Source organism: Rhodococcus cercidiphylli (genome assembly GCF_033042225.1).
Classification (GTDB): Bacteria; Actinomycetota; Actinomycetes; order Mycobacteriales; family Mycobacteriaceae; genus Rhodococcoides.
On the sequence record NZ_JAWLKE010000002.1, the window covers coordinates 230,686 to 288,356 of the forward strand.

Genomic DNA, 57,671 nt, shown 5'->3' on the forward strand with positions numbered 1-57,671 from the left:
GCATAGTCGACGAGCTCCCAGAAGTCCGACCGCACCGTCGGCTCACCGCCACCGATGTTGACGTAGAACACCTGCATCTTCTGCAGCTCGTCGATGATCGACTTGCACTGCTCGGTACTGAGTTCGCGCGGGTCACGGCGACCCGACGAGGACAGGCAGTGCACGCAGGAAAGGTTGCAGGCGTAGGTCAACTCCCACGTCAGACAGATGGGGGCGTCGAGTCCGAGTTCGAATTGATCGACCAGTTTTCCTACCGGAGCTGGTCTTTCGAGGGTGGAGGTCATGGGCGGAAGTCCTCTTCTGCGATAGGTCAGGGCTTTACGGGCGAGTGATCATGTTCGAGCGGGCCAGCGTCGCGAGTGCCGTCACATACGGAGCCGACTGCGACTCGGTGATGCCCGCAGCCGCAATCGCCGACCGCATATCCGGGTGGTCGGGCAGCGATTCGATGATCGCCACGATCGTGCGGTTCTTCAGGAACGAGAGCTTGCGAGTTCCGAAGTGGTAGAGCAGCGCCCCGAACGACTCCGGCCGCAACGCCACCTGCGGATGCAGAATCCACCGCACATCCAGGTCCAACTCGTCGAGGTCCTCGCGCACCGCAGTGGTCATGATCAGTACACGCCGCACATGCCGTCGATGGATACTTCCTCGACCAACGACTCTTCGACCAGATCGGATTCGACGACTGCCGTATCGACTACAGCGTTCTCGTTGTTCTTCGACATCGGAAACCTCCTGAGGTTGTTCGGACCACAATCGGAGTCGACAGTGGCTTGGGTCACCAACATAATGACACTGAGTGCAGAAAACCAGAGAATGGAAAGAAGAAAATGGTCAGGAGCGCAAAACCGTCCAGTCAGCCAGGTAGGCGCCCGTCCACAACGCGGGGCGAGCTGAGCGATCTCGGAATCGAACTGTTCGCCGCCAAGGGATTCGAGGAGACCAGCGTCGACGACATAGCCGATGCCGCGGGCATCGCTCGACGCACGTTCTTTCGCTACTTCCCGTCCAAGAACGCAGTTCCCTGGGGCGATTTCGACACTCAGCTCACGGCATTGAGGACGCATCTGAACGACCTGCCCGGCAACGTCGGACTCGCGGACGGATTGCACTCGGCCCTGTTGCAGTTCAACACATTCCCCGAGGAAGAAGTAGCCGTTCACCGTCAGCGCATGGCACTGATCCTGGGAAATCCAGCACTGCAGAGCTACTCGATGGTGATGTACGAGGGCTGGCGTCAGGTCATTGCCGAATACGTGGCAGCACGGACGAACTCCGACCCCGGCGACCATCTTCCGCGCACCGTCGGATGGATGCTCTTGGGGGTGGCGATCTCGGCGTACGAGCATTGGCTGATCGACGAGAACAACAGCCTTCCCGAGCTTCTGACGGCAGGAGCGTCGGTTCTCTTCACCGGTGTCGGTCCGCTCCGAGCGTCCAGTGACACTGCCGAGAGCCGACTGGACGGAGAGCACATCGAGTGAGCACTGGAAACCGAGCACTGCGCCGACTCACACCGTCAGCTCGATGGAGTCAGCGACGAGATCCGCTCCGACACCACCTCGAGATCTACATCTGCCACCGCACCGGACGGGAAATTATGGCCCGCAGACGGCGGCGGTAGTACTTCGCCGATTCGGTGACGAACGCGCTCATCGTGGCCGCAGCAGCGTCGGGATCGCGCAGGCTCAGCGCATCGAGGACATCCTGCTGCATCTCGATAGCCGCCAGCCGCGTCGCGAGAGGATGCTCGTTCGGTTCGGCGTCGCGTACCAACAACCAAAGAGTTTCCATCAGGATGTTCAGGACCGGATTTCCGGCCGCGTCGTACACCCCCCGCTGGAACTCTGCATTGTTCTCCTGGAAATTTCCGTAATCACCGGGGTCCTCACGCATTCGGTCGAGAGCACTCTGCATGAGCTGTATCTGCTCGTCGCTCACATTCGTCGCGGCCTCGCGAGCGATGATGGGCTCGAGCATCAGACGGGCATCGATGACGTCGCTGATGTTGGCCCCGTCCAACTGCAGGAACAGCTTCATGGTGTTGCCGAGCGATTCGAGCCTCGGTCGCTTGACCACGGGGCCGCCGCCGATCCCCGATTTGATGGTGACCAGATCACGGCTTTCGAGCAACCGCAGCGCTTCACGGACCGTGGTCCGAGCAACACCGTGCTCGGCCATCATGTCTTTTTCCGTGGGCAACCGCTCCCCCTCCACGACGCCCCCGTCGAGGATGCGGTCCGCGATGATGTTGGCGATCCTCGCGGAGACCTTTGGCGACCGCACCCGCGGAGCGGCGCTCTCCTCAGCTGTCATGTCTGTGACCTCACCTCGTTGTTCTCGGTGTGATGCGGGTTAACTCTATACATAGTTTGATAGCTTAGTTACTGTAGTGATTGTCAGAAAACTGAGGGGCTAGGGCAGGAGCCGACCATGTTGCCGACTCGGCCGCCGGACATCGACCTCGCCCGGACGTATCGCGAACGCGGGCTGTGGAGAGATCTTCCGATCGGGCATTACCTCTCGCGTGCCGCTCGCCTCTACCCCGACGCCACTGCAGTGGTGGACGGCGACCGGCGCGCGACATTCGCCGACATCGACCGTGACGCGACTCGTCTGGCGGCTGCCTTGCACGCCAGAGGAATCACCTCCGACGATGTGATCGCATTCCAACTCCCCAATTGCACCGAGGCAATCGTCGTATTCCATGCCGCGATGAAGCTCGGAGCCATCGCCAATCCGATCGTGCCGATCTACCGGTTTCGCGAGCTGCGATTCATCTTCGGTCAGTCGCGGGCGCGGATCGCCTTCGTACCCGCGGAGTTGCACGGGGTCGACGTAACCGACATGTACAGCGATCTCTCCGCCGAACTACCGGACCTCGAATCGATTGTCACCGTAGGCGATTACGGGGACGACCGACCTGGCACGAGGTGGACCGACCTGATCGGCGAGGCCACGGACTCGATGGTCGCCGATCTCGATGCTGCGACTTCTCCGTCGCCCGACGACGTCTGCTTGTTGCTCTACACGTCGGGGACGACCGCAGATCCCAAAGGCGTACTGCACAGCCACAACACGCTGGTCTACGAAAACCTCTCGATGGCGCGGTGGTTCGGACTGAACGAAACCGACGTCGTCTTCAATCCGTCTCCGGTCACGCACATCACCGGGGTCAACTGCGCTCTGGTTCTCCCGTTCGTAGTGGGCGCAACCGTGGTGTTGCAGGCCGACTGGGATCCGGTGACGGCGTTGCAGCGAGTGATCGACGAACGGTGCAGCTTCATGATCTTCTCGACGCCGTTCCTTCGAGGCTTGCTCGATGCCGCCGAGGCGACCGACTCGTCGACCCCGTCGATCCGGTACATAGTCTGCGGTGGAGCCGACATCCCCGATGCTCTGACCGCGGCGGCCACCACCCGCCTCGGCACCGTCGTTCGGATGTACGGGGCCACCGAGGGGCCGTCGGTCACCACAGCGGACCGGTGGGACCCGCCTGCCCTGCGGATGAAATCCGACGGTCGCCCCATCGAGTCGACCGAGGTGATGGTGACCGATGCCGACGGTGGACTCGCGCAGACCGGCGATGTCGGCGAGATTCTATGGCGTGGACCGGACACCTTTCTCGGCTACCTCGATGCCTCTCTCAATACGGCGGCGTTCACCGAGGACGGATTTTTCCGTACCGGTGATCTCGGCCGCTTCGACGCCAGCGGTGCCCTCCACGTGGTGGGGCGAATCAAGGACATCATCAACCGGTCGGGTGAGAAAGTCAGCGCCTACGACGTGGAGAACGAGCTCGGCGCACACCCCGACGTGCTCGAGATTGCCGTGGTGGCAGGTCCCGATCCTGTGACGGGAGAACGTGGTTGCGCATTCGTCGTCACCCGCGAGCACCGAGACCTGAGTCTCGAGGAGGTGCGTGAGTTCCTCGTGCACCGCCGAATCGCCATGCAGAAAATTCCGGAAAGCCTGTTCATCGTAGATTCGCTGCCCAAGACGGCAAGCGGAAAAATTCAGAAGTTCGCGCTGCGCAACTGGACGCAGGACCGCGTCACGGTGCCGCCGCAGATGGCTGCGATGACCTTTGCCGCAGCACACGAAAGATAGGACATCCCAATGCCTCTCCAGCCTGATGGAATCGAACATCTCACGGTGACCGAGCCGGAACCCGGCATCGCAGTGGTCGAATTGGCCCGCGGCAAGGTCAACGCCATCGATACGCAGATGTACGGGGAGATCGCTACGGTCTTCGAAGCACTGTCGGACAACCAGGATATTCGCGCTGTTGTACTGACCGGTCGTGGCCGAATATTCTGCGCCGGAAACGATCTCGGGAGCTTTCGGGTCATGGATTCGATCGGCGGAGAGATCGAGATGCGGGCAGCGCGCCGGGCGATTTTCGGAGTTCTGGACTGCGCACTCCCGGTGATCGCGGCCGTCAACGGCCCCTGCCTCGGAAGCGGATTCGGATTGACCTCGGTCTGCGATCTGGTGGTCGCGTCGGAGCGAGCCACCTTCGGCCTGCCGGAGATGGGAGTCGGTGTGCTCGGCGGCGGCCGGTTCACGGCCCGAATGCTGCCGCAGCAAGCCATGCGGCGGCTGTTCTTCACCGCCGAAGCTGTCGAGGCCGAAACCCTGCGCAGGTGGGGCGCACCGATCGAGGTCGTCCCACATGAAGAGTGTCTGACCACGGCCATGACACGTGCGCGATCCATTGCGTCGAAGAGCCGCTACGCACTCACCCTGGCGAAGAAGTCGCTCAACGGCTGCGAGGACCTCGATCTCAAGCGCGGATACGAGCTGGAACAGACGTTCACACTGCGCCTGTCCGAACACCCGGACTCGAAGTCGGCAGTCGAGGCACGCATAGCCGAGATGGCAGGAGGCAAGAAGGCATGACGCCGAACGATCGCGGTATCGACGTTCGGGTCTTCACCGAGAAGGCCGAGGCATGGCTCGAAGAAAACCTGGCGCGGCGAACCAACGAATCGACCGATTCGAATTACGCGATCTTTCACGACCGCAGCCACGACGAGGAGCGGCAACTCATCGACGCCGCCAAACTTTGGCAGGGGGTGCGCGTCGACGCCGGCTTCGGAGCCATCACGTGGGCTCCGGAATGGGGCGGTCCGGGGTTGACCGCAAGCCACGAGCGCGCGTACGTCGGGCTCGAGCGAGACTTCGCAGCGCCGGAGCGGCACGAAAGCGTCCTTGTCACGGTCGAGCTGGTGGCCCCGACAATTCATGCCCTTGGCACGGACGAGCAGAAGCAGCAGTTCGTCACGTCCTTTCTGCGGGCCGAACAATTGTGTTGTCAGCTGTTCTCGGAGCCCGGAGCCGGGTCCGACCTCGCCGGATTGTCCACCAAGGCAGCGAAAACCGACGGTGGCTGGCGGGTGAACGGCCAGAAAGTGTGGAGCTCGGGAGCTCAGTTCTCGGAATGGGGTCTACTCATCGCCCGCACCGATACGACAGTCCCGAAACACCGGGGTATGACGGCATTCATGGTGCCGATGCACACCCCGGGTGTCGATATCAGGCCGATCCGCCAGATGTCCGGTGGCTCGACCTTCAACGAGGTGTTCTTCTCCGACGTCGAACTGCCGGATTCGCTGCGCCTCGGAGCCGAGGGGGACGGCTGGACTGTCGCACTCACGACGCTCGGCTTCGAGCGAAGTTCGAGCGCGGGAATTGTCAGCGCCGGAGGAAACAGTGCCGACTTGGTCCGGCTGGCAAAGACTTTGGGCATAACCGACGACCCACTGGTTCGCCAGCAGCTCGCCGACGCGGCGATCTACGAGCGGGCCGCGGCGTTACTGGTAGCCCGGTACGCCGAGCGAGAGTTGGCCGGGGCGGTCCCGGGCGTGGAAGGTTCCATCGGCAAGCTGGTCTGGACTCAGAACCTCAAGCGAATCGGCGACGCCGCGGCGTCGTTCCTCGGGCCGAGCATCCTGGCCGACACCGGGGTGCCCGACACCTTCGCCTGGACCGAGCATCTTCTCGGCGCCCCCGGCTACCGAATTGCCGGGGGCTCGGACGAGATTCAGCGCAACATCATCGGCGAACGCGGACTCGGCTTGCCGCGTGAACCACGGGAAGGCCTCGCATGAGACTCGAACTGTCCGAAGAACAGCAGGACCTGAGCAATAGCCTGCGCGCGTCCTTGTCCAGAACTGCTGCAGGACAGGATGTATGGCCTGCGCTTCTGGAGATGGGCTTGACCGAGATTCCGTTCCCCGAACACGTCGGCGGTGCGGGCTTCACGCTGAAGGACACTGCTGTCGTGATGTCCGAACTCGGTCGATCGCTCGGAAGTGCTCCGTACTTCTCGTCGGTGATCTTGGCAGGGCTCACTCTGCTGCATGCCGGTTCCGATGCTGCCTGCAGGCAGTACCTCCCGTCGATCGCCGATGGCTCCGCCGCTGCAGCGCTCGTGACGGGATTTCCCTTCGGCACGTCGCTCGTCGCCGCGCGCGTACAGGACTCCGACACCGTCGTTCTCGACGGTGCCCAGGAGTCCGTAGTCGACGGCTCCGATGCCGATGTGTTGCTCGTGGTCGCGAACGGATCGGACGGACCTCACCTCGCTGCGATCGACGCACACGCAGAGGGAGTTATCCGAACTCGCCGAGAAACATTGGATTTCACCCGAGAGCTTGCTCGCGTCGAGTTCTCCGGTGCCCTCGCGCACCGAATCACCGGCGCAGACCTGTCGGCCGGTCTCGACACAGCGCAAGCAGTGGCGATCACGGCACTTGCCGCCGAGCAAGTGGGCGCAGCGCGGGCCTGCCTGGAGATGTCGGTGGAATATGCGAAGACCCGGCGACAATTCGGCCGGGCCATCGGGTCGTTCCAAGCGATCAAGCATCGTCTGACCGACATGTCGATCGCGATCGAACTGGCCGAGGCCGCTGTGCTCGACGCCGCGGGAGCCGACACGCGACTCGGCCCGGAGTTCGCCGTCGCTGCGGCCACCGCGCGGGTGCTCGCTTCGCGGGCCGCTACGTTCGCCGCCGAGGAGTCCATCCAGATCCACGGGGGCATCGGCTTCACGTGGGAACACCCATTACACAGGTACTTTCGTCGGGCCAAGACCAGCGAGCTCCTGTTCGGAAGCACCACCCTGCACGTGGCGGCCGTTGCGGCCGCCCTCGTGCAGGGTCCCTGAGGGCCCTAGGCCCCTACCACCAACAACAGGTCACCGCCCTCGACCGGTGCCCCGCCGCCGATCAGCACTCGGGTGACGACGCCTGCGGTGGTCGCGGTGATCGTCGCTTCCATCTTCATTGCTTCGATGGATCCCACCGACTCCCCCTTGTCCACCGTGTCACCCTCTTTCACCGACAGCGTCACCACGCCGCTGAAAGGTGCGGCCAGATGAGCAGGATCGGTGCGGTCCGCCTTCTCGGCGGACCGCAAGGCGGTCTCGATGCTCCGATCACGCACCCGCACCGGCCGCAGTTGACCGTTGAGGACGCACAACACATTTCGACTTCCCGCGGGGTCGGGTTCGGAGATCGCCTCCAATCCGATGAGCAATTCCACCCCCGGTTCGAGCACGACTCGGTGTTCGTCGCCCTGTCGCAACCCGTAGAAATACTGATTGGTCGACAGCTGCGACGTATCGCCGTACCTGTCGCGGTGTCGCTCGAACTCAGCAGCTGGCCCCGGGAACAACAACCTGTTCAACGTCTCTTGCCGCTCGCGTCCCGACGTTGCCAGAGCCGCTCGATCCGCGGCACCGACCGAAACCTGAGGGCAGGCCTCTCCCCTCCCCTTCAGCGTCCGACTCCGCAGCGGTTCGGGCCAACCTCCGGCCGGCGTGCCGAGATCACCACGGAGGAAGTCGACGACCGATCCTGGAATGTCGTAGCTCGACGGGTCGGCAGCGAATTCCGCTGCGGTGGCATCTGCACCGACAAGAGCCATCGCCAGGTCCCCTACGACCTTCGAGGACGGTGTGACCTTGGTGATCCGCCCCAGAATGCGGTCTGCACCTGCGTACGCCTCCTCGATGTCCTCGAAGCGCTCCGCGAGTCCCAATGCAGCCGCCTGCTGCCTGAGATTGGAGAGTTGGCCACCCGGGATCTCGTGCACGTACACCCGTCCCGTCGGTGCCCGCAGTCCGGACTCGAAGGGTGCATACGCCGATCGCACTGCAGCCCAGTACGGTTCGAGGTCGCATACCGAACCGAGATCGAGGCCAGTGGCGCGATCGGTGTGTTCGGTTGCGGCCACGATGGCCGACAGTGCCGGCTGGCTCGTCGTACCGGCGAGCGCCGCGCTTGCGCCGTCCACAGCGTCTACTCCCGCTTGCCACGCAGCGTAATAGGTAGCCAACTGGCCTCCCGGTGTGTCGTGGGTGTGCAGATGCACGGGGAGGTCGAACCGTGACCGCAAGGCGGTGACCAAGGTGGCTGCCGAAGCCGGACGCAGCAGGCCGGCCATGTCCTTGACGGCCAGAACATGAGCTCCCGCCTCGACGATCTCCTCGGCCAACCGGAGATAGTAGTCGAGGGTGTAGAGGCTCTCACCCGGATCGGCCAGGTCACCGGTGTAGGACATTGCCACCTCCGCCACCGCGACACCGGTATCACGCACCGCATCGATCGCGGGCCTCATCTGACCGACATTGTTCAGAGCATCGAAGATTCGGAAGATGTCGATACCGGTCTCGGCCGCCTCCGCCACGAAAGCATGCGTGACGCTGTCCGGATAGGCCGTGTATCCCACGGTGTTCCGGCCGCGCAGTAGCATCTGGAGACAGATGTTGGGCATCGCGGATCGCAACAGCGCGAGCCGTTCCCACGGATTCTCGTGCAGGAAGCGCAGCGCGACATCGTACGTTGCACCACCCCACGCCTCCACCGACAACAGCTGCGGTGTCAGTCGCGCGACGTGGGGTGCCACGGCCACCAGATCACGGGTGCGTACCCGCGTGGCCAGCAGCGATTGATGAGCGTCCCGAAACGTCGTATCGGTCACTGCAAGAGCGGAGGCCGAGCGAAGATCGGCTGCGAAGCCGGCCGGGCCGAGTGCACGGAGCCGATCGCGGGAGCCTGCAGGCGGGGCCGTGTGAGCGTCGATGGGAGGAAGCTTGTCGACGGGGTACACAGGCGACGGACGTTCCCCGTGCGGGCGGTTGACGGTCACGTCTGCGAGATACCGAAGAATACGAGAGCCGCGGTCTGCAGAGACGTTCTGCGTCAACAGAAGTGGATGGTCCTCGATGAAGTTCGTGTCGACGTTCCATGCGAGAAAGTCCGGATCTTCCAGGACCGCTTGCAGAAACGAAATGTTGGTCGCGACTCCTCGCACCCTGAACTCGGTGACCGCGCGCCGGGAGCGAGCACAGGCCGTCGCGAAATCTGCTCCTCTGCAGATGATCTTGACGAGCATCGAGTCGAAGTGAGGGCTGATCTCCGATCCGACTCCGACGCTTCCGTCCAATCGCACACCCGATCCTCCCGGTGTGCGGTAGGCGGTGATCTCACCGGTGTCGGGACGGAATCCGTCGGTTGGATCCTCCGTGGTGATCCGGCATTGAATCGCCGACCCCCGGATTTCTATGTCGTCCTGGCTCAGACCCAGATCGGCCAGGGTGTCACCGAATGCGATCCGCAGTTGCGACGTCACCAGGTCCACGTCGGTGATCTCCTCGGTGACGGTGTGCTCCACCTGGATTCTGGGATTCATCTCGATGAAGACGTAGTTTCCGTGCGGATCGAGCAGAAACTCGACAGTGCCGGCGCAGGTGTAGCCGATGTGTCGAGCGAAGGCCACCGCATCGGCACACATCTGTTGCCGGAGTTCGGGATCGAGACCGGGTGCGGGCGCCACTTCGACGACCTTCTGGTGACGTCGCTGCAGTGAGCAGTCCCGCTCGAACAGATGGATGATTTCCCCACTCGAATCGCCGAGGATTTGCACCTCGATATGCCGGGGATCGATGACCGCCTGTTCGAGGAACACGGTCCCGTCACCGAATGCGGCTTTCGCTTCACGCGAGGCTGCCTCGATCGCGTCTCGGAGTTGCTCCGGCGCAGGCACTCTGCGCATTCCACGTCCACCGCCACCGCCGACCGCTTTGACGAACAGCGGGAAAGTCATGGCCCGGGCCGCGTCGATCAGCACGTCCGGCTCGTCGGACGGAGGCGACGAAGCCAAGACCGGCAACCCGGCCGCTTTCGCTGCGGCGATCGCCCGGGACTTGTCACCGGTGAGCTCGAGGACCTCGACCGATGGACCGACGAAGGTGATGCCGGCATCCTTGCATGCCGTTGCCAATGCCGGGTTCTCCGAGAGGAATCCGTATCCGGGATACACCGCGTCGGCTCCCGACTCACGTACCGCAGCCATGACAGCGTCGACCGAAAGGTAAGCGCCGACCGGGTTTCCCGGGTCACCGATCTGGTACGCCTCGAAGGCCTTGGCGCGATGAGCGGAGTTTCGATCCTCGAAAGGATAGACCGCAACCGTCGAGGCGCCGAGTTCGACGGCGGCACGGAAAGCACGGACAGCAATCTCTCCGCGATTGGCGACGAGGACTTTCTCGAACATGGAGTTCCTCTCCAAGACCAGGGATGTGATCCGAGTCTCGCACAAGACGGTGACCATTACTACACTGCATATAAAGTTACTGCCGAGATGCTCGTCGCCGGCGCATGCGTGCGACTTGCCGGAAAATATCTCTGTACATGTTTCTTTTGCTCCACAGTTTCTATAGTGTGACTTGAAATACAGTCCGGCATCAACGGCAGAGGAGCACTCAGTGAGCGTCGAGAACGATCGCGACAGCTGGATCACCGACTGGGAGTTCAGCGAGCGGTACCCGGTGTACACCCGAGCCAACGCCGGGGAAGTACTTCCCGACCCGTCGAGTCCCCTGAATGTGACCCTTGTCTGGAACAAGGGCCTCAACATCGGCTGGCGCGAAGGATATGTGGAACACCTCGGCACTCACCTGGCCTCCGAGATCGACGAGACCATGCCACAGATCATCGGCAACTTCGGCGGCTACCACTACACCAACTTCTCGATGACCGAGCTGAACGGAGCCCGCCTGCCGGGCTTGACCGTTCCGGTATGGAACAGCCTGTGGGTCGGCGATCACCCCGACATCCCGGAGTACGTCGAACAGCCCTGGCACCAGAACGATCGACTCACTGCAGGATTGGCCGACAAGACCGCGTGGGCACTGACCACCGACACCTTTCCCGAGGCAGAGGAGGCGAAGCGTCGCGCGGACGCCGCCCGCGCCGCGCGCCCCGACATTGCTGCACTGACTGATCGCGAACTGGTCGACCACGCGCGATCCTTCGTTCCGGACCTCGTTTTCTGCTACGCCTACCACCCGGTGACCACCACACTCTCGACCATGGGGCCGGCCGTAGCCGGAGCCCTTCTCGATGCGATCGGTGAGGCCGACAAGCTCGGCGACCTCCTCAGCGGGCTGGGCGGAGTCGACTCGGCAGAACCGTCGTACGCCCTGTGGAACATGGGTCGGTCGGTGGCGAAGTCCGCGGAACTGACCTCCCTGTTCGACTCCGGTCTTGCCACTCTCCTCGAGGCCGTCGACGCCAGTGACTCCCCCGATGCGAAGCAGTTCCGCCAGGACTTCGACGACTTTCTGTACAAGTTCGGATCGCGCGCCCCGAACGAGTGGGACATCCGTTCCGACAGTTGGGAATCGAAGCCGGTGCTCGCTTTGCTGGCCATCAACGGCATGCGCCTGAGTCCCGACGAATCAGACCCCGAGGTCATCAGAGGGCGCAACGAGAACAAGCGCATCGCACTCACCGCGGAGCTCGCCGCCAAGATGCCCGACGACGCAACTCGTCAGAGTTTCCTCGACGCCGCCAAATCCATCACCAAGTTCATGCCCTGGCGTGAGCGGACCAAGACGGCCTGTGTGAAGGTCATGGGCGAGATGCGCACGGCCCTCTACGAATTGGGCCATCGTATGGTCGATCGCGGAATCATGGGCGACCATCACGACGTCACCATGTTGCTCGACGACGAACTCGACGCGTTCGTCGCCGACCCCGAAACTTTCAAGAGCACCATCGCCGAGCGGCGCGAGCAGTACCTCGCGCTCTTCGACCTGGAGCCGCCCTTCTTCTTGTTCGAGCCACTCCCACTCTCGCAGTGGCCCAGAAGGACCGAGAACAAGGCGCAGGCCGCAGCTCCCGGCGATTCGTTGACCGGAGTCGGTGGTGCACCGGGGGTGAGTCGTGGACGAGCACGCGTCCTTCATGATCCCTACGAGGTCGGTGACCTCGCCGAGGGAGACATCATCGTTGCTCCACAGACGGACCCGGCCTGGACTCCGCTCTTCGTGTTCGCCGGCGGCGTCGTCGTCAACGTCGGTGCCACCATCACCCACTCATCGATCGTGTGCCGTGAACTGGGCATCCCGTGCGCAGTCTCGGTGCAGGACGCCACCCTGAGAATTCCCGACGGTGCGATGATCGAGGTCGACGGAAACACGGGAACGGTGACCGTACTGTGAGTCTCGCAATCGGGTTGTCCCTTCCTCAGCTCGGCGAACATGTCGATGCCGGGGCCGTCCGCGCCTTCGCCACCTCGGCCGAGGAACTGGGCTTCTCGAGCCTGTGGGTTCAGGAGCACCTGTTCTATCCCGAGGAGAACGAATCGATCTACGGCGGGCGACACACCACCAGCGTGCATCCGGCGTATCGCTCGGTACTCGGTGCCACAGAACTGATGGCGTTCACCGCTGCCTGCACCCGGACGATCACGATCGGCAGCAGCATTCTGGTGGCCGGCTATCATCGTCCGGTCGAATTGGCGCAACGCTTGTCGACTCTGGACCTACTGTCGGGCGGACGACTCGTGGCAGGCCTCGGGGCCGGCTGGTCCGATGAAGAACATGCTCAGATGGACGTCGATCCGCGCACCCGTGGCCGTCGGATGGGCGAATTGGTTCGGGCCGTGCAGGCCTGTTGGGGACCCGACCCGGTGGAATTCGAAGGCGAGTTCTTCACCATCCCCCGGTCCATCGTGCGCCCCAAACCGGTGCAACAGCCACACCCACCGCTGCTTTCGGGTCTTCGTTCGGCAACCGGATTGAAGCGCACCGCAGCACTGTTCGACATCTGGAACCCCAGTAGCGGCAGCCCGGAAGCTCTGCTCGAACAACTCGAGACGATGCGCGGCCTGCGTCCGAAAGGTACACACCCGGTGCGGTTGTTCCTACGTTCCTACCTGCAACGTCCGACGGACGCCGTCGGATCCGGAGGTCAAGGCATCGACGGGGTCCGAGGCGACATCCGCACTGCCCTGGCGGCAGGCGCAGAACACCTGATCGTCGAGCCCAACTTCTGGGACGCGATGCGTTCGCCGACCGATTGGGTCGACGTACCGGCACAGTTGGCAGTCCTGCTCGACGACGTCGAGGAACTGTCGACGGCGAGCGCATCGTGAACACCGTCGCTGTGGTCACAGGTGCAGGATCGGGTATCGGCCGTGCAACCGCTGAGATCATCCTCGCCAACGGCGGCTCGGTCGTTGCATTCGACACCACCGCGGAATCCTTGGATTGGTTGTCCGGCAACGACAATGCGGTGCCGTTCGTCGGCGACGTCACCCGACAGGACGACAACCGCGCAGCGGTACAGCACGCGGAGACCGCGTTCGGACGTCTCGACGCCCTGATGCTCAATGCCGGTGTACCTGCATCCGGGTCCATCGAAACCCTCGACATGGAGGTCTTCGACCGCTCGATCGAGGTCAACCTCCGCGCCGTCGTACTCGGTGTGCGCGAATCCATTCCCGCGTTTCGCCGCACAGGTGGCGGTTCGATCGTGATCACCGCGTCGGCAACCGCGCTCGGTGGCGAGCCGAACCGCTGGCCGTACGCCGCGGCCAAAGCCGGGGCTGTGAACCTCGCGCGGTCCTTCGCCCTCGACCTGGCGAACGACCGAATCCGCGTCAACGCCGTCTGCCCAGGGCCCATCAGCACCGGCATGACCCGACGTATCGAGGACAACACCCCCGACCGCTACGAAGCGCTCAAAACGATGATCCCCCTGCACCGTTGGGGCACCGCTCACGAGGTGGGCGAGGTCATCGCATTCCTGGCCTCGCCGCTGGCGTCGTTCGTCACCGGTGTCGCGATCCCGGTCGACGGCGGGGCTACCTGCGGGAGCGGTCAGACGGTGCCGGTGCCGGCTCCCGCCTGACCCACCGCGTCAACGACTCGGGTCCACCAGCACCTTGGCGTGCCGACTCGTTCCGGAATCGAGTTCGGCGAACATCCCGACCAATTCACCGAGCCCGATCGTGCCTGTGTGCAAGGACTTCAGGTCGATTCGACCTTCGGCGACCAGCGTCATCGCACCGATGAAGTCCTCGTGCGAGTACGCCAGCGAGCCGATCACCGTGAGCTCCCTCGACTGCCAATCGCCGTAGCTGACCGAGGAATCGGTGCCCGGATACCCGAGCAACGCCAGGGTCCCGCCGCGTCTGACGAGCTCGGCGGAGGGCTGCATCAAGGCGGCGACTCCGGTGCACTCGAACAGGACATCCGCGCCGAGACCACCGGTGACCTCACCGAGCAGCGCTGCGAGATCCGCCGGTTCCACCACGTCTGCGAAGCCCAGATCCGTTGCTGCCGTTCGACGTGCGGCCGACGGCTCGCTGACGAGAATTCGGCCTGCTCCGGCGGTACGTGCGTGTTGCGCGGTCAGTAGACCGATAGGACCCGCACCCTGAACGACCACCGTGGACCCCAGCGTGATCGCGGCACGTTTGACGGCATGGAACGTCACGGTCGTCGGCTCCATCAGCGCGGCCTCCTCGTCGGACAATGCGTCGAGCACCGGAATCGCTCGGCGAGCCGACACCGTGAGGGTGGTGGCAAACCCGCCGTGCACGGGTGCGTCGTCGGTGATGCCGTTGGCTTCTGCGAAGGCCAGGTCGCAGTGAGCGGCGTGACCTGCCCGGCATTGGGCACACACACCGCACGCAGGCCCGACACCGGCCACCACGCGTTGACCCACCCGCAGGGTGGTCACGTTCTCACCGACAGCGCTGATCGTGCCTGTCCATTCATGTCCGAACACGGCCGGTGGCAGAGCAGCGGACGAGTATCCGTGCGTGTCGGTCGCACAGATACCGCAGTAGCGAATGTCGACGACAACAGCGTCGGGGGCAGGCGGCGATGCGGCTTCGATCGTCGTCTCCGCGGTTCCGGGTGCGACGACGTGGACGTACTTGCGCTCGACGGTGCTGGTCATGACAGTGTGCAATGCAGTTTGTTGGTCATGTCTCCAGTTTCTCACTTTCCGCGTCGTCGAGCACCTTTCGCGTCGCTCGACCCAGTTCTGCAATCCACTCCCGTGTATCGGCCGCGCTACGGGCGGAGGGGACCTCCACGCTCACCGCAGCCGTCGATGGGAGTGCATGCACGAGATCGGCCAGTGGGAATGCACCCAGTCCCGGTGGGAGCCTGTCGGTTCGAGCCTCGGTGATCGCTGCATTCAGGTCGCCCGAGGGCTCCGCCGACGCTGCATCGCAGATCTGCCAGTAAGGCAGTGAGTCGTCGTCGACGGCGTCGAGATCGGCCAGCTCCGACCCCGCCCGGATCCAATGCAGGGCGTCGACGAGGACGCCGGAATCGCTCCCCCGAGCTTCGACGACGAATGCAGCAGCGGCAGTGAAGTCCCGAACAGACGAGAAAATCATCGGCTCGAGACAACACCGAAGGCCGTACGCCCCGGACAACTCCGACAGGAGGTCGAAGTTGTCGATTGCTCGACTGCGATCGTCGTCGAGCACCGTCACGAGCAGATGCTTCGCCCCGAGTTCGGCACCTGCCTCGACAATCGCCGACCAATCGCCCTTGGAGCTTCCGGGATGCAGCTTGACCACCTCGACATCGAGAACTCGTATCCCGTTGTGCGCCAGCGCAGATGCTGTATCCCGCAGCAGCGCCGATCCCGCCGGGAGAAGGAATCCCCTTTCCCGTTCGCCCTGCGCCACCCGGATACCCACCGCGTCGAAGCCACCCGACGCAGCGCAGTCGATCAACTCCGGGGGTGAGAGGTGCAGCGCCGACAGATGCGACAGGGACAGAACCCGAGGCGTCACTTCTGCCAGAGTGTCTCGAATTCACCCTGGTAGTCCGCGACACCGACGTAGTATCCGGTGTCCTCATCGAGGACTGCCGACCCGATGTTGTCACTGTTGAGCAATTGCGTGGGGAGGAACGCGGCGTCGGCCGCTGCGAGGTCGTCGCCGTTGAAATGCCGCGCCAGAGTGTCGATGACGCGCCATCCCAGAATCTGCACCGGGAAGCCGACCCACACACTGTTGTCGCCACCCTTCAGCGACTCGAGGTTGTCCGGTGTGGGCGTCTGACCGGCGAAAGTCACCTGATCGGTCAGGCTCGCACCACGCAGCGCCGCATCGACACCCAACACGAGATCGCCGAAGGAGAAGACCGCGTAGTTGATGGTCGGGTCCCGCTGGAGTGTACTGACGACGCTCTGCGGAGTCTTGGTGCCGAGATCGGTGACCTGCTGATTCACGAGTTGGGTGGTGCAGTCCGGGCACTGGGCTTCCAACTGAGCTGTGAATGCGTCGGTGAAGACGTTGAGGATCGAGTAGTCGGTGATCGAGAAGATTGCGACATTCGCCTGCCCATCGCTGTCTGCGACGACCTGACTAGCGACCATCTTTCCCCACTCCTCGACCTGCGCGTCCCCGTCCAAGGCGGTGGAGATGACACCGGCGACGGGAGGGCCCGCGATACTGTCCGCGATAATGGGAATGCCCGCGGCATCGGCAGATTCGATCTGGCGGGTGAGCATCGTGAGCGGGGTGCCCGAGATGTGGATCGCATCCGGCTTCAGTGCGATTGCCTGGTCCATCGCCTTGGGTGCCGCTTCGGCGTCGGTGCCCATCAACACTCGCTGATAGCGCCACCCGAGGACGTCCGCCGCCTGCTGGATGGCATCGTTCTTCGCGCTCGAGATCGGTTGCGGGGTCTCGATACTGATGACGTACTTGCCGCTGTCCGGAGCTCTGCTCAACGGCGTCGTCAGAACCAGACCGGCCGGCGGGGCCTCGTACTGATCGGCGACGGCCTGCGCGCCGGCGACGTCGGCAGCTTCTCCGGTCGCCGTCGTCTCGTCCGAGCTGCTGCATGCGGACACCAACAAGCTTGCGGACACGAGGGCAACGAAAGCCTTCGTCCAGTTGGTCGATTTCACGTGATCACCTTTCGGGTGGAGGAGAGTTCAGGTACGGCGGGCGGTCCGGGCCGCGAGAGCCACGGCGACGATGAGGGCGAGTCCGTTGAAGAGGTCGTTGACGAAGCTGGGAGCACCGGCCAGCTGCAGTCCCTTCACACCGGTGGCAAGCAGGTAGATGGCGATCAGCGTGCCCAGTACGTTGACCCGCCCGGCGCGTATCTGAGTCGAGCCGAGGAAGACGGCCGAGAACGCCGGCAGCAGGTACGACGGGCCGATGTCGGGCGCGGCGGTGCCGAGCTTGGCTGCCAGGACAACTCCTGTGAAGGCCGCGATGGTGGCCGACGTCATCAACGCGCCGAACATGATTCGCTCGACTCGCAGTCCGGCGAGCCGTGCGGCCTGACGGTTGCCACCGGTGGCGTAGAAGTAGCGACCCAACGGGGTCTTCTCGAGTACGACGTACATCACGGCGGCGACGCCGATCATGTAGAAGAACGGAAGGGGCAGACCGAGGAACGGCTTGCTCCCCAGATCGAGGAAGCCGTCGGTGAACCCCTCGGTGATCTGTTTGCCGTCCGTGACCCAGTAGGTTCCCGCCAGCAGAATGCTCGACATTCCCAGAGTGGCAATGAACGAGTCGACCTTGAGCTTGACGACGACGAAACCGTTGACTGCCCCGATCAGCGCACCGCAGAGCAGAGTGGTGACGACGGCGATAGGGGTGCTGACGCCCTGCGAGAGCTGGTAGGACACCATCGCGACCGAAAAGCCCATGATGCCTGCGATGGACAGATCGAACACCCCGGCAGCCAGTGGCACGATCAAGCCAATGGCCAGCATCGCGGTGATCGCCTGGTCGCCGGCGATGATGCGGAAATTCCCCTGTGTCATGAAGGTGTCCGGAATCCAGAGCGCGAAGAGCGCGATGACGGCGATCCACACATAGAGACCGCTGAAGCGATCGAGTCCGAGATTGGGTCGTCGTCTGGCCGTGCGCCGTTCCGTACCACCCCCACCGCCGGGCGGCGGAGTGTGCGGCGACGCTGCTGTGCCTTCGTGGGATTGTGTTGTCATGGTGATCCTTTCACCGAGGGTCTGCGCCGGACCGCACAGCAGCGGAAGCGGGCTTTTTGAGAGTCGAGGCCGTCAATCGATCCGGGTCGATGCGAGGGCGGGAAAATTCGTCGACCACCCGGCCTGCCGAGAGAACCAGCACCCGATCGCACAATCGCGTGAGTTCCCCGTGATCCGTGGACACCACGAGCACCGCGGCACCGTCCTGCGCGGCCTTGTCCACGAGCGCATGGATGTCGGCCTGAGCACCGATGTCGACACCCTGCGTCGGCTCGTCCAACAGCAACACGCGAGGACCGCGTCGAAGCCACCTGGCCAGGACGACCTTCTGCTGGTTTCCTCCGCTGAGAGTGCCGAGATGGCGCTCGGTGTCACCGGCCGGACGCACGCCGAGTCGCTCGAGCCACGTGGCCACGTCGGACTTCTCCCGTTTCACTCGCACTATCCCACCCCGGGAGAACCCCCACGGGTCCGCGACGGAGACGTTCTCGCGAAGGGAGGCGGTAGCGAATGCAGCATTCGAAAGCCGCTCGGCAGGAACGCATCCGACGCCCGCCGACATGGCGAGGTCGGGGCGCCCCTGTTCGACGACCACACCGTCGACGACGACTGTGCCGCGTCGAGACTCGGCACCGAAGAGCGCAGGCACGATCTGCTCACGACCGGAACCGGTGATCCCGGCGATGCCGAGGACCTCACCGGACCTGATCTCGAACCCGAAGTTCTCCACCGCACCGCAACTCATGCCGGACACCTCGAGCACGGGATCCCCATCGGGGTTCGACGTCTCTTCCGGCTCGGCCAGGAAGTCGTCGATGCGACGTCCGATCATCAATTCGACGAGCCCCGATTCGTCGAGACCGTCGAGTGGACGCGTGCTCACGATTGCGCCGTCCCGCATCACAGTGACGCTGTCGCACAGCGAGAAGATCTCGTTCAGATGATGGGAGACGAACAGGACTGCGACACCACGATCCCTGATCCTGCGCACCAGCTCGAACAACCGAACGGATTCTGCTGCGGGAAGATTGGCCGTCGGTTCGTCGAGAACCAGCACCGCGGCTCGACCCGACCTGTCCTGAACCGCACGGGCGATCGCGAGCATCGTGCGTTCGCTCATACTGAGCGCTCCGGCGAGCTTTCCCAGGTCCAGCTCGACTCCCAATTCGGCGAGGGCGGCTTTGGCCCGGGATCGCTCGGCACGGAAGTCGATCGTTCCGACCGCGGTGGTCAGATAGCCGTGGCCGAGTGCCAGATTGTCGACGACATCGAGGGTTTCGACCAACCCGAGTTCCTGGTGGACGAATCGCAGGCCGGCGGCTTCACCGCTGCCGGGGACACCGAGGGCCAAGTCGTGACCATCGACCGATATTCGGGCGCCATCGTCCGGGTCGTGATATCCGGCAAGCACTTTGATGAGTGTCGACTTGCCGCACCCGTTCTGGCCGACCAGCCCTCGAATCTCCCCCGGGGCCAACTGCAAGTCCACATCGGCGAGCGCGCGGTGCCCGCCGAAGGTCTTGGAAAGACTGGTGATGCTCAGTGCATCGGTCATGGAAGCCCGCCTGTGACTTGAGTTACTTGATTCTCGCTTTTGTTATCCACGTCATACTCAACTATGTACAGGGATAAGTCCAGCAATCTGCGAAACTCGACATTGTTTGCGTCAGTGCAGGAATCATGGAACCTGCCGGAACAGCAGTACCTACGGCGACCGAACCCCGACTCTGCATATCTGCAGTCGGTCATCAGTTAGCAAGCATCAATATCGACAGTGGAAATCGAGGCATCAGGGATGAGCGAGTTCGAGTTGGGCAGTGTGGTTCAGATCGCGTACATGGTCGACGACATTCACGAGGCGGCCGCCGACTTTTCCGTCCGCACCGGGGCAGGCCCGTTCTTCGTGCGTAGAAACGTCATCACGGCCGCCGACGGCCCCGACGGCAGAACGGGGGCTTTCGACCACTCATCGGCCTACGGGCAATGGGGCCGCATGCAGATCGAATTGGTACAGACGCACTCGGCCGAACCGCCGGAATTCGCGGAGACCACGCGAGCACGCGGGTGTGTGCACCACGTTGCGATCATGGTTGCGTCGTTTGTCGAGCACCGACGGCAACTCACCCAGCGTGGTTGGCCAGCACTGCTGTCTGCGTCCACCCCGCACGGCAACAACTTCGCGTTCCACGACGCCCGGCCGCAGCTCGGACATCTCCTGGAGATCTACGAGCCGCGACCGAGCATTGTCGAGCTGTATCGACGCGTTGCCGACGCAGCGACGCACTGGGACGGAACCGATCCCGTTCGCAGCCTGTGACGCGTCTAGGCCTCGGCTAGGAGGGCTGCCGCTCGTTCGCGGGCCAGCGTCAGAACCTGCGGGTTACCGGAGTTCCAGAGAACCGTCAGTTGCTTCCGGCAGATCTTCCAGTCACCGTCTACTCGCACCACCGAATCGGTGTAGTACCCGCCGATGGTGAACACGGCGTCGCCGGAGGTGTTCGGGAGTACGTGCTCGGCACGCACGTAGGCGACAACCGTGCCCCGATCTCCAGCGACCGTGATGTCGAAATTCGACAAGAAGTGTTGCGATGCAACGAGACCCGGAAACAGCATCCGCCCACGCTGCACCCAGTCCTCGGCGCGGAAGTGCCCACCGTTACCCGCGCGGTAGCTGGTGTAGTCGACGTCGATCTCGTCGGTGAACACGGACCGATACATTTCCCAGTCACGCAGGTCGATCCCCCGCGCGAATCTCGCCATGAGCCGGGTGATGTCCCGGCTCGCCTCTGCGCTCATGTCGCGGGCAACTGTAGGGAGATCTTCTCGAAGTACTCGTCCAGTCCATCCGGTCCGAGCTCTCGACCGATACCCGACTTCTTCATGCCCCCGAACGGTGCAAGGGCATTGAAGCGACCCCCGTTGATGGCCACCTGGCCGGTGCGCAATCTACGGGCTATGGCAATCGCTGCGTCGTCGTCGGCTGCGAAGACTGCACCGGACAACCCGTACTCGGAGTCGTTGGCGATGCGGACCGCGTCGTCGATCCCGTCGTAGGTGAGCACCGTCAGGACCGGACCGAACACCTCTTCGCGGGCGATCGCAGAAGTGTTGTCGACCCGGCTCACCACGGTCGGGCGGACGAAGAATCCCGACCGCAGTCGATCGTCCAGGTCTGGCACATCGCCCGGCCCACCGACCACGAAGTGCGCGTCGGAAGGAACTGCGGAGAGGTAGTCGAGGACCGACTGCTGTTGCTCACGCGATGCCATCGGACCGATGTCGACGGATTCGTCGAGAGGGTCGCCGATGTGCTGCGCTCCTACGTGCTCGGCCAGCTTCTGCTCGACGTACTCCAGACGATCGGCCGGAACCAGCAATCGAGTGGTCGCGGTGCAGGTTTGTCCGTTGTTGATGTAGCACCCGCGGACGGCGGCAGTCAGGGCTGTGTCGAAGTCGGCGTCGGGAGCGATGATGAAGGCGGACTTGCCGCCCAACTCGAGGGTTACTTTCTTTATTCCAGCTGCAGCCACTTGACTGACGCGCGCACCGGCCGATGTAGAGCCGGTCAGACTCACCATGTCGACGTCCGGATGTCCGGCCAGCCGCTCCCCCACTCGACCGCCGGCTCCACTGACGATGTTGAGCACGCCGGGCGGCAGAGCGGTGGAATCGGCGATCTCGGCGACGGCGAACGCGACCAGCGGGGCCACACTGCTGGGCTTGACCACGGTGGCGCATCCGGCTGCGATGGCCGGGGCGACCTTGGCGGCCAGCTGATACAGCGGATAGTTCCACGGCGTGATCGCACCGACGACACCGATACCGACCTTCAGGATCAGCGAAGTCCCGCGACGCTCCTCCAGCGATGTGTTCTCCAGGATGTCCGCCATCGAGCGGAATACCGTGACGCCCAGCCCCACCTGCACGGTCCGAGACCGCGCAATCGGCGTACCGACCTCGCGCGCCATCATCTCCGCCAACTCGGTCTCGCGCTCGACCAGCCCGTCGGCGATCCGGCGCAACACCGAGACGCGCTCCTCGACCGAGGATTGCGACCACACCTCGAAACCGGAGCGGGCTGCGGCGACCGCGTCGTTGACGTCGGTTTCCGTTCCGGCAGGCACTCGGGCAAGCAACTCACCCGTCGTGGCGTCGAGCACATCGATGGTGCCCCCGCCCGCGGAGGCCACCCACTTACCGCCGATGTACAGCTCGGTTCGGTCGTCCATGTCGCGGTCCCTCTTCCCGTACGGCGTCGGCCGAGTGGCGGCCATCACATGCAGCCTATCCCTCAAAGGCGACATGCTGTCAAGTAACTACCTCCCCAAACCTGTACAGAGTTGGACAAAGTTTCTTGACATTCACTACTATTTGGGTAGGTTATGAGCATCGTCACAGTCCCGCCTACGGTAGACGCACGTCACTTACCTAGGGCTGTTCCCCACGGGGGACCGGAGAGCGCCAGGAGCACCATGAACGACCTTGCGACCACCACATCCGAATCGACCGCACTGGTCGACCTCGTTGTGAAGGGCATGCTTCGAGGGCCGGTCACGCCCGAGCTACAGGCTGTCGTCGACGCCGGTGACGCCGTGGCCAAGGGTCCGATGGTCATGCCGACACAGGCCGGAATAGCTGCGGCCGGTGCCCGGGTTCGTCTCACCGACGGAAGCGACGAGCACAGTGCGGTCGCCGACTTCCTTAGCGCATTCCTCCCGGTGAACCGTCGGCTGCGAGAACTGTGCACCGCATGGCAGTGCCGTCCGGACGGCACGACCAACGATCACAGCGATGCGCAGTACGACGCCAGGATCCGCGACCAGCTCGAGGACATTCACACATCCGTGTCCAAGCTGCTCCGCCGTGGAGGGAAGCAGTGCGCAGTCCTGCTGGAGTACCGCGACCGCTTGAACGTTGCACTCGAACGGTTCGACAACGGCGACACCGCGTCGATCACGTCCCCCTTGACGGACGGGTATCACACCGTGTGGATGTGGCTCCATCAGCACGTGCTGATGATGCTCGGACTCACCCGCGCCGAGGACGAGGCCCTCGAGGAGGAACTCGTTCGCGGTAGCGCCGAATGACCCTGTCCGACAGTTCCGTGATCGGCTTCGCTCGCGCCGCCGTACCCTACGGACAAGGCCGTGCTCGCGGTCTCGGTGCCGACGCACTCGGGGTGCACGGCGTCGAGATGGACAACCTCGTCGCGCTCGGGCTTCCGGTCGTACCCGGGCTGACGGTACCGATCGGGTCCGGCACCGGATTGCGTAACCCGGACACTGCGAGTGCCACGATCGATCTGTTGGAGAAGTTGGCAGTCCGGGGGATCTGGCCGTCGGTTCGCACCGAGCGTCGACCCATGTTGCTGCATCTGCGATGCAGTGCGCCGGTTCCGGTGTCGGCGCTGCCTCCTGCCATCTCGGTGATCGGGCTCTCGCCCCGGAACGTCGACGCACTCGTCGAGGTGATCGGACGTGACCGCGACATCTACGACTCGTGGGCTGCGACGCTTCGATTCGTCGCCGAGGGTGCCCTCGACATCGACACCGACGACCTCGACGATCTGGACGACGACCACCCCGACAGTCGGTCTCGCGTGCCCGCGCTTCTCGATCTGATCGAAACATCAACGGGCACTGCCTTTCCCACCGACCCGGCCGAGCAAATCGGTCTCGCCTCGACCGCAATGCTGGCGCGATGGGCATCTCCCCGCGGACAGCGGGCCCGCCGTGCTCTGTCACTGCCGGACGACATGGGCCTCGCGCTTCATGTCCGTGCTCTGCGACTCGGACCGTGGGACGAGTCCGGTCACGGCTCCGCGGTCAGCCGTGATCTCGAGAGCGGCAGGTACGCGCCCCACGGCGTCTTCCACCTCGGTGTCCGCAAGGCCGATCCCGATCCCGGTCCCGGTGAACCACTGTCCAGCACTCCTGGCGGTGAACAGATTCTCGATCAGATCTTCGCGACTCTCGAGCCACATCTGCGCGGTGTCGCCGAGATCGAGTTCGAGGTCCGCGACCGGCAGCTCGCGCTGCTCAGCGCTGGTGCGCTCGACCATCCCGGCCCACGTGCGGTCACCAATCTCGCCGTGGATCTGGCCAACGCACGATCGATCGATCGTAGCGAGGCAGTGCGCATGCTCGAGCCCGATCTGATGCAGGACCTTCTGCATGCTCAGCTCACCCTCACCGGTAGCGAGCAGTTGCTCGTCCGCGGACTCCCCGCGTCACCCGGTGCGGCCGTCGGCGAGATCGCCCTGTCGAGCGATCGAGCTCTTGCGCTGGCGGCGCAGGGCAAGGCCGTCGTTCTCGTTACGTCCGAGACCAGCCCCGCGGATGTGCCCGCTCTGTTGGCTGCCACCGCAGTCATCACGTCCAACGGCGGACTCGCATCCCACGCGGCCGTCGTTGCCCGAGGTGCCGGCCGTCCGGCTGTCTGCGGTGCGGCGACCATCCGCATCGACCGCGAACAGGCCACCGTGACGGCAGACGGAGTGACCCTCTCCGAGGGCGACACCGTCTCGGTCAACGGCCGGACCGGTGACGTCTACGTCGGCACCGTGGCGATACGGCCTGCGGAGCCGTCACCGGAATTGGAAGTGCTGCTCGGCTGGGCCGACGACATCCGCGAGCTACGCATCCGCACCAACGCCGACAACGCCGACGACGCTGCAACCGCCTTTCGCCTCGGAGCCGAGGGAATAGGCCTGTGCCGTACAGAGCACCAATTCCTCGGCGACCAACTCCCGCTGGTGCAACGGCTCGTGTTGGCCGAGAACGAGGCCGAGGAGATCGAGGCCATCGCGGCGCTGACCGCAGCGCAGCAATCGGATTTCATCGATCTGCTCCGTGTCGTCGGTGACCGGCCTGTCACGGTGCGCCTGCTCGATGCGCCGCTGCACGAGTTCCTGCCGGCGGACGGCAACTATCGCGATCGCGAACAAGCCGAACGCGCGGCTGCCACACACGAATCGAACCCGATGCTCGGGTTACGTGGAGTTCGATTCGCCATGGTGCAGACCCGGTTGTATCCCGCTCAGGCCGAAGCGCTCTTCCGTGCATGGGTCGTGGTGAACGCCGAAGGGATGACACCGCAACTCGAGGTCATGATTCCGTTGGTGTCGCTGCCGGGAGAACTCACCGAGGCCATCGCCCAGGTGCACCGGGCCGCTGCGACCGTCGCCGCCGACACCGGCGTCACGGTTCCCTATCTCGTCGGCAGCATGATCGAAACTCCCCGCGCCGCCCTGCTGGCCGAACCGTTGGCCATCGAGGCCCAGTTCCTCTCGTTCGGGACGAACGACCTGACCCAGCTCACCTACGGATTCTCCCGCGACGACGTCGAGAAAACGGTACTGGCCCACTATCTCGAACACGGTCTGTTGACGGACAGCCCGTTCGCCGTGCTGGATCGGGACGGTGTCGGCGCTCTGGTCTCCATGGCCGTCGACCGTGCCCGCAGCGCCCGTCCCGACGTGAAACTCGGTGTCTGCGGTGAGCACGGCGGCGATCCGCAGTCCATCTCGTTCCTCAATTCGCTGGGCCTGCACTATGTCTCGTGCTCACCTCGACGGGTCCCGGTGGCCCGACTCGCGGCGGCGCACGCCACCCTCGAAAGCCGGTGAACCCCAACCGATGAGCACCGAACTCGACGCCCTTCGATCCTCCGTCCGTGCCGCTGCCGCCGAACTCGGCGGACACGATCTCTGCCGTCGCCTCGATCCGGCCGGCCCCGGGTGGGACTCGCGCGCCTGGTCGGTGCTCGGGGAACAGATCGGAACAGCGGCACTCGGCTTACCCGAATCCAGCGGCGGCATCGGCGGATTGGCCGAGATGGTCGTCGTCGCCGAGGAGCTCGGAGCGGCGCTGCTTCCGGTTCCCTTCCTCTCGACCCTGTTCGCTGGACAGGTGCTCGCCGGCACCGGCAGTGCCGACGAGGTGGTGTCCGACATCGCCGAGGGCACGCCCGCCGCGTTCGCCGGGCTCGACCGCCGCGGGTGGTGGTCACCGGACCATGTGCCTTTCTCGGCCGCGGAGAACAGCACCGGGTGGACGGTGAGGGGACGCGCGCCTGCCGTCTTCGGTGCCGCCGGCTCACGATGGATCGTGACCGTCGCCGCAACACCCGAAGGCCCCGATGTCTTCGTCGTCGAGGCGTCGGCCGACGGCGCGCTGATCGACCGCGTCGAGACACTGGATCTGTCCCGTGCTCAGGCCTCCGTGACCCTCACCGATACCCCGGCTCGGCGTCTCACTACCGGCGGAAGCGCCTCCACCGCAGTCTTTCCGGCGCTCGACATCGCCTGCATCGTTCTCGCCGCCGAACAACTCGGCGGTGCCCAGGCCAGCCTCGATGCCACCGTCCGGTATGCCAAGGAACGACGGCAATTCGGCCGCGAGATCGGCAGCTTCCAGGCGGTCAAGCACTCTCTCGCGGATCTTCTGGTGCTGGTGGAGTCCAGCCGGTCGGCGGTGACCCGCGCGGTCGAAGCCGACGATCTCACCGAGGCCGGCTCGGTCGCTCAGGCGTGGTGCTCGGACGTGTACCGAACCGTGACGGCCGAAGCGGTGCAGCTGCACGGCGGAATCGGCTTCACCTGGGAGCACCACTGCCACCTGTACTTTCGACGCGCACGCGCCGACGCACAACTCTTCGGCGGTGCCGCGTTCCATCGGGAACGCCTGGCTCTCTCCCTCGCCTGGTAAGCCCGACTGGTGGGTCAGCGCTTGTCACGCCCCGACCACGGCTGATCGCGGTTCTCTCGCGGCTCGGACGGTAGGCCGAGCACTCTCTCGCCGATGATGGTGCGCTGAATCTGATCGGTGCCGCCCGCCAACCGGTAGCCCGGGCTACCCAGCAGATGCTCGGACCACGCGAACAGGTCGTCGTCGACACGGGCAGAGATGTTCTCTCCCAACATGTCAGCGGCAATCTCGCCGATTCTGCTCAGCACGTCCGATGCCATCAGCTTTCCGACCGACGCCGCCGGTCCCGGCGAGATCCCTGCCGCTGCGGCCCGCGCTACTCTGTCTGCGGTGGCGGCGCGCAGTTCGGATCGGATGTACACGTCGGCGATGTCCTGACGCACCAGCGGATCACCGGCAACGCCGAGGGACTGCGCGAGCGCCACCAACTCTGCGACGGAGCCGCCCTTCTTCCGGGTCACCGAACCGGAGGCGGTGCGCTCGAAAGCCAGAGTGGCACCGGCAACCTTCCACCCCGCGCCGACGTCGCCCAGACGCATGCCGTCGGGAACTCGAACGTCGTGCAGGAAAACCTCGTTGAAGGATGCGCCCCCGCTCATCTGCCGAATCGGGCGGATCTCGACGCCCTCGAGGTCGAGTGGAATCAGGAACGCGGTGATTCCCTTGTGCTTGGGTGCGTCGGGATCGGTGCGGGCCAGCAGCATCCCGAGATCTGCGAACCGTGCGCCCGACGACCACACCTTCTGCCCGTTGAAGATCCAGTCATCCCCGTCGCGCACCCCGCGACATCCCAGCGCCGCCAGATCGGAGCCGGCACCGGGCTCGCTGAAGAGCTGACAGGCCAGCAGATCCGTGCGCAGCAGTGGATTCGCGTAGGTCGCACGTTGTTCGTCGGACCCGAACATCGCGACCGCAGGACCGACGAGACCCGTCGTGACACTGATGAGTTCGGTCGAGAGCGGCACATCGAACTCACGCTCGGCCTGAGCGATGGCCGATGCGAACGACGCCGGAAACCCGCGTCCACCGTGCTCGACCGACAATGTCACCGCGCCGTAGCCGGCGTCGAAACGCCTGCGGCGGTAGTCTCGGACGGCGTCGAGCAAAGCCGACTCGTCCTCGTCGGACAGATTGCGAAAGACGGCCAGATCCGGCCGGTCCTCCGGTGACGGTGCCGGCCGTGGCGGGAGGACCGAACTCAACCACGAGCTCACCTCCGCCCGAAAATCGGCCAACTCGGGAACGGTGTCGACAACCTGTGTCATGGTTCGCCTTTCGCTATCGACTCGTCAGCACGGTGCAGGCCGACAACCCCGGTGCCCCGTAGACATGTGTGAATCCGACGGCCGGCCCGCCGAGCACCTGACGTCCGTCCGCCCGACCTTGCAATTGACGCACCACCTCGTGCACCTGCCGCAATCCGGATGCGCCGATCGGCTCACCTCCGGCCAGACATCCACCGTCGGTGTTGATCGGGAGCTCGCCGTTCCAATCGGTCGCGCCGGACGCGAGCAACTGTGCTTGCTCACCGTGCTCGCAGAGACCGGTTTCGGCCATATGGATCACCTCGGACCCGGAGTCGGTGTCCTGCAACTGCGCCACATCGACCTCGGCCGGATCCACACCGGCACCGGCGAAAGCAGCCGCAGCCGCGTCGATACTCGGACTGCGGCTCGGGTCGGTGGCCAACCACGGTGAGAAGACCTCGAAGGATCCCGGCCGTCTCGTTCGGACTTCGACGGATGCCAGACGAATCGGCCGTTCGCACATGTCGTATGCCTGCTCACCCCGAGCGAGAATCAGCGCCACGCCGCCCTCGCCCGGCGAACAGAACATGTACTGCGTCAGCGGGTCGTTGATCATCGGGGACGCCAGAACCTGCGCAGAGGTCAGCGGAGTGCGACGCCATGCCATCGGATGCGCCGCCCCGTTGGCGAAGGCTCGCTCGGATACCGCTGCGAGCGAGTGTTCGTCGAGTCCGTACCGGTGGAGGTACCGGCGAGTCTTCATGGCGAAGTACTGCGTCGTGACCATCAGACCGGCCTTCGCGTACCAGGGGTCGAGACCGTACGCCGCTGGGTCGGATGCGAATGCTCCTCGCGGATGCTTGTCGAAACCGACGACTGCGACGATCCCCGCTCTACCGGCGGTGAGCATGTCGGCTGCGGTCGACAACGCGACTCCCCCTGTGGCGCAGCCATTCTTGACTGTCGTGAACGGGATTCCGGTCAGTCCAAGCCGAGACACCAGCGAGTCGGGCTTGCCGGAGACGTTGCTGCCACCGACGGCCGCGTCGACGTCGGACCACCCGATTCCGGCGTCGGTCAGCGCGGCACGAAGTGCGTGTTCACCCATGTCCATACCGGACACACCGTCGTGTCGCCCGAAGGCGTGCATACCGGCTCCGACGACGAAGATGTCGGCGGGGTTCAAGACGCCACCGTGGTGAAGGCGAAAGTGACGTCGCCGCCGCCGAGGTCGAGCACACGCAGTTCGACCTCGTCTCCGATCGCTACCTCACCGATGATTCGGGACTCGACGAGCACCGTACCGAGATCGACATAGGCGACGACGAACGGTTCGAATCCCGACGGCGGCGGCTGGTACGGCGGTTTCGGCGCGAACGACTGGGTGGTCCACGTCCAGATCGTTCCTCGGTTCGGCAGCGCGATGCGCGTGACGTTCTCGCCGGTACAACCCGGGCACCGCTCGGCTGCCGGAAAGACGACCACATCGCAGTCGCCACACGAACTCCCGGCCAACAGTGGTGGGTCGAGTTCGACGAACAGCCTGTCGTCTGTCGCAATCGGTTCCATGTCGTGCTGCTCGCCTAGTGCGCCAACAAGCTCAGTGGACGCGCCAGGATCTTGCTCACCGTGCGGAGGTATTCCGCTGCGGGAGCGCCGTCCACGGCCCGGTGGTCGAACGTCAAGCTCAGGGTCATCACCTGAGTCTTGACGGGAGTCTCACCTTCCCAACGGAATCCGTCCTTCACGCGGCCGACTCCGAGGATCGCGACATTGCCGGGATTGATGACCGGCGTGAAGAAGTCGACCCCGTGTGCCCCGAGCGTGCTGACCGAGAACGTCGCACCCTCCATGTCGGACAATCCCAGCGTCCCCGTTCGGGCAGCTGTCGCCAATTCCGTTGTGCGAGCGCCGATTGCGCCGATCGACAGCGAATCCGCTCCCCGAACGACCGGAACGACGAGACCACCGTCGACCGAGACGGCTACGCCGATGTCGATGGCCTCGAACAACGTCACCTTCTCGTCGGCAATTCCCGCGTTCAACAGGGGATGTTCCCTCAGCGCCAACGCTGCGGCCTTGACAACGAAGGCGTTGAGGCTGGGCGGCTTCGACCCGCTGGACGCCGACTCGGCTCCTAGCTCCGCCCTGATCTTCACCAGTGCGGTCACATCTGCTTCGTAGCCGTGCGTCAGCTGTGCCATGGAGTGCAGACTGTCGAGCATGTTGCGAGCGATCGCGCCTCGCATGCCCTTCAGCGGAATGACGTCGCCGGCTTTCGGGCCGGTCTCGCGTGCGGGCGCGTCCGCTTCCACCGGTTCCGCGGCAACTGGAGTCGACACACTGTGACCGGCAGCAGCCTCGATGTCGCCCTTGGTGATTCGCCCTCCCGTACCGCATCCGACGAGCCGGCTCAGATCCACTCCGAGCTCGGCTGCCCGACGGCGAAGTACCGGTCCGACGAACTGTCCGGCCGCGCTGTCCGCGCCGCCCGCCATCTGGGCCTGCGCTGCTTCGGGTGTCGCTACCTTCTCGTGAACAGGCACTGCCGCGACGAACTCCTCGACGTCCTCGGACACGATTCGTCCACCGGGGCCGGAACCCCGCACCTGAGCAAGATCGATGTGCGACATCTCCGCGACCCGGCGGGCATTCGGAGACGACTTGATTCGCGAGTCGCTGCTCTGTGTGCGCACCTCGGTCTCGCCTGCGACGGTGGCACCGTCGTCGGCGGCCGGTTCGTTTGCGGTCACGACCGCTGCGTCGACACCCGGTGCCGTTTCGCCGTCACCGAGAAGCCACCCGATCACCGCACCGACCGGCAACACGTCACCGGCCTGCGCGGTCGTCGCGAGGATTCCCTCGGCCTCCGCCTCGACATCGACATCGACCTTGTCCGTTTCCAGGCGCAGAAGAACGTCGCCCAGACCGATGCGCTGGCCGGATTCGGCCACCCACTCGCCGATCACGCCTTCCTGCATCGTCAGACCCAGCTTCGGCAGCACGATCTGCTGAGCCACGATCAGTTCCTTTCGAGGAGACGGCGTGCACCCGCGACAATGCGGTCGGCGTCGGGAACGTAGGCCTTCTCGAGTGGAGTGCTGAATGGCACAGGCGTGAAGGGCGCGCCGACGCGCAGGACGGGCGCGTCCAAGTAGTCGAACGCCTCCTCCTGGATCTGCGCGGCCACCTCGGCTCCGATTCCGCCGAAAGTCACTGCCTCGTGCACCACCAGAATGCGGTTGGTCTTCGACGCGGACTTCACGACGGTGGCAGTGTCCAGCGGCTGGACCGTGCGCGGATCGACGACCTCCACCGACACCCCGGACTCGGCCAGGATGTCCGCGGCCTTCAACGCTTCGGAGACCATGCGGCCGAACGCCACGATGGTCACATCCTCGCCTTCTCGCGGGACGGACGCCTCGCCGAGCGGGATTGCGTAGACGTCCTCGGGAACCTCGGCGCGGGCACCGAGAAGGACCTTGTTGAGCATGAACACGACGGGGTTGTCGTCACGTACCGCCGAGACCATCAGTCCCTTGGCGTCGTACGCGTTCGACGGCATGACCACCTTGAGACCGGGCGTGTGAGCCAACCAGGCCTCGAGGCTCTGCGAATGCTGTGCGCCCGCACTGACTCCTGCTCCGTATGCGACTGCGATGACCATGGGGACCTTGACCTCGCCGCCGTACATGAATTTCATCTTGGCGGCCTGGTTGACCACCTGATCGAGCGCGACGGCCAGGAAGTCCATGAACATGATGTCGACGATGGGGCGTAGACCACGTGCGGCCGCCCCGACGCCGAGTCCGATCAGACCCATCTCGGCGATCGGAGTGTCGACCATGCGGCGCGATCCGAACTCGGCTAACAGCCCGTCGTACATGTGGAAGACGCCGCCGTAGGCCGCGACGTCCTCGCCGGCGACGAAGACGTTCTCGTCCTCGCGCATGACCTGGGCGACGGCCTCGTTGTAGGCCTTGACGTAGGTGGTGATTCTGCCCGCAGCGGCCGGTGCCGTCGCGGTTGCGTTGGGTGTTTCCGTTGCAGTAGACATGCTCAGCCTTTTCAGATCTTCAGTCGCTGTAGACGTTGAGGGCGAAGTCGGCCAGATCCGGATACGGACTGGCCTCGGCGAAACTCACGGATTCTGCGATGTCGGCGTCGACCTCGGCCCAGACGGTCGCGAATTCGGCTTCGGTGACGAGCCCCTCGGTCACCGCCCGCGCTTCGAGCAACTTGATGGCGTCGCGGTCCTTCCAGGCCTCGACCTCCTCCTCGGTGCGGTACGTCTTGCGCAGACCCTTCACACCCTGGTGGTCGTAGTAGCGATACGTCTTGGCTTCCACCAGGGTCGGACCGCCACCGTTTCGCGCCCGCTCGACCGCGCGACCGACTGCGGCACGCACGGCGATCGCGTCCATTCCGTCGCAGATCTCGCTCGGAAATCCGTAGGCCGCAGCGCGATCGGCCACATTCTCCAGCTTCATGTGGTCGCGGAGTGCCGTGAATTCGGCGTATCCGTTGTTCTCGCAGACGAAGACCACCGGTAACTCGAGTATTCCCGCGATATTGGCCGCTTCGTGGAACGCCCCGATGTTGCTCGCTCCGTCGCCGAAGAAGGGGACGGCCACCGAATCCTCCTCGCGGTACTTGGCCGCGAACGCAGCACCCACCGCGATCGGAATACCGCCTCCGACAATGCCATTGGCACCGAGCATGCCGATCGACAGGTCGTTGATGTGCATGGAGCCGCCGCGGCCCTTGCAGTAACCGTCGACGCGGCCGAACAACTCGGCGAACATCGGCTTGAATTCGGCACCCTTGGCGACGGCATGACCGTGTCCGCGGTGGGTCGAGGTGATCTGGTCGGTGTCCCTGAGATTGGACATCGTGCCGGCCGCGACCGCCTCCTGGCCGACGTAGAGATGCAGGAAGCCAGGCATCCGTCCGCCCTCCATCAACCGGCCGGCCTCGGTCTCGAACTGCCTGATGCGCACCATCCTGCGGTGCAGATCGAGCAGAACCTCCCGACTCGGCGTCGGATCGTTCGACCCCACGGGCTCTACGGCCTCGCGGGTCGGGTCGGTCGCGGTCGAAGTCACCACGTACACCTCTTCTCTGCAGACTTTGTTTACGTCTTCACCAGTATGAGCCCAACACTAGCGCAATGTAAGTAGAATCACTATAAAGTTACTTCAGCCCGCCGCGTCACACCTTTGGAGGATCGATCGCATGCTCGACCGAATCAGAGATCGAGCACGAAACGAGCCATCAGGCCGGGCATTGACGGACGACACCACCTCGATGACGTGGTCCGACCTGCTCAGCGTCCTCGAGGCGCTCGGCGAGCGCCTTCTCGAGATCGCCCCCGATTCAGACGATCGCATCGCCGTCATCGGCGAGAACTGCGCTCCGACCCTGCTCACGCACGTGGCGGCCATCGCGCGGGGGGTCGGTACCGTCGCGATCTCCCGTCAGCTGACACCGAGCGAGATGTCGGAGCAGTTCCTCGACTCCGGAACCGTCGCGGTGGTGACCGGTCCGGCCGGCCTTCTCTCGTCCCGCGCCGCAGCGGCCACCGCGGGCCTACGCGAAGTGATTGCGCACGGCTGCGACGGTGGCGTCGACACGGTGGCCTGGTCGGTGGCCGTCGCGCCGCAACGAGCTGCGTCTGCATCCACACCTCCGACCCAGCGACCCGCACGTCCGCCTCTGGTCTACACATCCGGCACCACCGGCCGTGCCCGAGGCACCCAGGTGCGTTGGTTACCGGCCACGGGCCAGAGCGCTGCGGAATTCGGCGACGCGGTCGCCGCGCGGTCGGGTTACCCGGACGGAGTTCACCTCGTCGTGGGACCGCTTCAACACAACGGGCCGTTGACCGCCGTTCGGCATCTGCTCTCCGGCAACCCCGTGGTGGTGCTGGGACGCTTCGACGCCGAGAGAACGCTGGATTCGATCGACCGCCACCGCGTCACGTCCACGTTGATGGTTCCGACGCACTTCCAGCGGCTGCTCGGACTCGATTCCCACATTCGCTCGACGTACGACGTCTCCAGTCTCGAGTACGTCGCGCATACCGGCTCGGCGTGCCCACCGGACGTCAAGCGATCGATGATCGACTGGTTCGGTCCGGTTCTGGTGGAGTCCTACGGCGGCAGCGAAATCGGGACGGTGTGCAAGATCGCCTCGCCGGACTGGCTCACGCACCCGGGATCGGTCGGGCGGGCAGTACCGCCCTTCGAAGCAGTCGTGGTCGACGCCGACGGAACCGAACTCGACCGCGGGCAGGTCGGGGTGCTGGGCTTTCGAACCCCGCCGGAACGCAGCGTGGTGTACCACGCAGATCCCGAGAAGACAGCAGCCGCTTACATTTTGCCGGGCGTGGCAACGCTGGGCGATGTCGGCTACGTGGACGAGAACGGGTTCGTCTTCATCACCGACAGAGTCGCCGACATGGTGGTGTCGGGAGGCGTGAACCTCTACCCCGCCGAAAGCGAACGAGTTCTGGCCGCACACCCCGCCGTGACCGAGGTCGCGGTCATCGGAATACCGGATGCCGACTTCGGCGAAGCCCTGCTGGCTCTGATTGTCCCGGAACCGAATACAACACTAGATATCACCGAACTCGAAAGGTTCGCCAAGGCGTCGATGGCATCGTACAAATGCCCCAAGCGCTACGTGATCGTCGACGAGCTGACCCGCAACGTCATGGGCAAGCTCGACAAGAAGGCACTGCGAGCACCGTACTGGGACACCGACCGGACCATCGCCGGGTAGACGTCGGGTCCGTCGGGACGACACGGGTCAGGACACCCGGACCAGCATCTTGCCGACGTTTCCGCCGCCGAGCATGGACACGAATGCTCTCGCCGCGTTGTCGAGGCCCTCGTGGATCGTGGACTCGGCCACGATCTCGCCGGCAGCGAGCCAGCCGGCGACGCGGTCCTCGAACTCGCCCCTGAGATCCTCGTGATCACGGACGATGAAGCCTCTGACGGTGATTCGCTTCAGGATCACCTCGATCAGACGGTCCAGAGGTGGACTGTCCGGACCGCCGTTCGAGATCATGCCGCACAGGGCGACGCGGCCTTGCTGCCGAAGCGCAGACAGTGCCGCCACGAGGTGGTCGCCGCCGACGTTGTCGAAGTAGAGGTCGATGCCGTCCGGTGCCGCATCACGAAGCGCGGCACCGATCGGGCGGGCGCGGTAGTCGATTCCCACATCGAACCCGAACCGATCACGCAGCAGTGCCGCCTTGTCCGGTCCCCCGGCACTACCGACGACTCGCGTCGCACCGAGCAATCTCGCGAACTGACCCGCAGCGCTGCCCACTGCGCCTGCCGCAGCGGATACGAACACCGTGTCTCCCGTTCGGATCTCACCCGCGCGCTGCAGTCCGCAGTACGCCGTGAATCCGGTTTGGCCGAGTATTCCGAGCCAGTGGTGCAGGTCGATACCGCGTGGGTCGATCACCGTGGCCGCAGAGGTGTCGATCACCGCGTGTTCACGCCAGCCGAGTCGATGCCGAACGTGGGAACCCGCGGGCACCTCGTCGGTGCCCTCGAGCACCACCCCCAGCGCCGAGCCGTCGAGCGGAGAACCCACCTCGATGTTCGTGGTGTACTGCATGTTCGACGTCCCCAGGCGTCCCCGCGTCGACGGATCGACGCTCATGAAGATGTTTCGGACGAGAAGCTGACCCGCAGTGCGTTCGGGTAACGGCAACTCGCGAACCTCGAAGTGCCGAGCTTGGGGTTCCCCCGACGGTCGCTCGGCGAGAAAGACTGCCCGCGTCGCGGTAACGACACCCGCACTCACGGCAGCTCCAGAATGGTGACCGTGCCCTTGGACCCGTCGATCTCCACGAGCGCTCCGTTGGGAATGCGGCGAGTTGCCGCGGGAACTCCTGCAGCGCAGGCGATGCCGAGTTCGCGGCTGACGATCATCGCGTGGGAACCCATGGCCCCGACGTCGGTGATTGCGCCACCCGAGACCATGAACAACGGTGTCCACGACGGATCCGTCTGTGGCGCAACGAGGATTTCACCGACCTCGAACTCGTCGAGTGCCGCCATCGAGGTGATCACCCTGGTGCGGCCCTGGGTGACTCCCGGTGACGCGCCCGAACCCTGCAACACATCGCCCACCCGTACGGGCTCGACGGCCGACTGCCCTTTGCGGCCGAGGGAGGACAACGGCGGAAACGCCTCGCGTCCGTCGAGGAACGTGGGCAGCTCGAGCCCGAACAGTTCCTTCCAGTCGCTATGGCGTTGTGCAAGTATCGGTGCGATCGACTCGGGCGCACTCGCCAGTACGTCGAGTTCGGCGTCGACAGCCATGAACACGTGGTCGGCCGATTCGAGACGACCCTCCGAGAACAGTCGGCGTCCGAGCTCGACGAGCGGAACCCGGGCTTCGTGCAACACCTTGATGCAATTGGTCTTCGCCCGCTCCCGCCACGCGGCGAAACGACGAGCCGACGCAAGTGCGGCGGTGAGAGTTGCTTGCCCCTCGGCATTGTCGCCGACGATGTCCGCGGCCTCCTTCAGCGCTTTGTCGGTGGCCGACGCATGGTCGGCCAGCCGCGCATGCGGTGAGGCCGCGTCGTCCTGCAGCCGAAGTCGGTCGACCAGACCGAGTACCAGTTCGGGGCGGGTCTCCCACGACACCGATCCGAGATCCCATTCGTTGGGTCCGCGGTAACCGAAGTCGAGCAGGAACTGCTCGAGCTGTGTGTCGAATTCGGAGTCGATCCCGTGCACGCGCGCACCGACACCGTGGACCCCCTCGGCGAAGGCGGCCATCAGTGTGTCGTTTGCCCGCACCAGTCGGCCCAGATCCCACAGTGCATACGACGGCAGCGCCGAATCGACATCGCCGGCGGCACCGACGAGGGTCACGATGAGGTCCTGATGCTCGGCACCGAGCAACTGACCGAGTACGGCGGGGCCCACCGCGGAGCAGTTGGTGGCGACGACCTCGCCGCGCCAGGCCACTCGCTCGAGGGGCATCACCGAGCGTGCGCGCGCGACGAGAGCAGCCGGGGTCAGCACCGACAGATCCGGCCGTTCGGTCCGAAGGCGATCGGCAAGAGTTCGATCCTCCTCCAGTTCGGGAAAGTCCTCGGTCGAGAGCGCCCAGGCGTTCCTGGCTTCCAGGCGGCGGCTCGCGTCCGAGTTCTCGTCGTCTGGATGTGCCACGTAGGGAGGGATGTTGGGGTCTCCGCCGTACCAGAGCTGGTCGACCAGCTCGACGGGCAGTCCGCCCCGAATCCCGGTCAGACGCGACATCGACATGTTCACGTAGAGATGTCCGTAGAAGATGGCTGCCGACGCCGTCAGATCGGGCGACTCGGCCAACGAGTAGCTACCGAAGCTGGCATAGCCGAAGTTCCATCCCGGCAGGATGTTCTGAATCCACCCCAGATCCGCGCCGAGCGGCGTGATCGGGTCCGACAGCACGTCACTCGCGTTCAAGCGTGTGTACACGGGGAGACGGGTGCTGGGCTCGGTATCGACCAACCAACGCTGTTCGGACATGTCGCTTCTCGTCTCTGACGTCATCGCCGACGTCTCGATGGATAGTTTTTTGATTCGTTCTGCACATTGCTGTGACTTCCGCCACTCTACATGCAAGACTGTAGACGATGACAAGTTACTTGTCCGAGATCCTGTCCGACATTTCCGAGGAGCACTTCGATGAAACTGCAAGACAAAGTCGTTGCCGTCACAGGCGGCACGCAAGGCATCGGTCGCGGCATCGCAGAGGCCGCTTTGGCCGAAGGCGCGAAGGTCTCACTCAACGGCCGCTCGGCCGAGAAAGGTGACAAGGCCCTCGCCGAGTTCGGTGTCGGAGATCGCGCTGCGTTCTTCGCAGGAGACGTCACCGTTCAGGCGGACGTAGAGAACTTCATCGAGCAAACGGTCGCCACCTTCGGTCGAATCGACGTACTGGTGAACAACGCCGGTGGCGCAAAAGACCTGCAGCCCACCGTCGATCTCAGCGACGAGGAGTGGACACTGGTGATGAACTGGAACCTGAATTCCAATTTCTGGGCCACCCGTCGAGCACTCAAGCACATGCTGCCCAACCAGTACGGCCGCATCATCAACATCTCGTCCGTCGAAGGCAAGCACGGCAAGCCCGTGTTCACGGCATACGTCGCGGCCAAGCACGCCATCAACGGCATGACCAAGTCGATCGCCCGCGAGGTCGGCACCCAGGGCATCACCGTCAACTCGATCTGTCCCGGACTCGTCATCACCGACATCATCAAGAACAACGGACCCGGCACCGCCGCGGCGATGGGAATGTCGTTCGACGAGATGGTCGCTCTGTTCGCCGAGGAGTCGGCCATCAAGCGGCCCAACACGATCGAAGAAGTATCGGCGATGGCCATGCTGCTCGCCTCGGACTCCGGTGCCGGAATCACCGGAGCCATCCTCAGCGTCGACGGCGGAACTGCGTCCTACTGATGATCACCCCAGCGGTGCAACAACGACGGAGTCATGCATGAGCACAGCCGGATTGTCTGCCAGTCGCGAACTCGCCGAACGCTATTCGGTGGTGATCAGAGGGCTTACCGCCGAGGAGTGGTCGGCTCCCAGTCGCTGCGCCGGGTGGTCCGTCAAAGACCTGGTCGCGCACACGGGATCGAATTTCAAGGTCATGGTGGACCCGCCGCCTCACGACCCGTCGGCTCCCGTTCCGACTACCGCGGAACAGGCTCAGAACCTACTGGTCGATGCCCGACGAGACTGGTCGAGCGCGCAGGTTGCCGACGAATTCCTGTCCAACGCGGCCGGAGCACTCGGAGTACTCGAAGCGATGCAGAGCAGCGAGTTCGCATCGACGCCGATGACACTGACCGATCTGGGAACCTATCGCACCCATCAGCTTTCGGATGCCTTCGCGTTCGACATGTGGTGCCACCTCTACGTCGACCTGCTCGGACCCGACGGTCCGGTGACACGCGATACTCCCGATCCGGAAGACGACCTGGTCCGCACCGCCGTCGAGTGGATGTGGACCGGCCTACCGCAGATGTGTACCCCGGTCAGCAGCGTCCTCGACCGACCGCTCGGCGTGCACCTCACCGGTGCAGGCGGCGGCGAATGGACCCTCCGGCCCGGTTCCGAACTTCTGACGGTCGAGTCAGGTATCACGGGCGCCGACACCGTGGTTCGCTCGTCGGCAACGGATTTCGTGCTCTGGGGCACCACTCGTAGTCCGTGGCGACAACACGTCTCTGTCGAGGGCGACGCGTCCTACGCCGAGAAGGTCCTCGACACCGTCGACATCATCTGAGCACCGGTCGGTCGTGGGCCGTCGCACCGTTTCCGGTGACAGCCCACGACAGGCAGCGCTCGAACACGGTGCGGAACTGAGGTACCGTCCAGCTCCCCCTGTCCACCCGGCCCAGATCGTCGATGCCGAGATCCTGCACATCGAATCGTCCTCGGCAATGGCCGAGCGTGAAGTAACACACGGTCCCCCGGCCATGATCCTTGAGGTAGAGCACCGGACGCGGTTCGTCGTCGGCGGTGTGCCCTTCCTCGAAACCCGTTGACTCACCGACGAATCGAGTGTGCGCCAGGATCTGGATCGGCGGATGCAGCTCGCTGACGTAGAGCTCGTCGGTCACCTCGAACGAGTCGATTCCGGCCACCAACGGGTGCGCCGGATCGGTTATTTCGACCGTGTACGGCGCAATCGGAGGATGTCCGAGAAACTGGCTTCCCAGCACGGGCGCAATCGTGCCCAGAGTTCGTGGCGTCACGTACTTGCTCGGCGAACCGGGCGCAGTCCTGTCGATCGCCGAGTTCGTGCCGTGCAAGGCGAGCCAGCGGCCACCACGAGAGACGAACTGGGCCAGAGCATCTTGCTGCGCGTCGTCGGGAACTCGATTGCAGGTGTAGGTGACAAGGAGGTCGGCCGTAGCCAGCGCCTCGATGCAGTCGTAGTCCTCGAACACTCTGGTACGGACGTGCTCGTACTCGGCCAGGGACGACAACAGTTGCAGGCGTGCGTAATCGAAGTCGTGCCACTGCCCTCCGCACACGAGAACGGCATCGAGTCGGCCTGCCGGTCCAGGCATCGCTTCTCCTTGTTCGTCAGCTGTGTGCGTGCAGCGCTTTCCCCGCCAACGCGAGGTGCGCCTCCCCCAGAGCTTCTGCCTGGGTCGGATGGGCGTGTACGTGCTGGGCGACGTCCCCTGCGGTCGCCTGCCAGTTGTAGATGAGCTGCGCCTCCCCGATCAGTTCACCGACACGCTCGCCCACCAGGTGAATTCCCACCACGCGACCCTCCGGTCCCGCCTGGACGAGCTTGACCCCACCGGACGTGCGCAGAATCCGACTCTTGCCGTTACCGGCGAGGTCGTAGACCACCGTTGTGACCTCGCCGAACTGCTTCGCGGCTTCGCTCTCGGTCAATCCCACCGACGCAACCTCCGGGTTCGAGTAGGTGACCCGCGGAATTCCGTTGTCCTCGACGGGTGTGCAGTCCACACCTGCCAACTGCTCGGCCACCAGCATGCCCTGAGCGAAACCGCGGTGTGCCAGTTGCGGACCGGCCACGATATCGCCGACCGCGAAGACCCCGGGAACCGTCGTCTGCAGCCATTCGTCGGTAACGACGAATCCCCGGTCGAGCTCGACTCCCGACTCCTCGAACCCCATGTCGGCAGTACGCGGCCCGCGCCCGACAGCCACGAGCATCAGGTCCGCTTCGAGTTGCGATCCGTCGTCGAGATCGACGTGCACGCCGCCGCCCGGTCGTTCGGTGACTCCGCTGAACGCAGTCTTCGTGCGCAGAGTGATACCTCGTTTACGGAAGGCTCTTTCGATCTGCTTGGTTGTCCACGGATCCTCCGTGGGAAGCAGCGTTGCCGCGGCCTCGACGATGGTGACGTGCGCACCGAGCGAAGTCCAGACGCTGGCGAACTCGCATCCGATCACGCCACCGCCCAGCACCACGACACTGTCCGGAACATGATCCAGTTCCAGAACACGATCGCTGGTCATCACCGAACCGCCGATGTTCAGGCCCGGCAACGACTTCGGTTGCGAGCCGGTGGCCAGCACCAGTGCTTCACCTCGGTACGTGCCGATTCCGCCGTCGGCGAGTTCCACCTCCACGGTGCGATCGTCCACGACGCGGCCGCGACCGGCGACGAGCTCGATCTCACGGGACGCCACCAACCCCTGCAGTCCTCGGTACAGGCTGGCAACCACCTCGTCCTTGTACTTGTTCACAGCAGTCATATCGACGCCGCCGAGGGTTGCCTCGATCCCGAAAGTCGATGCCTCCCGGACCGAATCGGCGATCTCGGCCGCGTGCAGCAGCGCCTTGGTGGGGATGCACCCGGTGTGCAGGCACGTGCCGCCGAGGCTGCCTGCCTCGATCATGACGACCGACATGCCGAGCTGCGCGGCCCGCAACGCGCAGGCGTACCCGCCCGAACCGCCGCCGAGAATCACGACGTCGGCGCTGCCCGTCAGCTTCTGTGCCATGCCGCGCTCAGAAATCGAAGCGGTTGGTGAATCCGCCGTCGACCACCATGTTGATACCGGTGATGTGCCCAGCGGCCGGCGAGGAGAGGAAGGTCACGGCGTTCGCAACGTCCTGCGCCGCAGCCAGTTTACCGAGCGAAGCCGCGTCGAGAGCGGCCTCGTACAGTGCCGGACGACTCGTCTTGATCGTGTCCCAGGCACCGCCCTCGAAGAAGACGGGGCCAGGTGACACCGCGTTCACTCGAATGCCGGCAGGTCCCAGTGCGCGGGCCTGAGCCGACGAATGTTGCAGGACAGCGGCCTTGAGCGCGCCGTAGCTGTTGGCCGTGCTGATCGGTCCCGCCTCGAGCGCGGACGTCGTGCTGATCGTGACCACCGACGCGGCGTCGGACTTCTCGAGGTGTGGCTTGGCCGCTTCGATGAAGTTCACCAGGCTCATGAGGTCGACGTCGAAGCTGTTCTGCCATGCCTGAGCGCCCTTGCCTGTTGCGGCAGAAGCGTTGACCACGACGATGTCGATTCCGCCGAGGGCACCGGCTGCATCCTCGACGAACGATGCAACCGCGGCGGCGTCGCCCACGTCGACCGCTTTGTGGAAGACCGTGCCCAAAGCGGACAGTTCTCCGGCAACCTCGTTCAGGTGCTCCTCGCCGCGGGCGCACACACCGACGGAGGCTCCCTCCGCCAGGAGTGTGCGGGCGATCGACAGGCCGATGCCGCGGCTCGCGCCACTGATGATTGCACGTTTTCCGCGTAGGTCGAGATCCATGTGAGACTCCTTGACTGTGACTTGATTCGACTGCAGGACTTAAAGATTCATGGCTCCGACGTGCGTCTGGAAGTCGAGCACATGAGTGAAATCGTTCACCGATTGCACCGCGCGACGCGTATCGGCACCGCGCACCACACTCAGCGAGGTGTGGTGGACTCGAACCGGCATGTCGAATGCACTGCCCAATGCGTCGGCGAGCACGGCGTTGATGACACCGCCGTGGCAGCTGATCACCACTCGCTGACCCAGATGCGCGTCGACGATCGACGAGATCTGCCGGAGCACACGAGCATGAAACTCTGCGCCGTCCTCGGCGTAAGTGAAGGCACCGTAGCGGCGCGTGCGAATGTGATCGCGGAACATCGCAGCGACCTCCTCGTGCGGTAGCACCTCGAACGGAGACTGGTCTGCCGGAAACTTCTGCCACGGTTCGTATTCGGAGAGTTCGTCACGCACGACGGGCTCCAACCCGTGCTTACCCGCGATATGAGTGCCGGTACGCAGTGCGCGACGCAACGGGGAACTGTAGACCGCATCCACCCGTGTGCGCGCGAGTCGGTTCGCGACCGCCTCCGCTTGTCGCTCACCGAGTTCGGACAGGGGTGGGTCGACGGTCTCTTTGGCGCTCAGTTCTTTGCTGAGTATCTGCTCACCATGCCGAACCAGGATCAGTTCACAGAGCCCGGCCAACGGGGCAAAGGGATTGTCAAGATCGATGGACCTGGCGCGCGGCATGGAAGCAAGTCAACCACAAACTGTCGTCGCTCTAAAGATACTTCGCGAAATCGGTGCCGCGAGATCCCTCGTCAGACGCTGGAGATGTCGGCCGCGAGCTCGCGAACTTCCTCGGAGAACCGTCGTCGGCCGAGGTCGGCCAGAACCGCATCCTCGGTGAGCCACGACGAGGCCGCCACTTCGAGCAGGGTCGTCAATGCAACCGCTGCGGCACCCTGCTTCGCTTTGGACGCAATGCCGCTTCGAGTGCGCAGTTCGCTCGAGAACAGCGCCAGCATCACCGAACGCACTTCTCTTCGCAGGGTTTCGATGGACAGACTCCAACCGGGCGATCGGGTGAAGTACACCAATGCGGCAGCACGGTGCTGATCCGTCCACTCGAGCAACGACGAAATGATGTCACCCAGCGCAGCGTCCGGATCGGCCGCGATCTCTGCCCGGAGTTCGTCGAGGAGACCATCCGCGAACAAACGCAACCCGGCGAGCAGAACCTCGTCCTTGGACGGGTAGTGGTAGTAGACGGCCGCCGACGTCATCTGGGCCTCAGCGGCGATATCGGCCACGGTGACGTCCTCGATGGACCTGACCGAATACAGATGCATGGCGGCGTCGACCACTACTTCGCGCCGCGACGGCCGGTGCGCCGCACGCTTGGCACCCTTGTCCGCCGGGGCCGTCACCGTCGATTTCGGCTTCACTGCCTTTGCTGCCATGACGTAGATCATGGCACCATGCAGTGACCCGGGTGCCGAGGAGGACGCTGTGCCGAGACGAACCAGCAGCTCGACGTCGAAAGTCGACGAGAGTTCCGAGCTCGAGACTGCCGTCGATTCTCCAATCGCGTCAGATCCGGACACCGCATCCCTCAAAGGATCTGCCCACCGACCCTCTCGCCGCCACCTCATCGTCCAGGCAGCGGTGCGTGTCTTCTCTCGCAAAGGATTCGCGGAGACGTCGATTCAGGAGATCGCCGAAGCAGCGGGCATGGTTCCGACTGCGGTCTACTACCACTTCGCCAGCAAGGAAGAGCTGTTCGATACCGCGCTCGGTTACGCAATGGACGCCAGTACCGCCGCAGCCCAGGCGGTTCGACCGGACGACACCGAGGCCGATGCTGCTGCGTTCAAGGATGTCGTCGATGCCGTATGGGACTGGACCGCAGAACATCCCAATGCGGCCCGGATGTTGTTTCTACAAGTGGCCGGCGGTGCCACGCCGGGGACGCGTCTACTGACGAAGGAATACGAGGACAGGCACGTCCGCCGCGCCTTCGACTACTTCCCCGACGCCGAGATACCGGCGAACAAGCGATCGGCCGCGGCGCAGCACGCCGCGCGATCGCTGCGAGCACGCACGATGATCGCAACGACCATCGCCATCCAGCCCCTGCGGATCGAGGGCGGGCCGTTGTCCAACATTGCGGTGTCTCGCCTCCGGTCGGCCACCACCGATGTGTGCGCGAAAATGATCGAGGGTCGCTGAAGCTCCGACGGACGGCCACCACCGTCGAGTAACTTGACTGAAACAACAGTCAAAACTCTGAACGGACGTCCCTCATGCGTATCGCGGCTTTTTCCGGTGGACACTCCTTCGATCGTGACGCGTTCGCCGAATTTCTGGAGTCGATGCCGGGCGAGGTCACCTGGTTCGAGCATCCCGACGCGGATCCCGGACCCACAGCGTTCGACGTCTCGCTGCACTACGACATGCCGGGCACATTGCCCCAGCCGTCCATGCCACCCGATTCCCTACGCGAGGAGGTGAGGGCGGCCCCGGAGTCCGGACATGGGTACGTCGTTCTCCACCATGCCATCGCATCGTGGGCCGCCTGGGACGAGTGGTCGGAATTCGTCGGTGGCCGCTACCTGTATCGACCAGGCGTGGTGCGGGGTGTCGAGCGCCCCGATTCGGGCTATCGGCACGCGGTTCCGCAGCGCATCTCGGTCGTCGACACCGACCACCCGATCGCCGCAGGGATTCCCCAGTCTTTCGACCTGATCGACGAGACCTACCTGTGCGAAGTCTTCGAGGACGACGTGACCCCGCTGCTGCGAACCGATGCCGAGATGACCGACGCCGTTCACTTCTCGACTGCCTCGGCCATGGCGGGCAGGCGAGACGATCGCACGGGGTGGCACCACGCGCCCGGTTCGTCGCTGGTCGGGTGGACAAAGACGAACGGTCGTAGCCGACTCGTATACCTGCAACCGGGCGACGCAGCACCCACTCTGTCGAACCCCGTCTACCGCCGGCTCGTGGGGGCAGCACTCCTCTGGGCCGCTCGGCGATAGTTATTGGAGTCGCAGTAAAGAAAAGTGTGCTCATCGTCACTGTTCACTGTTACAGTTAATGGATAGAGCATTAAGTAACACCGCTACTGATCATCAAGGAGATTGCGATGCGACAGATCAAGCATCCGATGAGCCACGCGATCTACGAGTTCGACGACGACTTCAACGTCCTGGTCACCACTCGCGACGGCAAGACCGGCACGTTCGATCCGGAAGGTCGCTACCTCCACGGCGAGGTGAAGGCGGTGGATCCCGAACTGGCCCGATGGGTGGGGCTCGGTCCCCGCGCTCCCGTCCCCATCACCCAGAACCGGCGCTTCATGGGCGCTGCGAAGCTGCTCGAGAAAATGCAGGCCGACAAACAGGCGCAGGACGCCCTCGCCATCACGCTGGAACAGGGAGGCAAGCTGTGACCGATATCGATGAGCGCGCCGAAACACCCGTCGAGAACGGGACGGGGTATCAACGACTGCTCGAGACCGATACACACCCGGTCCCGGACATCCTGCGCGAGGAATCGCACGAGCAATACGCCGACCAGAATTTCGTGCCGGTATCGCGCTACATCAGCCGCAAATACCACGAACTCGAACGAGACCGGGTCTGGTACAAGGTATGGCAGATGGCGTGCCGCGAGGAAGAGATCCCCGAGCCGGGGGACACGCTCGTGTACGAGATCTGCGGGAAGTCGATCCTGCTCGTCCGAGGTAAGGACATGGGCATTCGTGCGTTCTACAACTCGTGCCTGCACCGTGGCCGTACCCTCCGCGAAGAGGACGGCCCGGCCGGCAACGAAATACGTTGTCCCTTCCACGGTTTCGCCTGGAACTTCGACGGCTCGCTAAAGTCGATGACCTGTGCCTGGGACTTTCCTCAGGTCGACAAGTCGAAGATGGACCTGCCACAGGTCAAGGTGGACACCTGGGGTGGCTTCGTGTTCGTCAACATGGATCCCGAATCCGAATCACTGGACAGCTTCCTCGGCGATCTCGGAAAGCACTTCGAGGCGTGGCCTTTGGAAGACCGATTCATCCAAGCGCACGTCGCTCAGGTCATCCAGGCGAACTGGAAGATTGCGCAGGAGGCATTCTCCGAGGCCTTCCACGTGATCACCACTCACCCGCAGCGGGTCGTGGGAACCGGCGACTCCAACAGTCAGTACGACAGCTGGGGCAACTTCAACCGCGGCATCACGGCGAACGGAGTACCGAGCCCGCACATCAACTTCGTCCCGACCGAGCAGGAGATGTTCGACTCGATGATCGATGCGCGCATCGACGAGGACCCGATGGTGACGCTCCCCGAGGGTGTGACCGCGCGGGAGATGTCCGGCATGCTGGCCCGCGAGGGTCTGCGCGAGATCATCGGTGATGTCAAGGCGGACAACATGTCCGACGCGGAATCACTGGACAGCATCTACTACACCGTGTTCCCCAACTTTCATCCATGGGGCGCGTACCAACGCATCGTCTACCGATTCCGACCCAACGGTGACGACCACGAGACCTCGATCATGGACGTGTACCTACTGGCACCGTTCAAGGGCGAACGGCCCAAGCCTGCCAAGACCCAGTGGCTGCGACCGGAGCAGTCGTGGTTGGAAGCAACGGTGCTCGGCAGTTCGGCGCGGGTGTTCGACCAGGACGCGTACAACATGCCCAAGGTGCAGAAGGGCTTGCAGTCGGCGCAGTCGAAGACGCTCCCGCTGGCTCGATACCAGGAAGTCAAGATCCGGCACATCCACCATCTGCTGGCACAATGGATCGGCGAGGAAGTGGACTGAGACCGGCGCGACGTCGGGAACCTGCCGGCCATCTGCACCACCTGACCGTCCGGGTAGGCAGTGGCCCGTCCGGCGCGTGGGTTCCACGTCCTCCGAACGGCCCGATCTTCCCTGGATCGGTCCCTTCGCACACCGTCGTGTGGAACGCTCGGCGGTGTGCGAAGGTACGGCTTCGCCGAGAGTCCGACGAACAGAATGGCTTTCGATGACCGAGTTGGATGCACTCGCACCGAGCCCGGATGGAGTCTGGGCTCACGAGAACGTGGTGGTTCGGCACCTCCCCGGACTGGAATTCGACGCGGCCCGAACAGGGTCGACCGTGCAGGTCTGCCACGGCCTGACGTCTGCGGGTATCGGTGAGCGCCTGGTTCCGATGGTCACCGCACACGCCCGCCATGTAGGTCTTTCGCAGCGCGAGTTCGAGTTGGTGTTGGTCGGGATCGTCCGCACCACGGTCGCCGATCCGGTCGACGCATGGGCCACCTATTACCGCAATTCGTTGGACGAGCTGCTCTCGGGCACCGCCGATTTCGCGCCTGTCCACGAACGGGCGGAGAACCTGATCGTCGGGTCGGTACTCGACCTGGGTTCGTGTTTCGGCTTCTTTCCACTGCGGCTGGCGATGGAAGGCCACTCGGTGACTGCGACGGACCTGTCGGCCGGAACCATGCGGTTGCTCGCCACCGTGGCCCCACACCTCGGGGTCACGCTCGACACCGTGGTGTGCGACGCCGCCAATGTTCCCGTTGCCGACGGCAGTGCCGACACGGTGACTGCACTGCATCTCCTCGAGCACGTCGACGCCGAGACCGGCTCCCGCATAGTGGAAGAAGCGCTACGCATCGCGCGCACCCGTGTCGTTGTCGCCGTGCCCTTCGAGACCGAGACCACCGCCTGCCACGGACACGTCCGCACATTCGACGAGGCATCGCTGGTCGAGCTCGGTCGGTCGTCGGGCCGCGCATTTCGGACCTTCGAGCACCACGGTGGGTGGCTCGTGATCGACAAGGCCCCGACTCCCCAGCTCGTTTGACGATCGGATTCCGATCGAGCTCGCCAGCACACTTCAAGATCACCAGCGGGCACTCGTCGAGATCGGGATCAGGCCTGCCGAGCGTTCTCACCGGATCGGTGTGCCGGCCCCGTCTTCGTGTCCGCCCATCGACTCAGAGCAATGACGAACCCGTCGACCAGACGCTCAAAACTCCGATCGATGTCCGCACTCATGGCGAACGCTCCTGCCGTTTCGTAGGAGACGAATCCGTGGAGGGTGGATCGAAACGCCCGGATCGCGTCGACCGCATCGTCGCCTTCGAGGCGGTACGCGGTCAACACGTCGGCGATGACACCGATGGCAGCCATGGAGACCGACTCGTCCTCGGTATCACCCGGGGCGGGCATCAGATTCGACGCCTCGTACCTGGCCGGGTGCTCGAGCGCCCAAGCGCGGTAGGCCCGCGACATGGAGGAAATACTCTCTGCTCCCGAACGGCCTACTGCCGCTCGGGCGAGAACTTCGCCGAGTTCCCGCTTTGCGTTGACGGCAATGTCACGGTGCAGGCCTGCCATCGAGTCGATGTGCTTGTACAAGGAGGGCTGGCGTACGCCCAGTCGGTCAGCCAGCGCCGCCAGCGTCAGCTTGCCGAGACCGACTCGGTCCGCCATCACCGCCGCTTCCTCTGCCACGCGTGCACGCGTCAGACCCGCCCTAGGCACGAGCCGCCGACCCCCTGCCATTGCCGGTGCAGGGCCTTGTCTTCGAGATGCAAGTACTCACAGGCTATGGCTACCTCATACAACGGCTAGCGTCAATAGCCATTTGCGGACTGCTTTCATATCGTCCCAGTGCAAATGTGGCCATTTGGCTATTGCCAATAGCTAGTCGGCATGCAACAGTAGCTTCATGACTTCCTCAGCTTCGACCCCCATCCCGTCCACCCAGTACATTTCCCGCCCGGAAGGACGTATCGCCTACGACCTTCGGGGCGACGGACCCCTTCTCGTCCTCGTCCCCGGAATGGGCGACTTGCGCTCCTCCTACCGCTTTCTCACACCGGCCCTCGTCGCAGCCGGATACTCGGTGGCAACAACCGATCTGCGAGGTCACGGTGACAGCGACACCACGTTCACCGCGTACGGCGATACCGAGACCGCGGGCGATGTGCACGCGCTGATCACCCAACTCGGCGGATCGGCGGTCGTTGTCGGTAACTCGCTGGCGGCCGGCGCGGCGGTGATCGTGGCCGCCGATCATCCCGATCAGGTCGACGGGTTGGTGTTGGTCGGACCGTATGTGCGCAACCCGCCCTCGAATGTGTTCACGCGAGCGATCTTTCGCGCGATGACGGCCCCGCCGTGGGGTGCGCTGATGTGGAAGTCCTACATGCCCACCCTCTATGCGGGACGCAAGCCCGACGACTTCGACGACTACCGCACTGCGGTCGTCGTCAGCCTGAAAAGGAAGGCGTACGGCACAGCGTTCTCGAAGACGACACGACAGACCGATCACGCGGTTGCCGAGGCTCGACTCGGTGAGGTTGCCGCACCTGTCCTGGTGATCATGGGAGAACTCGACCCGGACTTCAAGGATCCTGCCGCCGAGGCCCGCTGGATCGCCGACACACTTCACGGCGAGGCCGTCATGGTCGCCGAAGCCGGCCACTATCCCCAGGCGCAGCAACCCGATGTGACCGCCCATGCCGTGCTCGAATTTCTCACTGCAGTACGCAGCGCCTGACCCCCACCCGAACCTTCACGAACGGACACTTCATGAGCATCGTGCTCACTTCCACCATCGACATTGCCGCCACCCCCGAACAAGTTTGGGCAGTGCTGTCCGACTTCGATTCCTATGGCCAGTGGAGCAACTTCTCCCGCGTGACCGGAACTGCGACGACGGGCACCAGGCTATCCATTCGCATGCCGGGCATGTCCTTCCGGCCGTACGTGACCGCAGCCGTTCCGAATCACGAGCTCGAGTGGTCGGCGAAGATCGCCACCGAACGCTTCTTCGTCGGTCGGCACACCTTCACCCTGACCCCGAACGACGACGGAACGACACGACTGAGCAACGTCGAAACCTTCTCCGGTGTCTCCGTGAGGCCATTCCGACGATTGTTCGCCAGCAAAGAGGACGACGGGTATGCCACGTTCAATCGTGCGCTGAAGCAACGGGTCGAGGCACGACTGACCTCGCCATGAGTCCGACGTTCTAGATCAAGCCCTGCTTACTCGCCGCGTACACGGCCTCGGCTCGCCGAGACACTGCGAGCTTGCGCATGATGTTGCTGACGTGAAATTTCACTGTCGTCGCCGAGATGAACAGCCGGGTCCCGATCATGTTGTTGGACAGGCCCGTCGCAAGCAACCTGAGTACTTCGAGTTCGCGCTCGGTCAGCCGTTCTATGCTGCTCGGCGTGCCGTTGAGTGATCGCACGACAGCCGAGGCACTCCGCGAATCGAAGGCACTCTCGCCTCGCGAGACAGCACGTATCGCCCGCACCAGTTCGGTGGTATCGACGTCCTTGACGACGTATCCGCGCGCACCGGCGTGCACCGCCTCCACCACGAGTCGGTCGTCGAGGAAAGTTGTGAGCACCAGTAATCCGATTCCGTTGTGCGCCTTGGCCAATTGTGCGCACAAGGCAAGGCCCTCGTAATCCGAACTGGCCGAGAGCTTGAGATCCATCAGCACGATATCGGGCTCGACCCGCGCGACGACGGCCAATCCCTCCTCCCGCGTCGACGCCTCCCCCACGATCGTCAGATCCGACTCGCGCTCGAGCACCGAACGCAGCCCGTCGCGCAGAATTGCATGATCGTCGACCAGGACGATGCGGACAGTAGGTGCCGCCACCTGCCCCATGCCCGTGCGAACCGTCGGAACGCTCACTGTGTTTCGCCCTTCTCGGATCTTTCCTGGAAGGGAATGCGCACTGCCACACGCACACCCCCGGTTCGGGCGCGGCGAATCTCGAAGACCCCGCCGTGTTCACGGGTGCGGGCCGCCATGTTCGCCAATCCGCGGTGGCGGCCGTCGACATCGGTGGACTCGGCCAGGTGCAGCATCATTCGCAGGTGGGCCGGATCGCCGTCGCCGTCGTCGGCGATCGACAACTGCACCTGATCGAGCGAATAGGTCAACCGAAGAATCGCCCGCGACGCGTGCGCGTGCACCGCTGTGTTGAACAATGCTTCGCCGGCGATACGGAGCAATGCATGCTCACACTCGCTGCTCAGCTCGACGGGGGTTCCCTCCACACGCAACGAGACCTGCAACTCGTCGGGCATGTGGACCACGGAAAGCTGTTCGAGCATTTCGGGAAGCGACGTTCGATCCGCGTCCTGCGGATGATTGAGCGCGTAGATCGCCGACCGCAGTTGCTCCACAGCTCGACGCGTCAGATCCTTCGCAAGATCCAATCTGTCGCTGCGTTCTTCGGCCGAGATCTCGCTGCGACACACTTCGATCTGCATACCAGCGGACAACACGGCCTGAGTGACGCTGTCGTGCAATTCGCGAGCGATGCGGTGGCGTTCGTCGTCGAGGACCTGATGGCGGTGCGCGGCACCCAATTGCCGCTGTGTCAGCAACAGTTCGGCATTGCGGGCTGCGAGATCGGCCGCTGTGCGGTTCGCCTGGGCATAGGCACTCTCGGTCCGCTCGAGCAATTGCCGTCGACTCTGGAAGAGCGCCGAATTCTGCAGCGCCACCGCCGTTTGACTGGCCAGAATGCTCAACACCGCTGCGTCGGTGGCGTCGAGCACCCGCTGCTCTCCGGTCCACGCCGCGAAAGCACCCACGACGCCTCCGTCGAACGCGATCGGCACGAAGGCGTGATGAGCGGAAATCACCGGTGTCTGCCCATCGCCGCACGTCGACTGTCGAATCGACTCGAGGCAGTCGACGACGTCGTCCGGCAACGGTGGCCCCTCGACGTTGTCGACCAGAAACGGCGTGGCGTCCGGTCCGAGCACGAGTCGACGAGGACCGGCATCCGGCAGAGCGCCATCGGCAAGAGCGAAGACCACCCAGCGTGCGCTCAGATGGGCACGAGCTGCTTCCGCGACCGCGCACACCAGCGTCTCGGGCCCGTCGACCGTCCGAACCAGTGCCCGTGAAATCAACTCCAGCGCATAGACGACGCGCTCCAAACGTTCGGCCGCGCCACGATATTGGGGGTAGAACGTGTTCTTGCCCGAACGCAGCCCCGTCAGCAGCGACAGGTCGGGTCCGGACGTCACAGCGCACTCCTGAACAGATCGACCATCTCGCGGTGCGTGGCGGAGCGAGGATTGGTGGACATACAGGCATCATGTAAAGCGTTGGTGGCCAACACATCCAGATCGGACTCGCGGACACCGATCTGTGCCAGACCGGTGGGAACGCCGACCTGACGTGCAAGGCGATCGACACGGTCCGCCACAGCCATGGCGGCTTCCTCCGGCCTGGCTCTGCCTTCCGGCAATCCGAGGCTCGTCGCGATGGCCACGTAGGGCAACGGATCCTCCGCGGCGTTGAAACGAATGACATGCGGCAGCAGCACTCCGTTGATCACCCCGTGCGGGAGGTCGAGGAGTCCTCCCACCTGATGGCTCATGGCATGGGTGGCACCGAGAATCGCATTCGTGAACGCCAGACCGGCTTCCAGACTTGCCTGCGCCATCGAACCACGCGCGGCCATATCGGTGGGCTCGTCGATGGTGCGCGCCAACTGCGACATCACCATGGTGATGGCCCGAAGTGCATGATGGTCGGTGAGCTGGTTGTGCCCCAGCGAGACGAATGCCTCGATTCCGTGCGTCAGAGCGTCCAAACCGGTTGCCGCGTTGAGCCATTCGGGCATCGTGGTGAGCAACATCGGATCGATCACGGTGATATCGGGAACGAGTGCCCGGCCGAGGATGGTGATCTTGGTCGAGCGCGCCGTGTCGGTGACGATGCAGAACTGCGAGACGTCGGCCCCGGTGCCCGATGTCGTGGGCACCATCACCAGCGGGGGAATCGGCCGAGTGGCCTGATCGACGCCCTCGTAGTCGAGGATTCTGCCGCCGTTGCCCGCGAGGATGGCGATCCCCTTGGCCGCATCCATGACCGACCCACCGCCGATCGCCACCAGCACGTCGCAACCGTTCTCTGCGTAGTAGCCGTGCCCGGCCTCGATTTCGACATCCTTGGGATTGGGCGTGAGCGCGCTCCAGACCTGGGGGTCGAGGCCCTGGTCAACGAGTAGGTCGACCAGCTGCCCGGCCCAGCCGCTCTCGATCAACCCCGAGTCCGTGACGAGCATCGGCCGGACCCCACCGAGACGACATGTCGCGTGCGCGACCTCGCCCAGCGAATCCGGACCGAACACGATCTCGGGTGCGTGGAATTTGAGAACTCGTGGCGTCTCGGCTCGGCTGCGCTGTGCATCGAGGTCGTGCAGCGCCTTGCCGACGTCCGCCGTAGCTGCCTGGTCCACCGTTCACACCCTCGCTGTCCATCGATCCCAGAACTCTCGGACCTGTGATTCAGGTTACAACCTTACGAGTACGGCTGATCCGATCCCACCAGCACCGGGCCAGGTTCCTACCTGCCCGATCGGGTAGGTAGGCGGCACGATCGGTCAGGTCAGGACAGCGCATGGCCCAGTTCGGCCGCCTGCGAGGTCAATTGTTCGCCATCCCGCGCGACGACGACCCGGTCGCATATTCGCTCGTAGTCCTCCATCGAGCACGCTGCCTGCGCCCAGTAACGACGAGCTTCGGGGGTGATCCACGCGATGCGGTGCACCTTCGACCGGATCTCGTCCAGGGCCTCGAGGCCAGCCGGGCGTCCGTTGCACCGACCGTCGCCGACGATGATGACCGCGGTGCGCTTGTCCAGGACTTCCGGGTGTGACTGCAAGAGATCGGTGAAGGTTCTGCCGTAATCGCTGCTCGCTTCGAGGTCCAGCCGCGCGTCCGCGAGCACCGCGGCCAGTGCGCCGTCGCCGGTACTGCCGAGCAAGGTGGTAGTCACATCGACCGGTGCGTCGACGAACCCCATCACCGTGCATCGGTGTGCGCGCGCATGCATGGCTTGCGCAAGCCTCAGGGTGAACGCGGTGATGGGCCGAACCGACAACGACACGTCCGCCAGCACCAGCAACCGAACCTTGCCCGGCACAGGGGTTTTCGTCACCAGACGGAACGGGATGCCGTCGGTACGCAGACTGGACCGGACAGTGCGCCGCATGTCGAGCGGTCCGCGTGAATGTTCGCGTGGTCGTGGGCGAGGAGTGCCCCGCATGTGTTTGAGCACTTCGTGACTCGCGCGCTCGATCTCGGCGTGCCGGCCGATCGCCTGCGCCGCGCCGTCGACCGGCACCGGTGACGACATCGTCCCCGTCACATCCCCCAGCGCCGCGACGAAAGCCTCGACGGCATCGGTGATGCGGTCGAGCATCGCAGCACTCAGTGGACCGGAATCACTCCCGTCGCCGTAGACGCTACTCGGATCGTAGGCATCGAACCACGCCAGGATGCTCGCCGGATCCTCCCAGTTCAGCTGTCCCGCAACAGCTCCGCTGGTGCTCGACGCCAACTCCCCGGCCGCCGTCGACCCGGACCGCTCCAGGTCGACGGTGTAGGTGACACCCCGTCGACCCATGTCGCCGTCGGTGTCGATCGACAGATCGTGGTCCTCGGACGAGAGACTGATGTCGTCGTCGTCCTTGTGCGGGTTGAAGCCCTTGTCCGCTTCCGGGGCGTCGAGCAGATCACCGATTTCGACCGCACGCTCGTTGTACTCGGCGTATTTGGCCGCTTCCTGGTCTGCGCCGACGTCCAGGTCCGTCGGCAATCCGCCCGCTACCTGCGCCCCCAAGGGTGAATGATGTTCATCCACAGCACCATCGATCGCTACCCGGAACATCGACTCGAAGGCCAGATCGAAACCGTGCTGTTCGTGGTCGTACTTGGCACAAGTCGCACGCAAGGCCGCGCGCAACACCGCCAGGTCACGTGCCCCGAGAAGTCCGAGGACGCGTCGTACCTCGATGACCTCTGCCGGCGACGCAGCTACTCCGAAGCGCCTGAGCGTGCGCCCGAACACCGCAGCCAGCACGTCGAGCACCACCGATGCCGAGAACGTTTGTGCCACGGTCATCGTCGTATTCCGATGCCACCCTTGTCGCGTCCACCGTGCCCTCTGAAAGCCGACGCGGTCGTGTTGACGACCGTTCCGAGTGATGTTGCTGCAGAGGGTGTTTCTGCGACCGGTCCGGCCAGCGCGATCTTCATGTCCGACGAGTACTTCACCAGGGCCGCGAGCAGGTACTTGCGGGTGTCTTCGGTATGACCGAGGACCGAGGCGATACGAGCCGCATCGATCACTTCCGAGATCGACGGGCTCTTGCGGAGCGGTAGCTCACGCAATTCCGTTGCCAGCTCCACGATCTCGGACACGATGTGCGCGGGCACCTCGGGGGCACGAGCAGTGACGATCTCGCGCTCACGCGCCGCGGTCGGATAATCGAGATGGAAATGCAGACAGCGACGTTTGAGGGCCGACGACAGCTCACGAGTGTCGTTGGAGGTCAGTATCACCCACGGATCGCTGCGCGCGGTGAACGTACCGACCTCGGGGATCGTCACCTGCTTCTCGGCAAGCACCTCGAGCAGCAAGGCCTCCATCGATTCCTCGGTGCGATCGACCTCGTCGACCAGGAGCACCACCGGCTCCTCGGAGAGCACCGATTCCAACAGGGGCCGCACGGCGAGGAAGGGCTCGGAGTAGAGGCCGAAGTCTTTGGCGGCGAGCATCTTCGAGGCGTCGTCGATGTCGGTGACGTGCTGGGTGAGTGCGCCGATGTGCTCGCGCAGCATTTGCACGTGCAGAAGTTGCTTGGCGTAGTCCCACTCGTAGAGGGCCCGATTGTCGTCGAGACCCTCGTAGCACTGCAGGCGCACCAGCTTGCGTCCGCTCGCCGCGGCCAGGGACTTCGCCAGCTCGGTCTTGCCCACGCCCGCGGGGCCTTCGAGCAGCAGTGGGCGATCGAGTGCTGTCGCCAGATGCACCACGGTGGCGAGATCGTCGTCCGCGATGTAGTCCTGCTCTCCGAGCGCGCGCTGCAGATCGGCGGCGTCGGTGAATCGAACGGTGCCGGTGTCGTCGCTACGCACTGTCGACAGCGAGGTCATGTGCTTCCTTTCAGGCGGCGCAGTGGTGCGGTTGTGCGCCGCCCGGGGCACACAACCGCACCACTGCGAAGCATCAGTAAGACTCGTTGATCGCGTGCGAGACGACGGGAATCATCGACTGGACGGTCACCTCACGGGGGTTGCCCGGGGTGCACCAGTCTTCCTGGATGTGCTCGGAGATCTTCAGAACCGACTTCTCGTCGCCCTTGATCACGTCGCCCTTGCCGGCGTACTTGCCGGTGTTCATCCGGTTCTTGTCGTACGTCGCCGAACGGATCGATCCGAAGTTGTCCGGAATTCCGACGTCCTTGGCGAGCCTGATGGCCGCCTCGACTGCCGCGTCGGCAGCCTGAACGGTGGTCATGTTCTTCGTGTCCACGCCCATGGCCACGGCGATCTCGGCGTAGCGCTCGTAACGCGAGGGCAGGTTGTACTCCCACACGCGCGGTAGAGCGATGGCGTTGTTGAGGCCGTGCGCGCTGTCGTAGAAGGCGCTGATCGCGTGCGAGATCGAGTGGATGACGCCGAGTCCACCGGAGTTGAAGGCCTGTGTGGCGATGTACTGGGCGTTCATCATGCCCTCGCGAGCCTTCAGGTTGCCCGGGTCGTACACAGCTTCACGAAGATGCTTGGAGACCAGCCCGATCGAGTAGATCGCATTGCCCAGCGACGGCGCGAAGTCCAGCCGCGAGACGTACGGCTCTGCGCCGTGGGCGAGGACGTCGAAGCCGCAGAACGCGGTCCACTGCTGGGGGCAGGTGTAGTAGAGCAGCGGGTCGTCCAGTGCCAGCGTCGGTGTCGACGCCTCGTCGAAGGCGAGCCACTTGTGCGGCTTCTCCATGTCCGAGGTGTCGGTGATGACGTAGGCCCAGGATGTCTCCGAACCCGTTCCGGCAGTGGTCGATACGGCGATGTGCGGCGGGTTCTGCTTGTTGGTGGACTTGGAGAATCCCTCGAACTCGTTGATGTTGCGGCCGTCGTGGGCGACGACGACGCGGATGCCCTTGGCCGCATCGTGGCTCGAGCCACCACCGACGGAGATGACGCTGTCGCACTTCTCCTTCTGGTACAGCGCGGCACCGTCCATGACGTTGTAGTCCTTGGGGTTGGACTCGACCTTGTCGTAGAGGACCACCTCGACGCCCTGGTAC

At 64.3% G+C, this 57,671-nt stretch carries 54 protein-coding genes (2 of these 54 only partly in view); 22 read left to right on the plus strand and 32 right to left on the minus strand.

Going from position 1 to position 57,671, the window contains the following annotated elements; genetic code table 11:
- The 3 genes in view from mftC to mftA are tightly spaced (at most 34 nt apart) and all read right to left on the minus strand, a layout consistent with a single transcriptional unit that may run on beyond the window.
- Positions 1-284: the start of a mycofactocin radical SAM maturase gene (gene mftC, locus R3P95_RS04650; protein WP_037188381.1), read on the minus strand. Its footprint begins 949 nt before the window's first position; 284 of the gene's 1,233 nt are visible here — the first part of the coding sequence; the start codon lies at positions 282-284; its stop codon lies beyond the left edge, outside the window.
- Positions 285-318: 34 nt separating this feature from the next.
- Positions 319-612, minus strand: a complete 294-nt coding sequence (mftB, locus tag R3P95_RS04655) for a mycofactocin biosynthesis chaperone MftB (RefSeq protein WP_068051521.1) — start codon at positions 610-612, stop codon at positions 319-321.
- Positions 613-614: 2 nt separating this feature from the next.
- The gene (gene mftA, locus R3P95_RS04660) at positions 615-728 is read right to left on the minus strand and encodes a mycofactocin precursor MftA (RefSeq protein ID WP_094639111.1); all 114 of its coding nucleotides are present in this window, start codon (positions 726-728) and stop codon (positions 615-617) included.
- Between the two features lie 105 nt (positions 729-833).
- Here mftA and mftR point away from each other — a divergent pair, with 105 nt between their 5' ends.
- The gene (gene mftR, locus R3P95_RS04665; RefSeq protein WP_149405314.1) at positions 834-1,487 is read left to right on the plus strand and encodes a mycofactocin system transcriptional regulator; all 654 of its coding nucleotides are present in this window, start codon (positions 834-836) and stop codon (positions 1,485-1,487) included.
- Between the two features lie 85 nt (positions 1,488-1,572).
- Here the strand turns inward: mftR and R3P95_RS04670 are convergent, their stop codons facing one another.
- Positions 1,573-2,319, minus strand: a complete 747-nt coding sequence (locus R3P95_RS04670) for a FadR/GntR family transcriptional regulator (protein WP_317547421.1) — start codon at positions 2,317-2,319, stop codon at positions 1,573-1,575.
- A gap of 117 nt (positions 2,320-2,436) precedes the next feature.
- On the opposite strand from R3P95_RS04670, the gene R3P95_RS04675 reads away from it, so the two are divergent.
- Genes R3P95_RS04675 through R3P95_RS04690 form a run of 4 tightly spaced genes read left to right on the plus strand, consistent with a single transcriptional unit; the run spans position 2,437 to position 7,174 of the window.
- Complete coding sequence (locus tag R3P95_RS04675) at positions 2,437-4,113, plus strand: AMP-binding protein (RefSeq protein WP_317547422.1); 1,677 nt, start codon at positions 2,437-2,439, stop codon at positions 4,111-4,113.
- Positions 4,114-4,158: 45 nt separating this feature from the next.
- Positions 4,159-4,905: an enoyl-CoA hydratase-related protein gene (locus R3P95_RS04680; protein WP_317547423.1), complete on the plus strand. Its 747-nt coding sequence runs from the start codon at positions 4,159-4,161 to the stop codon at positions 4,903-4,905.
- A complete protein-coding gene (locus tag R3P95_RS04685; RefSeq protein WP_317547424.1) occupies positions 4,902-6,116 on the plus strand; it encodes an acyl-CoA dehydrogenase family protein in 1,215 nt (404 codons plus the stop codon). The genes R3P95_RS04680 and R3P95_RS04685 overlap by 4 nt, the downstream gene beginning before the upstream one ends.
- On the plus strand, positions 6,113-7,174 hold the full coding sequence (locus tag R3P95_RS04690; protein WP_317547425.1) for an acyl-CoA dehydrogenase family protein: 1,062 nt from the start codon (positions 6,113-6,115) through the stop codon (positions 7,172-7,174). Before R3P95_RS04685 ends, R3P95_RS04690 begins: the two co-directional genes overlap by 4 nt.
- Positions 7,175-7,179: 5 nt before the next feature.
- Here R3P95_RS04690 and R3P95_RS04695 read toward each other — a convergent pair whose 3' ends face one another.
- On the minus strand, positions 7,180-10,566 hold the full coding sequence (locus R3P95_RS04695) for a pyruvate carboxylase (RefSeq protein WP_317547427.1): 3,387 nt from the start codon (positions 10,564-10,566) through the stop codon (positions 7,180-7,182).
- A 211-nt stretch (positions 10,567-10,777) separates the two neighbouring features.
- Between R3P95_RS04695 and R3P95_RS04700 the strand changes: the two genes are divergently transcribed.
- Genes R3P95_RS04700 through R3P95_RS04710 form a run of 3 tightly spaced genes read left to right on the plus strand, consistent with a single transcriptional unit; the run spans position 10,778 to position 14,210 of the window.
- A complete protein-coding gene (locus tag R3P95_RS04700; protein ID WP_317547428.1) occupies positions 10,778-12,517 on the plus strand; it encodes a PEP-utilizing enzyme in 1,740 nt (579 codons plus the stop codon).
- On the plus strand, positions 12,514-13,452 hold the full coding sequence (locus tag R3P95_RS04705; RefSeq protein WP_317547429.1) for a TIGR03619 family F420-dependent LLM class oxidoreductase: 939 nt from the start codon (positions 12,514-12,516) through the stop codon (positions 13,450-13,452). The genes R3P95_RS04700 and R3P95_RS04705 overlap by 4 nt, the downstream gene beginning before the upstream one ends.
- On the plus strand, positions 13,449-14,210 hold the full coding sequence (locus tag R3P95_RS04710; RefSeq protein ID WP_317547430.1) for an SDR family NAD(P)-dependent oxidoreductase: 762 nt from the start codon (positions 13,449-13,451) through the stop codon (positions 14,208-14,210). The genes R3P95_RS04705 and R3P95_RS04710 overlap by 4 nt, the downstream gene beginning before the upstream one ends.
- Before the next feature lie 9 nt (positions 14,211-14,219).
- On the opposite strand, the gene R3P95_RS04715 is transcribed toward R3P95_RS04710, so the two are convergent.
- From R3P95_RS04715 to R3P95_RS04735, 5 genes are read right to left on the minus strand one after another with little or no spacing between them, the layout of a single operon-like run.
- Positions 14,220-15,266, minus strand: a complete 1,047-nt coding sequence (locus tag R3P95_RS04715) for a zinc-dependent alcohol dehydrogenase (RefSeq protein WP_317547431.1) — start codon at positions 15,264-15,266, stop codon at positions 14,220-14,222.
- Between the two features lie 25 nt (positions 15,267-15,291).
- Positions 15,292-16,119 (minus strand): sugar phosphate isomerase/epimerase family protein, encoded by an 828-nt coding sequence (locus R3P95_RS04720; RefSeq protein WP_317547433.1) that lies wholly within the window; start codon positions 16,117-16,119, stop codon positions 15,292-15,294.
- Positions 16,116-17,243 (minus strand): sugar ABC transporter substrate-binding protein, encoded by a 1,128-nt coding sequence (locus R3P95_RS04725; protein ID WP_317547434.1) that lies wholly within the window; start codon positions 17,241-17,243, stop codon positions 16,116-16,118. The genes R3P95_RS04720 and R3P95_RS04725 overlap by 4 nt, the downstream gene beginning before the upstream one ends.
- A 27-nt stretch (positions 17,244-17,270) precedes the next feature.
- Positions 17,271-18,299, minus strand: a complete 1,029-nt coding sequence (locus tag R3P95_RS04730; RefSeq protein ID WP_317547435.1) for an ABC transporter permease — start codon at positions 18,297-18,299, stop codon at positions 17,271-17,273.
- Positions 18,300-18,309: 10 nt separating this feature from the next.
- Positions 18,310-19,854 carry a sugar ABC transporter ATP-binding protein gene (locus R3P95_RS04735; protein WP_317547436.1) on the minus strand — a complete coding sequence of 515 codons (1,545 nt, stop codon included), beginning with the start codon at positions 19,852-19,854 and terminating at the stop codon, positions 18,310-18,312.
- Positions 19,855-20,094: 240 nt separating this feature from the next.
- Here R3P95_RS04735 and R3P95_RS04740 point away from each other — a divergent pair, with 240 nt between their 5' ends.
- Positions 20,095-20,616: a VOC family protein gene (locus R3P95_RS04740; protein ID WP_317547437.1), complete on the plus strand. Its 522-nt coding sequence runs from the start codon at positions 20,095-20,097 to the stop codon at positions 20,614-20,616.
- 5 nt (positions 20,617-20,621) lie between these two features.
- On the opposite strand, the gene R3P95_RS04745 is transcribed toward R3P95_RS04740, so the two are convergent.
- Both R3P95_RS04745 and R3P95_RS04750 read right to left on the minus strand, forming a co-directional pair.
- Positions 20,622-21,095, minus strand: coding sequence for a nuclear transport factor 2 family protein (locus tag R3P95_RS04745; RefSeq protein WP_317547439.1), 474 nt, complete (start codon positions 21,093-21,095; stop codon positions 20,622-20,624).
- On the minus strand, positions 21,092-22,573 hold the full coding sequence (locus R3P95_RS04750; RefSeq protein ID WP_317547440.1) for an aldehyde dehydrogenase family protein: 1,482 nt from the start codon (positions 22,571-22,573) through the stop codon (positions 21,092-21,094). The genes R3P95_RS04745 and R3P95_RS04750 overlap by 4 nt, the downstream gene beginning before the upstream one ends.
- A gap of 198 nt (positions 22,574-22,771) precedes the next feature.
- On the opposite strand from R3P95_RS04750, the gene R3P95_RS04755 reads away from it, so the two are divergent.
- From R3P95_RS04755 to R3P95_RS04765, 3 genes are read left to right on the plus strand one after another with little or no spacing between them, the layout of a single operon-like run.
- A complete protein-coding gene (locus tag R3P95_RS04755) occupies positions 22,772-23,386 on the plus strand; it encodes a hypothetical protein (protein ID WP_317547441.1) in 615 nt (204 codons plus the stop codon).
- Entirely contained in the window at positions 23,383-25,926 is a 2,544-nt protein-coding gene (locus tag R3P95_RS04760; RefSeq protein ID WP_317547442.1) for a putative PEP-binding protein, read from the plus strand. Before R3P95_RS04755 ends, R3P95_RS04760 begins: the two co-directional genes overlap by 4 nt.
- Positions 25,927-25,936: 10 nt before the next feature.
- Positions 25,937-27,007 (plus strand): acyl-CoA dehydrogenase family protein, encoded by a 1,071-nt coding sequence (locus R3P95_RS04765; RefSeq protein ID WP_317547443.1) that lies wholly within the window; start codon positions 25,937-25,939, stop codon positions 27,005-27,007.
- Positions 27,008-27,021: 14 nt separating this feature from the next.
- Here the strand turns inward: R3P95_RS04765 and R3P95_RS04770 are convergent, their stop codons facing one another.
- The 6 genes from R3P95_RS04770 to R3P95_RS04795 are packed head-to-tail and all read right to left on the minus strand — an operon-like array spanning position 27,022 to position 33,359.
- A complete protein-coding gene (locus R3P95_RS04770) occupies positions 27,022-28,272 on the minus strand; it encodes an acyl-CoA dehydrogenase family protein (protein WP_317547444.1) in 1,251 nt (416 codons plus the stop codon).
- Between the two features lie 13 nt (positions 28,273-28,285).
- A complete protein-coding gene (locus R3P95_RS04775) occupies positions 28,286-29,440 on the minus strand; it encodes a thiolase family protein (protein ID WP_317547445.1) in 1,155 nt (384 codons plus the stop codon).
- The gene (locus tag R3P95_RS04780) at positions 29,437-29,823 is read right to left on the minus strand and encodes a Zn-ribbon domain-containing OB-fold protein (RefSeq protein ID WP_317547447.1); all 387 of its coding nucleotides are present in this window, start codon (positions 29,821-29,823) and stop codon (positions 29,437-29,439) included. Before R3P95_RS04780 ends, R3P95_RS04775 begins: the two co-directional genes overlap by 4 nt.
- Positions 29,824-29,837: 14 nt before the next feature.
- The gene (locus R3P95_RS04785; RefSeq protein WP_317547448.1) at positions 29,838-31,274 is read right to left on the minus strand and encodes a 2-oxo acid dehydrogenase subunit E2; all 1,437 of its coding nucleotides are present in this window, start codon (positions 31,272-31,274) and stop codon (positions 29,838-29,840) included.
- Positions 31,275-31,276: 2 nt separating this feature from the next.
- Positions 31,277-32,311: an alpha-ketoacid dehydrogenase subunit beta gene (locus R3P95_RS04790; protein WP_317547449.1), complete on the minus strand. Its 1,035-nt coding sequence runs from the start codon at positions 32,309-32,311 to the stop codon at positions 31,277-31,279.
- 19 nt (positions 32,312-32,330) lie between these two features.
- Entirely contained in the window at positions 32,331-33,359 is a 1,029-nt protein-coding gene (locus R3P95_RS04795; protein WP_317547450.1) for a thiamine pyrophosphate-dependent dehydrogenase E1 component subunit alpha, read from the minus strand.
- A gap of 130 nt (positions 33,360-33,489) precedes the next feature.
- Here R3P95_RS04795 and R3P95_RS04800 point away from each other — a divergent pair, with 130 nt between their 5' ends.
- On the plus strand, positions 33,490-35,037 hold the full coding sequence (locus tag R3P95_RS04800; protein WP_317547451.1) for an AMP-binding protein: 1,548 nt from the start codon (positions 33,490-33,492) through the stop codon (positions 35,035-35,037).
- Between the two features lie 27 nt (positions 35,038-35,064).
- Here R3P95_RS04800 and R3P95_RS04805 read toward each other — a convergent pair whose 3' ends face one another.
- Both R3P95_RS04805 and R3P95_RS04810 read right to left on the minus strand, forming a co-directional pair.
- Positions 35,065-36,078, minus strand: coding sequence for an NADP-dependent oxidoreductase (locus R3P95_RS04805; RefSeq protein WP_317547452.1), 1,014 nt, complete (start codon positions 36,076-36,078; stop codon positions 35,065-35,067).
- Positions 36,075-37,799: a PEP-utilizing enzyme gene (locus tag R3P95_RS04810; protein ID WP_317547453.1), complete on the minus strand. Its 1,725-nt coding sequence runs from the start codon at positions 37,797-37,799 to the stop codon at positions 36,075-36,077. Before R3P95_RS04810 ends, R3P95_RS04805 begins: the two co-directional genes overlap by 4 nt.
- A gap of 159 nt (positions 37,800-37,958) precedes the next feature.
- Between R3P95_RS04810 and R3P95_RS04815 the strand changes: the two genes are divergently transcribed.
- Positions 37,959-38,735: an SDR family NAD(P)-dependent oxidoreductase gene (locus tag R3P95_RS04815; RefSeq protein WP_317547454.1), complete on the plus strand. Its 777-nt coding sequence runs from the start codon at positions 37,959-37,961 to the stop codon at positions 38,733-38,735.
- 37 nt (positions 38,736-38,772) lie between these two features.
- Positions 38,773-39,567: a maleylpyruvate isomerase family mycothiol-dependent enzyme gene (locus R3P95_RS04820; protein ID WP_317547455.1), complete on the plus strand. Its 795-nt coding sequence runs from the start codon at positions 38,773-38,775 to the stop codon at positions 39,565-39,567.
- Here the strand turns inward: R3P95_RS04820 and R3P95_RS04825 are convergent.
- From R3P95_RS04825 to R3P95_RS04845, 5 genes are all read right to left on the minus strand, one after another.
- Entirely contained in the window at positions 39,560-40,357 is a 798-nt protein-coding gene (locus R3P95_RS04825) for a ThuA domain-containing protein (RefSeq protein ID WP_317547456.1), read from the minus strand. The two genes, R3P95_RS04820 and R3P95_RS04825, sit on opposite strands and share 8 nt — an antisense overlap.
- 16 nt (positions 40,358-40,373) lie before the next feature.
- Positions 40,374-41,774: a dihydrolipoyl dehydrogenase gene (gene lpdA, locus R3P95_RS04830; protein WP_317547457.1), complete on the minus strand. Its 1,401-nt coding sequence runs from the start codon at positions 41,772-41,774 to the stop codon at positions 40,374-40,376.
- A gap of 7 nt (positions 41,775-41,781) precedes the next feature.
- Entirely contained in the window at positions 41,782-42,543 is a 762-nt protein-coding gene (locus tag R3P95_RS04835; protein WP_068051590.1) for an SDR family NAD(P)-dependent oxidoreductase, read from the minus strand.
- A 39-nt stretch (positions 42,544-42,582) separates the two neighbouring features.
- Complete coding sequence (locus R3P95_RS04840; RefSeq protein ID WP_317547458.1) at positions 42,583-43,281, minus strand: histidine phosphatase family protein; 699 nt, start codon at positions 43,279-43,281, stop codon at positions 42,583-42,585.
- Positions 43,282-43,352: 71 nt separating this feature from the next.
- Positions 43,353-43,994 carry a TetR/AcrR family transcriptional regulator gene (locus R3P95_RS04845; RefSeq protein ID WP_317547459.1) on the minus strand — a complete coding sequence of 214 codons (642 nt, stop codon included), beginning with the start codon at positions 43,992-43,994 and terminating at the stop codon, positions 43,353-43,355.
- A gap of 49 nt (positions 43,995-44,043) precedes the next feature.
- Between R3P95_RS04845 and R3P95_RS04850 the strand changes: the two genes are divergently transcribed.
- From R3P95_RS04850 to mftM, 5 genes are all read left to right on the plus strand, one after another.
- On the plus strand, positions 44,044-44,763 hold the full coding sequence (locus R3P95_RS04850) for a TetR/AcrR family transcriptional regulator (RefSeq protein WP_317547460.1): 720 nt from the start codon (positions 44,044-44,046) through the stop codon (positions 44,761-44,763).
- Positions 44,764-44,837: 74 nt separating this feature from the next.
- Positions 44,838-45,572 (plus strand): ThuA domain-containing protein, encoded by a 735-nt coding sequence (locus tag R3P95_RS04855; protein ID WP_317547461.1) that lies wholly within the window; start codon positions 44,838-44,840, stop codon positions 45,570-45,572.
- Between the two features lie 107 nt (positions 45,573-45,679).
- On the plus strand, positions 45,680-45,985 hold the full coding sequence (locus R3P95_RS04860; protein WP_052047385.1) for a hypothetical protein: 306 nt from the start codon (positions 45,680-45,682) through the stop codon (positions 45,983-45,985).
- Positions 45,982-47,355 carry an aromatic ring-hydroxylating oxygenase subunit alpha gene (locus R3P95_RS04865; protein WP_317547462.1) on the plus strand — a complete coding sequence of 458 codons (1,374 nt, stop codon included), beginning with the start codon at positions 45,982-45,984 and terminating at the stop codon, positions 47,353-47,355. The genes R3P95_RS04860 and R3P95_RS04865 overlap by 4 nt, the downstream gene beginning before the upstream one ends.
- A 205-nt stretch (positions 47,356-47,560) precedes the next feature.
- Positions 47,561-48,388, plus strand: a complete 828-nt coding sequence (mftM, locus tag R3P95_RS04870; RefSeq protein ID WP_317547463.1) for a mycofactocin oligosaccharide methyltransferase MftM — start codon at positions 47,561-47,563, stop codon at positions 48,386-48,388.
- A 68-nt stretch (positions 48,389-48,456) separates the two neighbouring features.
- Here mftM and R3P95_RS04875 read toward each other — a convergent pair whose 3' ends face one another.
- On the minus strand, positions 48,457-49,041 hold the full coding sequence (locus R3P95_RS04875; protein ID WP_317547464.1) for a TetR/AcrR family transcriptional regulator: 585 nt from the start codon (positions 49,039-49,041) through the stop codon (positions 48,457-48,459).
- A gap of 217 nt (positions 49,042-49,258) precedes the next feature.
- On the opposite strand from R3P95_RS04875, the gene R3P95_RS04880 reads away from it, so the two are divergent.
- Together R3P95_RS04880 and R3P95_RS04885 are read left to right on the plus strand one after the other, a co-directional pair.
- The gene (locus R3P95_RS04880; protein WP_317547465.1) at positions 49,259-50,092 is read left to right on the plus strand and encodes an alpha/beta fold hydrolase; all 834 of its coding nucleotides are present in this window, start codon (positions 49,259-49,261) and stop codon (positions 50,090-50,092) included.
- Positions 50,093-50,124: 32 nt separating this feature from the next.
- Entirely contained in the window at positions 50,125-50,556 is a 432-nt protein-coding gene (locus R3P95_RS04885) for an SRPBCC domain-containing protein (RefSeq protein ID WP_317547466.1), read from the plus strand.
- 10 nt (positions 50,557-50,566) lie between these two features.
- On the opposite strand, the gene R3P95_RS04890 is transcribed toward R3P95_RS04885, so the two are convergent.
- The 6 genes from R3P95_RS04890 to mdo all read right to left on the minus strand — a co-directional run.
- Positions 50,567-51,220 (minus strand): MadR family response regulator transcription factor, encoded by a 654-nt coding sequence (locus R3P95_RS04890; RefSeq protein ID WP_032405004.1) that lies wholly within the window; start codon positions 51,218-51,220, stop codon positions 50,567-50,569.
- A gap of 23 nt (positions 51,221-51,243) precedes the next feature.
- Entirely contained in the window at positions 51,244-52,599 is a 1,356-nt protein-coding gene (locus tag R3P95_RS04895) for a MadS family sensor histidine kinase (protein ID WP_068051604.1), read from the minus strand.
- A complete protein-coding gene (locus tag R3P95_RS04900) occupies positions 52,596-53,783 on the minus strand; it encodes an iron-containing alcohol dehydrogenase (RefSeq protein ID WP_317547796.1) in 1,188 nt (395 codons plus the stop codon). The genes R3P95_RS04895 and R3P95_RS04900 overlap by 4 nt, the downstream gene beginning before the upstream one ends.
- Positions 53,784-53,968: 185 nt before the next feature.
- Positions 53,969-55,486, minus strand: a complete 1,518-nt coding sequence (gene madC, locus R3P95_RS04905; RefSeq protein ID WP_317547467.1) for a MadC family VWA domain-containing protein — start codon at positions 55,484-55,486, stop codon at positions 53,969-53,971.
- The gene (locus tag R3P95_RS04910; protein WP_149405306.1) at positions 55,483-56,520 is read right to left on the minus strand and encodes a MadB family AAA-type ATPase; all 1,038 of its coding nucleotides are present in this window, start codon (positions 56,518-56,520) and stop codon (positions 55,483-55,485) included. Before R3P95_RS04910 ends, madC begins: the two co-directional genes overlap by 4 nt.
- A gap of 73 nt (positions 56,521-56,593) precedes the next feature.
- Positions 56,594-57,671, minus strand: the 3' portion of a protein-coding gene (gene mdo, locus R3P95_RS04915; RefSeq protein WP_094639073.1) for an NDMA-dependent methanol dehydrogenase. Its footprint extends 194 nt past the window's final position; only the last 1,078 of its 1,272 coding nucleotides appear in the window; its start codon lies beyond the right edge, outside the window; it ends in the stop codon at positions 56,594-56,596.

Coding starts and splice junctions, on each gene's coding strand:
- R3P95_RS04755 (WP_317547441.1), top strand. CDS start 22,772: ATGAACGACCTTGCGACCACCACATCCGAATCGACCGCACTGGTCGAC.
- R3P95_RS04825 (WP_317547456.1), bottom strand. CDS start 40,357: ATGCCTGGACCGGCAGGCCGACTCGATGCCGTTCTCGTGTGCGGAGGG.
- R3P95_RS04840 (WP_317547458.1), bottom strand. CDS start 43,281: ATGCCGCGCGCCAGGTCCATCGATCTTGACAATCCCTTTGCCCCGTTG.
- R3P95_RS04890 (WP_032405004.1), bottom strand. CDS start 51,220: ATGGGGCAGGTGGCGGCACCTACTGTCCGCATCGTCCTGGTCGACGAT.
- R3P95_RS04685 (WP_317547424.1), top strand. CDS start 4,902: ATGACGCCGAACGATCGCGGTATCGACGTTCGGGTCTTCACCGAGAAG.
- R3P95_RS04760 (WP_317547442.1), top strand. CDS start 23,383: ATGACCCTGTCCGACAGTTCCGTGATCGGCTTCGCTCGCGCCGCCGTA.
- R3P95_RS04670 (WP_317547421.1), bottom strand. CDS start 2,319: ATGACAGCTGAGGAGAGCGCCGCTCCGCGGGTGCGGTCGCCAAAGGTC.
- R3P95_RS04855 (WP_317547461.1), top strand. CDS start 44,838: ATGCGTATCGCGGCTTTTTCCGGTGGACACTCCTTCGATCGTGACGCG.
- madC (WP_317547467.1), bottom strand. CDS start 55,486: ATGACCGTGGCACAAACGTTCTCGGCATCGGTGGTGCTCGACGTGCTG.
- R3P95_RS04815 (WP_317547454.1), top strand. CDS start 37,959: ATGAAACTGCAAGACAAAGTCGTTGCCGTCACAGGCGGCACGCAAGGC.
- R3P95_RS04740 (WP_317547437.1), top strand. CDS start 20,095: ATGAGCGAGTTCGAGTTGGGCAGTGTGGTTCAGATCGCGTACATGGTC.
- R3P95_RS04910 (WP_149405306.1), bottom strand. CDS start 56,520: ATGACCTCGCTGTCGACAGTGCGTAGCGACGACACCGGCACCGTTCGA.
- mftA (WP_094639111.1), bottom strand. CDS start 728: ATGTCGAAGAACAACGAGAACGCTGTAGTCGATACGGCAGTCGTCGAA.
- R3P95_RS04790 (WP_317547449.1), bottom strand. CDS start 32,311: ATGTCTACTGCAACGGAAACACCCAACGCAACCGCGACGGCACCGGCC.
- R3P95_RS04835 (WP_068051590.1), bottom strand. CDS start 42,543: ATGGATCTCGACCTACGCGGAAAACGTGCAATCATCAGTGGCGCGAGC.
- R3P95_RS04735 (WP_317547436.1), bottom strand. CDS start 19,854: ATGACCGATGCACTGAGCATCACCAGTCTTTCCAAGACCTTCGGCGGG.
- R3P95_RS04745 (WP_317547439.1), bottom strand. CDS start 21,095: ATGAGCGCAGAGGCGAGCCGGGACATCACCCGGCTCATGGCGAGATTC.
- R3P95_RS04810 (WP_317547453.1), bottom strand. CDS start 37,799: ATGTCCGAACAGCGTTGGTTGGTCGATACCGAGCCCAGCACCCGTCTC.
- mftR (WP_149405314.1), top strand. CDS start 834: ATGGTCAGGAGCGCAAAACCGTCCAGTCAGCCAGGTAGGCGCCCGTCC.
- R3P95_RS04845 (WP_317547459.1), bottom strand. CDS start 43,994: ATGGCAGCAAAGGCAGTGAAGCCGAAATCGACGGTGACGGCCCCGGCG.
- R3P95_RS04780 (WP_317547447.1), bottom strand. CDS start 29,823: ATGGAACCGATTGCGACAGACGACAGGCTGTTCGTCGAACTCGACCCA.
- R3P95_RS04800 (WP_317547451.1), top strand. CDS start 33,490: ATGCTCGACCGAATCAGAGATCGAGCACGAAACGAGCCATCAGGCCGG.
- R3P95_RS04675 (WP_317547422.1), top strand. CDS start 2,437: ATGTTGCCGACTCGGCCGCCGGACATCGACCTCGCCCGGACGTATCGC.
- R3P95_RS04690 (WP_317547425.1), top strand. CDS start 6,113: ATGAGACTCGAACTGTCCGAAGAACAGCAGGACCTGAGCAATAGCCTG.
- R3P95_RS04730 (WP_317547435.1), bottom strand. CDS start 18,299: ATGACAACACAATCCCACGAAGGCACAGCAGCGTCGCCGCACACTCCG.
- R3P95_RS04750 (WP_317547440.1), bottom strand. CDS start 22,573: ATGGCCGCCACTCGGCCGACGCCGTACGGGAAGAGGGACCGCGACATG.
- R3P95_RS04770 (WP_317547444.1), bottom strand. CDS start 28,272: ATGACACAGGTTGTCGACACCGTTCCCGAGTTGGCCGATTTTCGGGCG.
- R3P95_RS04860 (WP_052047385.1), top strand. CDS start 45,680: ATGCGACAGATCAAGCATCCGATGAGCCACGCGATCTACGAGTTCGAC.
- R3P95_RS04880 (WP_317547465.1), top strand. CDS start 49,259: ATGACTTCCTCAGCTTCGACCCCCATCCCGTCCACCCAGTACATTTCC.
- R3P95_RS04765 (WP_317547443.1), top strand. CDS start 25,937: ATGAGCACCGAACTCGACGCCCTTCGATCCTCCGTCCGTGCCGCTGCC.
- R3P95_RS04695 (WP_317547427.1), bottom strand. CDS start 10,566: ATGTTCGAGAAAGTCCTCGTCGCCAATCGCGGAGAGATTGCTGTCCGT.
- mftM (WP_317547463.1), top strand. CDS start 47,561: ATGACCGAGTTGGATGCACTCGCACCGAGCCCGGATGGAGTCTGGGCT.
- R3P95_RS04885 (WP_317547466.1), top strand. CDS start 50,125: ATGAGCATCGTGCTCACTTCCACCATCGACATTGCCGCCACCCCCGAA.
- mftB (WP_068051521.1), bottom strand. CDS start 612: ATGACCACTGCGGTGCGCGAGGACCTCGACGAGTTGGACCTGGATGTG.
- R3P95_RS04820 (WP_317547455.1), top strand. CDS start 38,773: ATGAGCACAGCCGGATTGTCTGCCAGTCGCGAACTCGCCGAACGCTAT.
- lpdA (WP_317547457.1), bottom strand. CDS start 41,774: ATGGCACAGAAGCTGACGGGCAGCGCCGACGTCGTGATTCTCGGCGGC.
- R3P95_RS04715 (WP_317547431.1), bottom strand. CDS start 15,266: ATGACCAGCACCGTCGAGCGCAAGTACGTCCACGTCGTCGCACCCGGA.